The organism is Pseudomonas sp. IT-P294 (genome assembly GCF_949767865.1).
Lineage (GTDB): Bacteria > Pseudomonadota > Gammaproteobacteria > Pseudomonadales > Pseudomonadaceae > Aquipseudomonas.
The window spans coordinates 1-55,993 of sequence record NZ_CATKQW010000014.1; the positions used below are offsets into that span (position 1 = coordinate 1).

The following is a 55,993-nucleotide window of genomic DNA, read 5'->3' on the forward strand; positions in this document are numbered from 1 at the left end:
CCCGTAGAAAAATGACCTGCAGCCGCTGGGTTTACGGCAGCTGATTACTGCAACTTGCCTCTGTTCCCATCGAAAATCACCGCCCTTACCCGCATGGCGGAGATTATGGCCGACTCCCTGGCGTAGAATTGCAGACCGCGAGCCCACACCCGAGACGGAGCCTCAATGCAAACCCCTACCACCCAACACTCCCTCTGGAAAACCTACCTCCTTTTCCTCGCTCCCATGGTTCTCTCCAATTTCCTCCAATCCATGTCGGGCACCATCAACAGCATCTACATCGGCCAAATGCTCGGCACTCAGGCCCTCGCTGCGGTCTCCGGTATGTTCCCGATCGTCTTCTTCTTCATCGCCTTGGTTATCGGCCTCGGCGCGGGCGCGGGCGTGCTCATCGGTCAGGCCTGGGGCGCGCGTGAACCGCATCTGGTGAAAACCATCGCCGGTACAACGCTATTGCTAGGCGCGATGATCGGCCTGACCGCAGCAATCCTCGGCAGCATCTTCGCCAGATCCGCCCTGCAAGGCCTGGGCACGCCGGCGGATGTACTCGACGACGCCGTGTCCTACGCTCACGTGATGATGTGGATCATGCCCTCGTTGCTGGTCTACGTGTTGTTCACCCAATTGCTGCGCGGAGTGAGCGATACGGTGTCGCCGCTGGTGGCATTGGTGGTGTCGACGTGCATCGGGTTGGCCCTGACGCCGGCGTTGATTCGGGGCTGGTTCGGGTTGCCGATGATGGGGATTCAGAGTGCCGCGTATGCCGGGCTGGCGGGTAACTTGTCGGCGATGGGCTGGCTGGCGTGGCGGTTGATTCGCAAGGGGCATCCGTTGGCGCCGGATCGGGAGATGTTCGCGGCGATGCGCCTGGACCTGGTAATTCTCGGCAAAGTGCTGCGCATCGGTTTGCCAACCGGGTTGCAGATGGTGGTGTTGTCGGTCTCGGAACTGGTGATTCTGGCGTTGGTGAATCAGCACGGTTCCCAGGCGACAGCGGCCTATGGGGCGGTGACGCAGATCGTCAATTACGTACAGTTCCCGGCGTTGTCGATTGCGATCACGGCGTCGATCCTTGGCGCACAGGCAATCGGGGCAGGGCGCCTGGAGCGCATGGGGCCGATTTTGCGCACGGGTTTGTTGATCAATGTGTGCCTGACCGGTGGCCTGGTGGTGTTGGGGTATCTGTTGTCGCACTGGTTGTTGGGGCTGTTTCTCACCGATGACACCACCCGGGCGAAAGCTGAGCATCTGTTGCACATCATGCTCTGGAGTCTGTTGGTGTTCGGCTTCCAGGCGATTGTCGGCGGCATCATGCGTGCCAGTGGCTCGGTGCTGGTACCGATGGCGATTTCGATTTTTTGCGTGGTCGGCGTGCAGTTGCCGGTGGCGTATGTGCTGGATGGTCAGTTCGGTTTGCAGGGCGTATGGATGGCGTTTCCAGTGGCGTATCTGGGGATGCTGCTGTTGCAGACGGCCTATTACAAAATGGTCTGGCAGCATCAGAAAATCGAGCGGTTGGTCTAGGCGCTCGCTAAGTGTTTACCGCGCCGTTGTCGGGGGCGCCTGGCGACCGCTGCGCAGCCCGGCCATGTCTTGCCAGACCAGTACCTCTGCGACGAGAGCCTGTCGACCTTGCCCAACGTGCAGCGGTTGACCTCGACGCTGGTGATGAAGCAGGTGGTGCAGGACCGGCCTTTGCCGTTGTAGCGCACTCAGGCCTTGACCCAGCGCTGACGGCTCCAGCTGCTCAATGAATCGACGGCGAATACCAGCAACAGCATGGCCAGTATGACCGTGCTGGCTTGCGCTTCCTGGAACAGGCTGAGGCTGACATAGAGCATTTGCCCCAGGCCACCGGCGCCGACGAAGCCGAGCACGCTGGCCATGCGAATGTTGTTTTCCCAGCGGTACAGGATGTAGGCCAACAGTTGTGGCAAGAGGTTGGGCAGGGTGCCGTAGCAAAACGCCCATACAGCGTTGCCGCCCTGCAAGCGAATGGCGTCGGCCGGTTCCGGCGGAGTGTTTTCCAGTGCTTCGGCGAACAGCCGGCCGAGTACGCCGGTGGTGTGTAGGGCCAGCGCCAGGGTGCCGGCGTTGGGGCCGAGCCCGGCGGCAAGCACCATCAACGCGGCCCAGACCAGTTCCGGCACCGCGCGCAAAGCGTTGAGCACCAGGCGCGATGCGCTTTGCAACGGCCAGCCGAAGCGTCCGGCTGCGGGCAAGGCCAACAGCAGGCCGAATACCGCCGCGAGCAAGGTGCCAAGGGCTGACATGGCGATGGTTTCCAGGGCACCGTGGCCGATGGCTTGCAAGTGTCCGGCGCTCAGGTCCGGACTGAGAAAACGTTGCGCGTAGGCGCCCATTTGCTTCAGGTTTGCGCTGCTCCCCAGCTCGCCGAGGTCGATGTTCAAGTAACCGAATGAAGCCACGACCGCAATGCCGATGGCTAGGATCAGCACTAGGTTGATCAGGCGATTCATGTCAGCCTCCAGCGCAGCAGGCGACTGAGTTGATCGGCGAACAGCACCAGGACCAGGAACGTCAGCAACAGGCTGGCCACTTCACCGCCAGCGAACATGCGCAGCGACAGGTCCATTTGTTGGCCCAGCCCGCCAGCGCCGACGAAGCCCATCACCACCGAAGCGCGGATCGCGCATTCCCAGCGGTACACGGTGTACGACAGCAGCTCCGCCGAGACATTGGGCAGGATGCCGTAGCAAAACGCCGCGAGCCGTCCACTGCCGGACCGTAACAGCGCGTGGGCCGGGCGCTGGTCGACCGACTCGAAAATTTCCGCGTAGACCTTGCCCAGCATGCCGCTGTAGGTAATCGCAATCGCTAAAACTCCCGCCGTCGGGCCCAGACCGACAGCGCGTACGAACAGCAACGCCCAGACGATTTCCGGCACGCTGCGCAAAAAAATCAGTAAACCGCGCACCGGCCAGCGCAGCAATTGACCCCAGAAGCTGGGGCGACCGGCACGCGACGCCGCAGACAGCGACAACGCCCGACTGGCCAACAGGCTGGCAGGTATGGCCAACAGCAACGCCAAGGCCATGCCGGCCGTGGCGATGGCCAACGTCTGCAAGGTGGCTTGCAACAGCATCTGGATGAACGCTTCGCCATGGGCCGGTGGCCAGAAAGCCGAGACGAATCGGCCCATTTCGCTTTGGCTGTCGCTGGCGATCAGTACCCGCAGGTCCAGTTCGCTGTAGCGAATGCCTGGCCACAGCAGAACGATCGCCAGCAGGGTGAGCAACAGGCGAGGGCGGGTAGCGGGGTCGCGAGTGTCAGACGTCAGCATCGCGGAATCTGCACACTCAAGTGGGCGGCAGGCACTGGCGAGGATTGCAGCTGCTCGTTGGCGTAGAGCGTGTCGAGTTGCTCGCGGTCGACGGCGCTCGCCGGAAGGTCGAACAGTATCTGCCCGTCACGCAGGCCAATGATCCGCGAAAAATGTGCCAGGGCCAGCTCCACCGCATGCAGGCTGGCCACCAGCGTGACGTTGTGTTCCCGGGCATGGCGGCACAGTACTGACAGCGTGTGTTCGGCCAATACCGGGTCCATCGCCGATACCGGCTCATCGGCCAGCAACACCTCGGGCGCTTGGTACAACACCCGGGCAATGCCCACGCGCTGCAACTGCCCACCGGACAGCTGCTGGCACTGGCTGAACAATTTGTCGCTCAGGTCCAGCCTGGCCAACGCCGCCCGTGCACCGGGAATGTCCAGCGGATACAGCAGATTCAGCAGGCTCTTGCCCAAGCCCCACTGCCCCAGTTTGCCGGCCAGAATCGCCGTGACCACGCGTTGGCGCGGTGGCAGGGGCGGCGACTGATGGATCAGACCAATTCGCGCGCGCAGGCGCTGACGCTGACGGGCTGACAGTTGCCAGGCGTGCTCGCCCAGCACCTGCAGCTCGCCGTGGCCCGGTCGCAGGGCGGTGGCCAGCAGATTGAGCAAACTCGACTTGCCCGCGCCTGACGGTCCGATAATAGCGACCTGTTCGTTGGCGCCAATGTGCAGATCCACGCCACGCAGCGCCTCGACACCGTTGGCGTGGGTCAGGCTGACCTGGGTCAGGTGCAATGTCATTTCAGCAGTTCGGCGGCGCGTGCAGCCTCTTCGATGCCCTTGTAGTTTTCCGGGCTGGTTTCGATGAAGCGGCTGGCAGCCTGCAGGTCGAGGATTTCCTTGTCCTTCGGGTTCGCCGGATCAAGCGCCAGGAAGGCCGCTTTTATCTTCGCGGCCAGTGCTGGGTCGAGGGTCCCGCGCACTGTCCAGTTGTAGTCGAAGTAGGCCGGGGTGGTCGAAAACACTTTGACCTTGTTGGTATCGACCTTGCCGGCGGCGACCAGTTTTTCCCACACGCTGGCATTCAGCACGCCGGCGTCCACTTTGCCGGCCTGGACCCAGGCGACGGTGGCGTCATGCGCGCCCGAGTAGCCGACGCGGCTAAAGTAGGTTTCCGGCTTGATGCCTTCCTTCAACATGAAATAACGCGGCATCAGGCTGCCCGACGTGGACGACACCGAGCCAAAAGCAAAGGTCTTGCCCTTGAGATCAGCGAGGGATTTGACGTTGGGGTCGGCGGTGATGAATTTGCTGGTGAACTGAGCGTCCTGTTCACGCTGCACCAGCGGGATGGCATTGCCGGTTTTCAGGCGCGCCTGCACGAAGGTGAAACCGCCCAGCCAGGCCAGGTCGATTCGGTCAGTGGCCAGCGCTTCGACCACGGCCGGGTAATCGCTGACGGGCACGAACTCGACCTTCATGCCTAACTTTTGCTCCAGATACTCACCCAGTGGCTTGAACTTGCGCAGCAGTTCAGTAGGCGCTTCATCGGGAATCGCACTGACTTTCAAGGTGTCGGCGGCCTGAGACAGCAGGGTAAAAAAAGACAGGGTCAAGCTGACAGTCAATGCCAGGGTACGCTTGAGCATGGAAGTTCTCCGGTGCATTAACGGATTGAATTCGATGCGCCAGACACAGGCGGATGACTGCATGGCGCTTTGTGAGGTTAGACGAAACGCAGCGATGCTAACGCCTTTTGGCTCGATTGCAGAGCCTTCACTGCAACAGGATGTCTGCGCGCGGAGTGGATCAGGTTCCGGGAGATGTCCGCACCATCAGGCGATCTCGCGAATGGGCTGAAAATGTGGATGCCCCCGCTAGACCACCGCGCCAAACAAATGCCCCACCAGTGCCGTGATTGCCATGGCCAGCGCACCCCAGAATGTCACACGCCAAGCACCGATCAACACCTTGGCACCCCCCGCCCTGGCGGCAATGGCGCCCAGCGATGCCAAAAACACCAATGACATGACCGATATCCACATCGCCACGCTCTGCTGCGGCGCGAAAAATGTCACGGCCAGTGGCAACGCGGCACCCACCACGAAACTGGCGGCGGAGGCCATGGCAGCCTGCAAGGGTTTGGCGGTGAGGGTGGCGCTGATGCCCAATTCGTCTCGGGCGTGTGAGCCCAGTGCGTCATGGGCCATCAATTGATCGGCGACTTGATGCGCCAGCTCGGGTGATACGCCGCGATGCATGTAGATGTTGGCGAGTTCGATGTGTTCGGCTTTCGGGTCGCTCGCCAGTTCTGCCCGTTCGCGGGACAGATCGGCTCGCTCGGTATCGGCTTGGGAGTGCACGGAAATGTACTCGCCCGCGGCCATGGACATGGCGCCTGCGATCAGCCCTGCCATTCCAGTGACCAGCAAGGTGGCATGAGAGGCATTGGCGGCCGCAACGCCGATCAGCAGGCTGGCGGTCGAGACAATCCCGTCGTTGGCGCCCAGGACGGCGGCGCGCAGCCAGCCGATACGATCGCTTCGGTGTGCCTCGGTGTGCCGGTGCATGAATTTCATTGTTGAACGGACTCACTGTCAGTAGGCGGTCCAGCCGCCCGGTCAGGGGGGTCAGCGGGTTTCAATCTGCGCCTGCAACTGGCCGCCGACAATGGATATTTCTCTGAACTGATCTCCCTCGCGCAGCACGAACAGCGCGTCCATCCCGCGCTCCTGAGCCAGGCGTGGGCCTTGGGTTTCTCCCAGCACCATCAGCGCCGTGGCCCAGGCATCGGCGAGCATGCACGAGGCGGCTACCACCGTGACGGCGGCCAGTCGGTTGCACAGCGGGGCGCCGGTAATCGGGTTCATGGTATGAGCATAGGATTGCCCGGCCACTTCAACCCAGTGTCGATAGTCCCCGGATGTCGCAATCGCGGCGTCGCTCAGTTCCATCACACCCATGACTTCACGCACGCCCCGATTGGGTTTTTCCAGGGCCACGGCCCAGCACTGGCCGTCCGGCTTCACGCCCCGGGCGCGCATCTCGCCATCGATGCCGACCAGGTAGCGGGTGATGCCCAAATTCTCCAGGCAACGCGCCAGCTCATCAACGCCAAAGCCTTTGGCGATCCCACTCAAATCCAGGTTCAGTGGCCCGCGTTTGCGCGCCTGATTGCGTTGCGGGTCGACCATTAATGCTGCGCTGGCCAGCAGCCGGGCGCGCGGCGGCGCGGTGTCGAGCGCTTGCCCGGTGATGGTCTGTTCCCCGGGACCAAACCCCCAGGTATTCACCAGATCACCGACGGCGATGTCGAAGGCACCGTCGGATTGCTGACTCACTCGCAATGCAGCGGACAGCACCGTGCACAGTTCCTTGGGCACTGGCACCCATTCCTGCTCCGGGGCGGCGTTGAGACGGTTGAGGTCAGAATCGGCTTTCCACGTGGACATTTGCTGGTCCACCCGCGCCACTGCGTGCGCCAGGCGCTGGCCAACGTCGTCGGTATCGATCCCGAGACCGGCGTAGAACAGGGCGGTGTAGCGGGTGCCCATGGTTTCGCCATTCAGGCTGTAGCGTTGCCACTCAGTAGACGTCTTCACGGTAGCGTCCTTGTGCCTTGAGGGTGAGCACACTCAGGTTGAGAGGCGCCAACACTTCATCGAGGGCGTGCATCACGCCTTTGGCCATCTCGCGGCTGCCACACACCAGCACTTGGGCACCTTTTTCAATCAGTCGGCGCAAGGCCAGGGCATCGCTGATCAGTCGGTCTTGCACGTAGCTGCGGTCCTGAACTTGAGAAAAAGCGGCGCGCAGTGCCGTAAGGCGTCGGTCCGCCAGATACTGGTTGAGCTGCGGCTCATAGAGAAAATCCGACGCCGGGTGACGCCCGCCCCAGTATAGGTGCATCGGGTGTCGGGCCTTGTTGTTGCGGATAAAACCCGCCAGAGGACCGATGCCGGTCCCGGCGCCAATCAGGATCACCGGGTTCGCGCCCGATGCTGGACGAAATTGCGGATTGGGCTGGATAAAGGCTTCGATCTGCCCGCCGATGTTCAAGTCATGAAGAAACTGCGAGCACATGCCACCGTCGTGTTTACGCACACAGATTTCCAGCACACCGTCGTGCGAACCGCTGGCCAGCGAGTAAAAGCGCGGAACAGGGCTGCCCGGCGGCAGAATCCCGACCAGGTCGCCGGCCAGGAAGTCCGGCAGTTCGCCGGGTGCTTTGAAGCGCAGTACGTGCGTCGGCGCATTGACCTGTTCGCCATAGGCAATGCGTTCTGTCAGCGCCAACAGATGAGTGCGTGGCTGCTGCGGAGTGTGAACCAGCGTCAGGTCATGGCCCAATACTTCGCCCAAGGCGTGGCCCCAGCGGGCAAATTCCTGAGAGGACTGGCGGTTGACGGTTTCCAGCCCCAGCAACGGCGAGCCTCCGGCCTGCACCATTGCATCCTGAACCTGATGGGCGTACTGACAGAACTGCGCAAACTGACGGTCGCCCAAGCCCAGCACGGCAAAGGGCAGGCCGGGCTTGAGGCCGCTGTCGGCCAGGCGCTTCAGGAACTGCGAAGCCGAAGCCGGTGCATCGCCGTCACCGTGGGTCGCGGTCAAGATGAATACCCGCTCAGCCTCGCGGTAATCGCCGCGCCATTCATTCATCGCTGCGCTATGCACTCGATGGCCACGCTGGTGCAAGGCTTCATGCAAGGTGTTGGCAAAGCCCCAGGTGCTGTTGTTTTCACTGCCCACCAGAATCACGCTGTTGGCTGAGTGGGCGGGGCTGTTGTGGCGGATGTTCGGGCCAGCCTTGCGGCGGCGCCACCACAAAAGAATGCCGGTCACGCTCATCAACGGCACACCGAGGGCGCACAGACCAAGCGGCAGACCCAGCCACCAGAGGCCTTCGCCGGTGTGCAGCCGATAGATCCATTCGTAGAGGTTGTGCATCGAGTCGTGGGCTTGATAGGACAACAAGGCACCGCTGGCCTGATCCACATAGCCGTCGCCTTGTGCCGTACGCAGGGAGAACACGTCCTGCGGGTTGCCGGGGCTGGGGTAGACCAGTTCGCGCAGGTCATTCAGGTCGGTGGCCTGCAAGGCGTGCAGGCTCGACACCGGCAAGGCCGGGCCGGTGCTGACGTGGGCGGGGAAGGCGGGTTCGCTTTGACTGCCGTCGGCGATAAAACCAAAGTTGGTGGCGGACATATAGAGCCCGGTCAATGCTGAAAGCAGCAGTCCGAGCATGACCAGTCGCCCGACTTCGGCATGCCAGCGCTGGCTGAAGGTGCCGCGCAGTGGCCGCAGCAGGTTGCGCCAGCCACCCAGGCGCCGGGCCAGCAACAGCGCGCCGGACACCGACAGTATCAGCATGAACAGCGCGCCAACCCCCGACGCCCCATGGCCTGGCGAGCCAAGGAACAGTGAACGGTGAAGCTCTTTCATCCAACGGGAGAACGCCGATGGCGCGTAAGGTGCCAGGCCTTGACCGGTCAATGGGTCGACCTTTTCAGCCCCGGCCTGACCGTTCTGGTTGTAGTAGACGATCACTGTCCCGGACGCTGTGCGCTGGATCTGCTCCACGCCCGGGAAGTGGCTGGCAACGCGTCCGGCCAATTGGCCGACGTTGAGTTGTCCTTGGGTCGTGGGCGTACTGTGCAGGCGTTCCAGGGCCGGGTCGACGGACAGCACCGCGCCGCTGATGGCCAATAGCATGACCAACAGGGCGGCGATCAAACCGGGCAGGGAATGGAACTGGCGAAGCATGTTCAGCCTCCAGAGTGGGCAGGTGCTACAGATCGTAAGTAAAGGAATCGACGTAAGTGCTGCCGGCCGCCGGCTTGCCTGCGCCCTTGGACGTCAGGGGCACGCTGACATCGGCGTGGGCTTCACGTTTATCTTCGACGGCGCTGTCGATGCGGATCTGATACCCGGCATCAATCAGCGTATCTGCCAGTTCGACGCTGACTTTGAGCGTGCGCCCGCTGCCGACACTGGCACCGCTGACCCCATCGAACTCGCTCGGGTTCATCCCGCTGCCACGGGCCCAGTCGCCCAGGTGCTTGTAATACTTGGCCTTCTTGCCGGCCACCCAGAGGGTTTTCTGGTAGTGGCCAGCGGCGTCGGTGACGTAGATCGCCAGGTACGCATCATTGCCGCTGTAGTCCTTGAGCTGTGTGGTCAGGGTCACTTCACGGGCCTGGGCCAGCCCCGGCAGGGCAATGGCACCGGCAAGGCAAGTTGCAGCGATGATCTTTTTCATGGAGATATCCTTTTGATCGTTGGGTCGAGAGCCTGGACCTGCTTGCTGACAGCAACCTGAAGCGCAGGAAAAAAAACGACAGTGGGCCTCATTCCGTCAGCGGGCTGCCGAGGTAATCCCTGGCATCGCCGTCGTCGCGAAAGTGAATCTCGAGTGTGTGCAGGCGCAGCGAGGCCGGTGAGTAGCTGGCTTCAATGGCGTTGCCTTTGCGGTCCAGCCCCTTGAGCTCGTAACACCCGTCGTCGACCTTGATGCGCTGCACGCTCCAGCCGTATTGCCGCTCCACTTGCTGGCGCAGGGTGTCGCGCGGTTGCCAGTCGCTCACCGGGTCGCTGCAATTGTCATCGGCCAGGGCGTAACCGCTGAGCAGCAGGCTCAACAGCGCGGCATTGGCGATAAAACCTGTTTTCATGATCTGTCTCCTGCCGAGGTCGGCGTCTGTGGCATACCCTAAGGTGCATTCCTGACAACCAGCTGAATCTTCAGATTCACGTCAGGTAAGGCGATTAAGGTGCCGTACGACAACCATCACAGGAGGTGCCCGATGCGGGTTTTATTGGTCGAAGACGCACTTGGACTGGGGGAGGCGGTGCGCGAACAGATCGCCGATGACGGCCATGCGGTCGATTGGGTGCAACGCCTGGACCATGCGCGCAACAGCGTGCGTACTACGCCTTACGACCTGATCTTGCTCGACCTGATGCTGCCGGACGGTCGCGGGCTGGATTTTTTGCATCAACAACGCTCGGCAGGGAACGTCACTCCGGTGATCATCCTGACGGCTCAGGATCAGATTTCCGATCGTATCGCGGGCCTCAACGCTGGCGCCGACGACTACCTGGTCAAGCCGTTCGACCTGTTCGAGCTCTCGGCCCGTGTGGCGGCGGTGGCCCGGCGCTACAGCGGCAACCCCAATCCGCAGATCAGGCTCGGCGACTTGCAGGTCGACATGAGTGCCCGCACGGTGTCGCGGGCCGGTGCGACGGTGGACCTGACAGCGCGGGAGTGGGCGCTGTTCGAAGCGTTTGTGCAGCGCCCCAGCGCGCTGCTGTCCAAATCGCAACTGGAAGAGCGGTTGTATGCCTTCGGCGCCGAGATCGAGAGCAACACCATTGAGGTCTACATCAGCCGGCTGCGTAAAAAGCTCGGGCGCGATCTGATTGAAACCGTGCGCGGCATGGGCTATCGGTTGATGTCCGCATGAAGCCGTCGTCAAGCCTGCAAAAACGCCTTGGCCTGGGACTGACGCTGGGCATGACCTTGCTGTGGCTGGCGGCGACCGTCGGCGCCTGGCTGGTGGTGCAACATGAATTGAACGAGGCATTCGACAGTGCACTGGAAGAGACCGCGCAACGCATCCTGCCTCTGGCCGTGCTGGAAATCAGCAACCGCGAAAGTCCCCGGGATGCTCAGCACGTCGCCCCTCTGAAAATGCACAAGGAATACCTGACGTATCTGGTGCGCGACGCCAAGGGCGAGGTCTTGATGCAGTCCCATGACGCCAATCCGAAGATCTTCCGCACGCAACCTGCCGAAGGTTTTGCAACCACTGAAAAATACCGTTTGTTTGGCGCCAGTGCGCTACGTGAGACGGTGTTCATTGAGATCGCCGAACCTCTGGAGCATCGCCGTGAAGCCGCGCGGGAAGCGTTGTTTGCCTTGCTGTTGCCGTTATTGGCACTGATCCCCATCAGTCTGTTCGGCACCTGGATGCTGGTGCGCATCAGCCTGCGCAGCATATTGGCCTACCGCCGTGCCGTGGAGGCTCGCGGTGTGGGGGATCTGTCGCCGATCACCATGACGCACCTGCCGGCAGAAATCGCCCCGTTGGCCGAAGCGGTCAATCATCTGCTGGAGCGCTTGCGCAAAACCCTGGAAGCCGAGCGCAGCTTTACCGCCAACAGCGCCCATGAACTGCGCACGCCACTGGCCGCGACCCTGGCGCAGATCCAGCGCTTGCGTCACGAAGCGCCCGAAGGTCCGCTGCGCTTGCGCGCGGCCAAAATCGAAAACTCGTTGCGCGAATTGACCCGACTCTCGGAGAAACTCATGCAACTGGCCAAGGCCGAGGGCGGCGGGCTGTTGTCCGAAACGCCCCAGGACCTGATCCCGTTGCTGGCCCATGTCGTCGATGAGTGGAACCACAGCAGTGGCCAACGGATCGCGTTGCAATTGCCCACTCAAACCAGCGTGTACTCGACGATTGATCCGGACGCCTTCGCTATTCTGTTGCGCAACCTGATCGAGAATGCGCTCAAGTACGGCGCCACGGATCAACCGGTCGAAGTCAGCCTCACCGACCAGGCGCTGCTGCGTGTGGTCAATGGTGGCCCGTCAGTGCCGGAGCCGGTTTTGCAGCGTCTCACCGAGCGATTTGTGCGGGGTAACAGTGACACCAGCGGTTCGGGATTGGGGCTGGCGATTGCCAAAACCATTGCACAGGGGGTCAACGCCACAATACGTCTGGTATCGCCAGCAACAGGGCGGCAGGAGGGATTTGAAGTCTGCGTGTGGTTTCCGCTCGCGCCGACGGTCGAACGCTGAACGTCGCGGCGAGTTTGGGACGCACCTCGGGCAGTGTCCTGGGTGTTTGCCGCCCTTATGGAGGGCGGCAGCCACGCCTTACGGTTTGGCCTGAGCCCTGGCCTTTTCCTCGATCTTCGCATCCACTGCCGCGCGAATCTGGTCGATGCTGAAGCTCGCCGGTTTCTGGCTCGGTGGGTACTCGATAAAGGTCTGCAAGAACCTCGCGGCTTTGGCCACGCCGGCGGCCAGAAGGTAGGAGTTCTTCACGGTCCAGTCGTAATACTGGTCAGACACGATGTCTGCCCGCTCGTAAGGGTCCATTCGCAAGTTGAACAGTTTCGGCACGCGCAGCGGCACGAACGGGCTGCTCCACACGGTAAAACCACCGGGTTCGCGTTGCTCGGCGAAGACCACTTTCCAGTTGTCGTAACGCATGGACACCAGCACGCCGTCGTCGTTGAAGTAGTAGAACTCGCGGCGTTCGCCTTTCGGTTGTTGGCCGGTCAGGTAGGGCAATTGGTTGTAGCCGTCCAGGTGCACCTTGAAACTGCTGCCGCCGGCAGTGGGTGCCCAGCCTTTGAGCAGTTTGTCTTTCACGCTGGTGTCGCCGGCGGCGGCCATCAGCGTCGGGAACCAGTCCATGCCTGAGAACATCTCGTTGGAGACTTCACCGGCCTTGATCTTGCCCGGCCAGCGCACGATTGCCGGCACCCGGTAAGCGCCTTCCCAGTTGGAGTTTTTCTCATTGCGGAACGGCGTGGTCGCCGCGTCCGGCCAGGAGAACTGGTTCGGGCCGTTGTCGGTGGTGTAGACCACGATGGTGTTGTCGGCGATTTTCAGGTCGTCGAGGGTTTTCAGTAGCTTGCCGACGTCGCCGTCGTGTTCAAGCATGCCGTCTGCATACTCGTTGCCTGGCATGCCGCTCTGGCCCTTCATCGAGTCGCGCACGTGGGTGAACAGGTGCATGCGCGTGGTGTTCATCCAGACGAAAAACGGCTTGTCCGCCTTGGCCTGTTTCTCGATGAAGGATTGGGCGGCGGCGGTGGTTTCGTCGTCGATGGTTTCCATGCGCTTGGCGGTCAGCGCGCCGGTGTCTTCGATTTTGCCGTCGGCGTAGCTGTGGATCACGCCACGCGGGGTCCGGGATTTGACGAAGTCGGGGTCGTCCTTGGGCCAGTACGGCCGCTCGGGTTCTTCTTCGGCGTTGAGGTGGTAGAGGTTGCCGAAGAACTCGTCGAAACCGTGGTTGGTCGGGAGGAATTCATCCTTGTCACCCAGGTGGTTCTTGCCGAATTGACCGGTCGCATAGCCTTGTGACTTGAGCGCCTGGGCGATGGTGATGTCGCGCTTCTGGATGCCGATCGGTGCGCCCGGTACGCCGACTTTGCTCAGGCCTGTGCGCAGTGGCGTCTGACCGGTGATGAAGGACGAGCGTCCGGCGGTGCAGCTGTTTTCCGCATAGTAATCGGTGAAGAGCATGCCTTCATGGGCGATCCGGTCGATGTTCGGGGTCTTGTAGCCGACCACGCCCATCGAATAGGCGCTGATGTTGGTCTGGCCGATGTCATCCCCGAAGATCACCAGGATGTTGGGTTTTTCAGCGGCCCCGGCTGTTGCCGAAATCGCCAGGACCGAAGCCGCCACCAGGGCAAGTTTCGGCAGCCACTTTGTTATGCGAGTCATCTGACTGGCTCCTTGTTGACGGGCGTCGCGAAGAGCGACCGACACCCATGTTCGAGCGTCGTCAACCGGAGCACGCCACCCGTATCAGGTGGCGTGGCAACTGCGGTCCGGTCCATCGACATGCAACACGGCGCCGGTCACGCTGGCGCCCGCTCCACTGGCGAGCAACAACAAAGGGCCGTTGAGTTCTTGCAAACCCGCGCCTTGGCCTTGACCGGGGGCAATGACGTTGACGCGAATGCGGTGGGGCGTCAGCGACTGGGCCATGGCGCGGCTCATGCGGATCAGGCTGCTGTTGGGGCGCAGGCACGGGTTGGGTTCGCTGATGGGGCGAGGCGGTGGGTCGATGTTGACGATGCTGCCCCCACGCTCGGCCCGAATCATGTGCAGGCTGGTGCAATGGACAATGTGGTTGTTCAGGGCAGTATGTTCGCGCTCGGCGCTGTTGTTGATCAGCACATCGACACTGCCCATGCGCGCCTGCACGGCATCCAGCGCCGCTTCAATGCTCTGGCGCCGGGCGCTGTCGAGCGCGACGATCATGACATCGGCGCCGTCCCAGCGCAGGTCCGCTGCCAGTTGTTCCAATTGCGAAGGGTGCTGCGTGCCGAGGGCCACGCGCGCGCCCGCAGCGCTGATCAGTCGAGCGAAATGGGCGCCCAGGCGGGTAGCGGCATCGGCGACCAAAACGGTTTTTCCCGTCATGGAGAAGGGCTGCATGAGGTCTGTCATGGGCGCACCTCCATCGGCGCAGCGCGGCGGTTGATCACGGCACGCGGGACCGCCAGCCGAGGCGATGCCGTGGGGGTGGCGCCGAGCATTTTCATCACCAGTTCCGAGTAATGCCGGATCACGTCGTCGATGCCCCAACGACCATCGGCCTGATACCAGACGCAGGCGTGGGTGAGCATGTTGAACAGGGTACGCGCCATCAGCTTCGGTTCGGCGCAGCTGAGTGATCCTTCCTTGACCCCTTGTTCAAGCAACTCCTGCAAGGTTTTCAGGTACAGCCGCCGGGCCTGGCGCACCTGCTCCAGGTCCTCTTCGCCCAGGCTTCTGAACTCCAGGTTGCCCAGCATGGCTTCGTCCTGATGTTCCAGGTGATAGCGCACATGGCAAGCAATGAAGGTGCGTAGCTTGACGTCGGCGGTGGCGGTTTTCGGACGGCAGCGTGCCCATTCCCGAGACAGCCCCTGGAGGTATTCCAGAATCAGTTCCAGCAGCAGTTCGCTTTTGCCTTTGTAGTAGATGTACAACGTCGAGGCGTTGATGCCTGCTTCCGCCGCGAGCTGGCGCAGGCTCATCGACTCATAGCCGTTGCGCGAAATCAGTTTGATGGCAGCCAGGCGGATGTTGATTTCAGTTATGTTCATGGGGTTGATCCTGCGGTCATCAAGCTCAAGCGGTGGTGAGGGAGCCAGCTCCCTCACCACACTGCTTATTGCAGGTCGCCGGCGACAGCGATGGTTTGCGCGGTGATGTAGTTCGATTCCGGCGAGCAGAACAGGTACACGGCGTCGGCTGCTTCTTTCACGGTGCCCGGGCGACCCAAGGGGTTGCGCTGGGCGAACGACTTGGCCGCCTCCGGGCTGATGCCGACACGGATGTCACGGCCTTCGATGCTTACGGTGGCGCCAGCATGGGCATCGGCGCTGGTCATGCGGGTTTCGATGAACCCGAATGCCACGGCGTTGACGTTGACCTTGAAACGGCCCCATTCACGCGCCAGTGCACGGGTCATGCCGAGCACACCGGCCTTGGCCGAGGAGTAGTTCATCTGCCCGGCGTTACCCTTCAGGGCCGAAACCGATGAGATGTTGACCACTTTGCGGAACACTTCACGTTCTGCTGCGGCGTCCGCCTGGGCCTGGGCCTTGATGATCGGGTAGGCCGCCCGCAGGATGCGGAACGGTGCGGTCATGTGGCAGTCGAGAATCGCGTACCACTGCTCATCGGTCATCTTCTGGATCACGTCGTCCCAGGTGTAACCGGCGTTGTTGACGATGATGTCGATGCTGCCAAAGCTGTCCATGGCGGTCTTGATGTAACGCTCGCCAAAGTCCGGTGCGCTGACGTTGCCGTGGCAGACGGCGGCTTCGCCACCCAACTTGCGGATTATTTCAGCGGTCTCGTGAGCCGGGTCGGCGTCCAGGTCGTTGATCACGATGCGCGCGCCTTCGCTCGCCAGTTTCAGCGCGATTTGCTGACCGATGCCACGACCGGAACCGGTGACCATTGCGACTTTGCCTTCGAGTTTTGCCATGGGGTGCTGCTCCTCAATTCTTGGGTTTGTTTACAGAGCGATGACGGCGTCGCCAACAATCTTGGTTTCGCCATATTGATTGGTGGTGCGCACTTCGACCTTGATGCGTTGTTCGCCATCGACCTCGAAGCGATCGACGACAGTGCCGGTGCAGGTGATCTGGTGGCCCAGGTGGGTAATGCCGAGAAAGCGCACGCCGAACTCGCGCAACTGACGCTGATCGACCCATTGCGTCAGCAGGCGGCCGAGGTAGGCCATCGACAACATTCCGTGGGCGAACACGTCGGCCATGCCGGCCCGGCGCGCGTAATCGGTATCGATGTGAATGGCGTTGTGATCCCCCGACGCGCCGGCAAACAGGCCCAGCGTGGTGCGGTTGATCGGCGGCAGGGCCAGTGGCGGCAAGGTGTCGCCGACGTTGATTTTTTCCAGGCTTATGGCATTCATCAGTGTTCTCCTGTTCAGCCGTTGCGCTGCACAAGCACGCTGCGCAGGTCCGCGACGTGCTCACCGTGCTGATTGGTGACTCGGGTTTCACGCACCACGAATTCCAGCGCGCCACCTTTCTTGTCGTAGATGTCGGCGATGCGCACATCGAAGCGCAGCGTGTCGCCGGCATAGGCCATACGGTGGTAACGGAACGATTCCTCGCCGTGCAGGATGCGGGCGGTGACGATGCCCAGTTCGTCACGCCAGGCGTTGGACGGGATCTGGAACTCCAGCGAGAACAGGAAGGTCGGCGGCAGTGGCAGACCGGGATAGCCGGCGTCGCGCGCCGCCTGTTCGTCGAAGTAGATCGGGTTGGTTTCACCGATGGCCTTGGCGAAGAAACGCAGTTGCCCGGCTTCGGCGGTGGCGAGGAAGGTCGGCAGTTGTCGGCCGATGTGTTTCTTGTCGATCATCGCAATGGCTCCTTTGAATACCGGGCGCGTCAGTTTTTCTGGTACACGGTCACCACGCAGGCGCCGCCCAGGCCGAGGTTGTGCTGCACGGCGATGCGCGCGTCCTGCACCTGGCGTTGCTCGGCGGTGCCGCGCAATTGGTGAGTCAGCTCGTAGCATTGAGCCAGGCCGGTAGCGCCCAACGGGTGGCCCTTGGAGAGCAGGCCGCCGGACGGGTTGGTGACCCATTTGCCGCCGTAGGTGTTGTCGCCGTCGTTGACCAGTTGCTCGGCGCCCCCTTCGTTGCACAGGCCCAGGCCTTCGTAGGTCAGCAGTTCGTTCTGCGCGAAGCAGTCGTGCAATTCGATCACGTCGATGTCTTTGGGGCCGATGCCAGCCTGGTTGTAGGCGATGTCGGCGGCCATGCGCGTCATGTCGAAACCGACCACACGGATCATGTCCATGGCGTCATAGGTGCTGGGCAGGTCGGTGGACAGGGATTGGCCGGCGATCAGCACGTCGGTGCGCAGGCCATGTTTTTTCGCGAAGGCTTCGGAGACCACAATTGCAGCAGCGGCTCCGCAGGTCGGCGGGCACGCCATCAGGCGGGTCATCACGCCTTCCCAGAGCATCGGCGCCGCCATGACTTCTTCGCTGCTGACCACGTTGCGGAACACCGCCAGCGGGTTGTTCGCCGCGTGACGACTGGCCTTGGCGCGGATCTTGGCGAAGGTTTCGAGCTGGGTGCCGTATTTCTGCATGTGCGCGTAGCCGGCTCCGCCGAACTGGCGGATCGCGTTAGGCAATTCAGGCATGCCGATCAATTCATCGGCCAGTCGCAGGGCGCGCTCGGTGGCCGGAGCACGGTCGCTCCAGGCGGACTTCAATGCCCCTGGGTTCATTTGTTCAAAGCCAAACGCCAGGGCGCACTCCACGGCGCCGCTTTGCACCGCCTGACGCGCGAGAAACAGGGCGCTGGAGCCGGTGGCGCAGTTGTTGTTGACGTTGATCAGCGGGATGCCGGTCATGCCCACGCGGTACAGGGCTTTCTGACCGCAAGTCGAGTCGCCGTAGACGTAGCCGGCGTAGGCCTGCTGGATGTCATTGAAGTCCAGGCCCGAGTCGGCCAGGGCCTGGCGAATCGCCTGTTCGCCCATGACGTCGTAGGACTCATTGGTCCCCGGTTTCTTGAACTGGATCATGCCGACGCCAGCAACGAATACCTTATGGCTCATTGTGTTTTACCTTTTTGTTTTTGAGGGTCAGAGCTTGCGCGCGATCAATTCGCGCATGACTTCACTGGTGCCGCCGTAGATGCGGTTGACGCGCATATCGACGAAGGCGCGGGCAATCGGGTACTCCATCATGTAGCCGTAGCCGCCGTGCAGCTGGACCATGTCGTCGATGCATTTCCACAGGGTTTCGGTGGTGTAGAGCTTGGCGATCGCCGCTTCTTCCAGGGTCAGGCGCCGGCGCATGTGTTCGCCCAGGTAGTAATCGACCATCACGCGCAGGGCGGTGGCCTGGGCCTTGATGTCGGCGAGCTTGAACTTGGTGTTCTGGAAGTCCCAGACGGTCTGATTGAAGGCTCTGCGGTCCTTCACGTAGTCGACGGTTTGCTCCAGCAGACGCTCGAGTTTGGCGGCGGCGGACACGGCGATGGAAAAGCGCTCCTGCGGCAGCTCGCCCATCAGGTAGGTGAAGCCCAGGCCTTCTTCGCCCAGGCGATTGCCGACCGGCACGCGTACGTTGTCGAAGAACAGTTCGGCGGTGTCCTGGGCATGCTGGCCGACCTTATGCAGTTTGCGACCGCGTTTGAAACCCGCGCGACTGGCTTCCACGGCAATCAGACTGATGCCCTTGGCGCCAGCGACCGGATCGGTCTTGCACACGACGATCACCAGGTCAGCGGTCAGGCCGTTACTGATGAAGGTCTTACTGCCATTGATCACGTACTCGTCACCGTCGCGCACGGCGCTGGTGCGCACAGCCTTGAGGTCGCTGCCGGTGCCGGGTTCGGTCATGGCAATGGCCAGGATGATCTCGCCGGTGCAGATGCCCGGCAGCCATTTCTGTTTCTGTTCGTCGTTGCCGCAGCGGTTGATGTAAGGGGCAATAACGTCGGAGTGCATGCCGAAGTAGGGGCCGCTCACGCCGGACCGGGCGAACTCTTCGTTGAACACCGCGCAGTGACCGAAATCGCCGCCACCACCGCCGTACTCAGTGGGCAGGGTGATGCCAAGCAGCCCTTCGCGGCCGGCCTTGAGCCAGGTTTCACGGTCGACCTGACCGGCTTCATCCCAGGCCGCCTGACGCGGCAGGCATTCACGCTCGAAAAAACGGCGCACGGTGGTGCGGAATATCTCATGGTCGTCGCGGAAAACGGTTCGGGCGATAGGCACGCAAGACTCCTCAATGATCATAGGCCGGCGGCTTTTCGCCGCTTGCGCAAGGCGCGAGTTGCGCCTTTGAACTGAGGGTTACGATAGGCCGCAAGGCCCGGCCCGAACGCCACCCGAGGTGGGTGGCGGGGAGAAAATCACGGATCAGAAAGCAACACATTCCCCTGTGGGAGCGAGCTTGCTCGCGATGGCGGGGTGACAGGCCAACCGTGATGTCGACTAATGCACCGATATCGCGAGCAAGCTCGCTCCCACAGGGGTTGTGTCTGGCTGAGAGATCAGGGGTGAGTGCTGGAGTCCTGCGATTCCAGATCCCGCACCCGCGCGACTGCTTCGTCGCGGCTGTTGACCCCGAGTTTGCTGTAGATGTGGCTCAGGTGCCATTTAACGGTTTCGGGGGAGAGTCCCAGGGCGCGGGCGATTTTCTTGTTGGGCAGGGCTTGCGCGAGCAAGCGCACAACTTCGATTTCCCGTTCGCTCAACGGCTCCATGCCGGCAGCGAGCGGTTTGCCCGCCGTGGCCGGGACGGGCTTGCCGGTCGGCACGGCGGCCGTGATCTGGGCTTCCTGCAGGCGCTCGACATAGAACGCCAGCACCGGGTCGAGGGTTTCTTTGCTGGCGATGTCCGAGATCAGTTGCAGCGCATCCGGGTGGGCATCAAGCAGGCTGCGCAACAGCCCGAAGCGTTGGCCGCGTCGCAACGCCTCGATGATTTTGTCCCGCACGGCGGACTGATTGCCGCGTTGGGATTCGATCACCGCACTCAGCACCAGCAGGCGCACCGTGCCCAGTTGGCGGCGATGCAGTTCACAGGTTTCGATCAGTTGTTCAATGCGCTTTAACGCGCCGTCCAGGTCGCCCAGGTGAATCTGCCAGCGCGCCCGGGCATTCTCGGTCAGGATGTGAATTTCCTTGAGCGCCGTTTGCCCCGCATCGGGATGGCGCGCATCGATGGCTTCCAGGCGCGCCAGTTTGGCCTGGGCTTGCGTCGGCTCACCGAGAATCAGCAGCCATCGCACCTGCCACGTCAGGCAGTACGCTTGCAGGCGGTCCAGGCCGAGCTTGATCGCGTATTCGTCGAGCCGCTCGATGAACGCCATGGCTTCCTGATGGTTGCCTGCCAGCCATTGCACATTCCACAGCACCTGAAGCACGCGCAGCACTGAATCGGGAATCGAAATCCGCTCCAGAATGTCGATCCAGCCCGACAGCAGTTTGAACGCCGCGTCGACATCATTGGTCTCGTAAAGCACCTCGCCCAGCAACGCCGCAGAGAGGTAAGTCGCGTCGGCACCGGCTTTGCCGCATTGCGCAGCTTCATGCATCACGTCGCGGTAAACCCGTTCCGCCTGCTTCATCTGGCCTTCCAGGGCATGACTCAAGCCAATCATGCAACGACCCTGCAAGCTGCCGGCCGATGTCCCCAGAAAGGGCTCGCCATTGATCAGCAACGCCGGTCGGTCGAGCTGCACCTGTCGCGCCTTTTCGTATTCGCCCCGGTGCATGTAGAGCCAGGACAGGATATTGGCGCAGGAACCGATGGCCACGCTGTTGCTGCCCGGCGGCGGGTTGAGCAACTGCGGCAGGACTGTCATCGCCTCCTCCGTGTCATCGCGTTGCAGCGCCAGGGACGCGCGTAGCAGCGCGATCATGAAGCGGTCATGGACTTCACTGTCCGGCACGTCGTGGAACAACTGATCGAGGCTGTTGGCGCAAGCCGTGAAGTCCCGGGCATAGAGTTGCATCCGCGCCTTGAGAATGCGCAGCTTCACCCGCGCCTGCACCTGCTCGACGGGCAGCAGCCGAACCAGCTCGATCAGCATGCGCAGGTCGCCGTGGGCATACAGCGATTCGGCGTGTTGCTCCACCAGGTCGGCGGCGGCATCCGGATCGCCGGCCATGACCGCGTGGTGCACCGCTTCATCCAGGTGCTGATGGTCACGGAACCAGGCCCATGCCCGAGCATGGACCGAGTGCTGTTCAGCCTGGCTGCGCGAATCGAAATATTTGAGCAACGTTTCGCGCAGCAACGGGTGCAGGCGATACCAGGTTTCACGCCCGGCGCTGTCCACCGGGATCAGGAACAGGTTGTCCCGCTCCAGGCGCGCGAGCAGGGCGTTGGCCTCGCGGACGGCTTCCGGATTGCCGCTGAGGGTCGCGCACAACGACGCGCAAAAACGGTTGCAGACGGCCATGAGCAGCATCAGGTCCAGGTCAGTCGGCGACAGATGCGACAGCACCTCGACCTCGAAAAACCGGGCAAACGCCTGATCGTCCCGTACCTGTATCGGGTCGGAGGCGGCCGCCGGGCGATTCTTTTTGCGGCTGACGGCGAGCAATTGCAGTCCCGCCACCCAGCCATCGGTCAGCTCATGCAGGTGCTTGGCGTCACGGGCGTTGATCTCGCCCAGTTGCGCCTTGAGAAACTGTTCGGATTCAACCGGGGTAAAGCGCAAATCCCGCAGGTTCAATTCCAGTACCAGTTCCTGACTGCGCAATCGCGCCAGCGACAAGGGCACCGTGCTGCGTGACACCAGCGCCAGGTGCAGATTGGCCGGTGCGTAATCGATGAGCCATTGCAGGGCCTGATGAATGCCCACATCGGTCAAATGGTGCAGGTCGTCGAGCACCAGCACCAGTTCCCGGGTGCGACTGGCAATGCTGCGCACCAGCGTAATGATCGTCCGTTCCACCGCCTCGCTGTCGATGCCACGGCCTTCCAGTTGGGTGGCTTCGCGAACCAGGTCCGGGTCGATCTGGCCAAGACTGGCCAGCAGGTAGTCGATAAAGCGCGTCAGTTCATTGTCGTCGGCCGACAACGTCAACCAGGCCACATCGAAGCCCAGCGGCAACAGCGCCTGGCGCCAGGCGATCAACGTCGAGGTCTTGCCGCAGCCGGCCGGCCCCTTGAGCACGATGCAGCGCTGGCGGCGCGCCTTGAGCATCTGATCCTGCAAGCGCTCGCGGGAAATCAGGCGTCCGGCACTGCGCGGCGGTATCAGCTTGGTGCTGACAATCGGCGACTGTGACGGATTCAAGACCCGGCTGGCGGGCGTGTCCGAGGCGTTGGACTTGCGGGGTTTGTCCATGGGGCTGTCCGAATCTTTTTGTTATGGGCGTGCATTGAATCCAATCGAGTGTAACGCACAGCTTAAACGTCATGGCCCTGTGTTTGGCAAACGCCACCCGATGCGGGTGGTGGTCGCTGCCATCGGCCTTGTTTTACTGGAAGGACAAGACAGGAGGGCTGGCTGGCGCTCCGACAGACCAGTGGAGAGGCATCGATGGGCGTACTGAGCGGCATTCGCGTGGTGGAGTTTGAGGCAATCGGCCCGGCGCCTTTTGGAACGATGCTGCTGGCCGACATGGGCGCCGACGTGGTGCGCATCGACCGTCCGGTCGCCGCGAGTGACCTGGGCCCCAAGTTCGAAGGCAAGCGCAAGGACATTACCGGGCGCAACCGAAGCTCGGTGACCCTTGACCTGAAACAGCCTGAAAGTGTCGCAGCGGCACTGGAGCTGATTGAACGCGCTGACGTGTTGATCGAGGGCTTTCGCCCCGGAACCATGGAACGCCTCGGCCTTGGGCCCGACGTGGCCCTGGCACGCAACCCGCGCCTGGTCTACGCGCGCATGACCGGTTGGGGCCAGACCGGGCCGATGGCTGATCGCGCCGGCCATGACTTGAACTACATCGCCTTGTCGGGCGTGCTGTCCGCCATCGGCCCGGCCGGTGGTCGTCCGGTGCCGCCGCTGAATCTGGTGGGCGACTACGGCGGTGGCGGCATGTTGCTGGCGATGGGTGTACTGGCGGCGCTGGTCAACGTGCAGCGCGGCGGGGCCGGGCAAGTGGTCGATGCGGCGATGACCGAAGGTGCGGCGCAATTGGGTTCGGTGATCTGGGGCTTGCTGGCGGGCGGTCACTGGAATGAACAGCGCGGCAGCAACCTGCTCGACGGCGGCGCGCCCTGGTACGACACCTATGAAACCCGCGACGGGCAGCACATGTCTATCGGCCCCATCGAGTCGCGTTTCTACGCGCAAATGCTGGAGATCCTCGGTCTGGCCAATGCTGGCTTGCCCGGCCAACACGACCGGGCAGGCTGGCCAGCACTGCGCGAAGCATTCAGCGCGGCCTTCCGCACTCGAACCCGCGATCAGTGGGCCGAAGCCTTTGAAGGCAGCGACGCCTGCGTTGCGCCGGTGCTGGGTTTTGCCGAAGCCAGCGAGCACCCCCACAGTCGCGCGCGGGGCAGCTTCATCGAGGTCGACGGCGTCGTACAACCGGTTCCGGCCCCGCGATTTCTGGGCACGCCTTCAGCGCAACCGCGACCGGCGCCGCAGCGCGGTGAGCACGGCCACAATGCGCTGCGCGACTGGGGGTTCGACGCGGTAGCCATCGAGCGTCTGCGGGAGTTGGGCCTGGGCCTCAAGGCCTGACAACGGTCCCTCTGAAAACCATTAAAAAAACAGCGCAGCGCAGGAATTAGCCATGGCCATTCAGTTCAAGATCATCGATCACGTGGCACTCATCACGCTCGATGCGCCCAACTCGAACAACGCTCTGACCCTCAACGACCTGATGCACCTGCGCAAGACGCTGGTGGCATGCCAGGACGACGAACAGGTGCGTGTCATCGTGCTCACCGGTGCCGGTGAGCGAGTGTTCTGCTGCGGTGCAAGCCACAAGGAATCGTTGCTGCCGGCCTCGGGTTACGTCGGTCGGTCGTGGAAGAGTCGCGAAACCGAAGCCGAGGAGGGGGGCTATACGCGCCTGTTTGACCTCGGCGACCTGGAAATCTGGAAACCGGTCATCGCGGCCATCAATGGTGATTGCCTGGGGGGCGGTCTTGAACTGGCGCTGCAATGTGACCTGCGAATCGCCTCTGCCAGTGCCACCTTCGGCCTGCCCGAAGTTCGGGACGCGACCATTCCGGCGGCGGGCGGCGTGCAATACCTGTTGCGCGCAGTGCCGGCGGCCTATGCCATGAAAATGGCCCTGACGGGTGACCCGATCAGCGCGCAGGAAGCCCTGCGCATCGGTCTGATCATCGACCTGTTGCCACAAGACCGGCTTTTGTCAGCGGCCTTGAACCTGGCCGAACGCATTGCCGCCAATGGCCCGCTCGCGGTGCAGTCCATCAAGCAATTGGCGGTGCAGACCGCACACCTGATGCCTCGGGATTTCGTGATCCAGGCCAATCTCCATTGGGGTTTGCTGCGCGACAGCAAGGATCACGCCGAAGGCCGCGTGGCCATTGCCGAGAAACGCCCGCCCAAATACACCGGTGCCTGACGCACCGCCCAGCCCCGAATCCGTCCCTACCTGACAACAATAATTCGCAGGAGACACACATGTATCTGACCCAAGGGCTGCATCGCATGCTGCAGCAACGACCCCATGCCCTGGCGACGGTGTTTCGCGACCGACGCCGCACCTATGCCGAGCTCACCGACCGAGTGGCGCGCCTGGCGGGTGCCTTGCAGAAACTGGGGATGCAGACCGGCGACCGGGTCGGCCTGCTGGGTTTGAACTCCGACCGTTTCCTTGAATATTACCTCGCCACCTGGTGGGGCGGCGGCGTGGTCAATCCGGTCAATATCCGTTGGAGCGTGCCGGAAATCGTCTATTCGCTGGACGACTGCGACACGCGCATCCTGATGATCGACGACACCTTCCTGCCGATGGCAGAGGGCATTGCCGGCACGGCCAAAGTACGACCGCTGTTGATCCATGTCGGCGATGGCCCGACACCTGACGGCATGCTGTCCTACGAGCAACTGATCCGTGACACCGAGCCGGTCGACGACGCCTTTCGTGGTGGTGACGACCTCGCCACCATCTTGTACACCGGCGGCACCACGGGCTGGCCCAAAGGCGTGATGCAATCGCACATGAACCTGTGGTCGGCGGCCGTGGCCCGCGCAGCCGATGTGCCGGTGCAGGCGGACGCGCTGACCCTGCACATCGCGCCGATGTTCCACCTGGCAGCGCTGTCGCGGGTGATCCTGATCTCGCTGCTCGGTTTGCCAAGCATCTTCGTGCCAGCCTTCGATTCGCTTGATGTGATGCGCACCATCGAGCGTGAGCGGATCACTGACATCCTGATCGTGCCGACCATGTTGCAGGCGCTGATCATGCACCCGGACTTCGCCAGACATGACCTCAGCTGCCTGCGCAGCTTGACCTACGGCGCCTCGCCGATTGCCGTGCCGTTGCTGGAACTGGCCCTTAAAGCCTTGCCGAAAGTTGAGTTCACCCAAGGCTACGGCATGACCGAAGCCGCGCCGCCGATTTCCGCCAACGGCCCGGAAAACCACAGCGCCGAGGGCATCACCAATGGACGCTTGCGTTCGGCTGGTCGGCCGGGGCTCGGCGTCACCGTGCGCATCGTCGACGAACACGACAACGAAGTGCCATGCGGAACCGTGGGTGAAGTGATTGTGCGCGGGCCAAACATCATGCTCGGCTATTGGAACAAACCCGAGGAAACCGCCCAGGCCTTGCGCGGCGGCTGGATGCACACCGGTGACGGCGCGTACATGGACGAGGACGGCTACCTCTACATCGTCGACCGCTTCAAAGACATGATTGTCAGCGGTGGCGAGAACGTTTACTCCGGCGAAGTCGAAAGCGCGATTGCCAGCCACCCGGCGGTCGCTGCCTGCGCGGTGATTGGGATTCCCTGCCAGCGGTGGGGCGAATCGGTGCACGCGGTGATCGTGCTCAAACCCGATACCCAGGTCGCTGGTTCGGACATCATCGAGCACTGCCGCCGACAGATCGCTGGCTACAAAACCCCCAAGAGCGTCGAATTCCGCGTGGCGTTGCCGCTGTCGGGCGCTGGCAAAGTGCTCAAGCGTGACTTGCGCGAACCGTTCTGGGCGGGCAAGGATCGGGGGGTGAGTTGATGGAAGGAGCGATGATTCCGGAGGGGTTCTCAGCACTGCAAAGGCGCTCGGGTTTCCTGCGCAACTGCGGGGCTTTCTATGTCCACGATGAGCAGCCGATCCTGGCGGTGCGCCTGCAATCGCAGCATCTCAACTACGTCGGGATCGCCCATGGCGGGTTTCTCGCCACCGTGGCGGACAGCGCGTTCGGGGTGATATTGCGGCGCCAGTCGGTGTCGCAGTCGGTGGCGATCACGGTCAATCTGAATGTCGATTACATCGGCCCGGTCCACGAAGGCGATTGGCTTGAAGCCCATGTTGAAGTGCTCAAGACCGGCGGCACCTTCATCAACGCCAGCTGCCTGTTGAAGGTCGGCGAGCGTTTGGTGTTGCGGGCCAACGGTGTCTTCACCGTGTGGAAGGGGACGTTGCCATGTACATGACCCAATGCCTGCAACGCACCCTGCAGCAAAACCCCGATCACCTCGCAACCGTCTTCGGTGAGCGCCGCCAGACGTATCGCCAGTTCGGCGAACGCGTCGCGCGCCTGGCGGGTGCCCTGCAGTGCCTCGGTATGGCGGCGGGTGATCGGGTCGGCATGCTTGCGCTCAATTCCGATCGCTACCTGGAATACGTCATGGGCGTGTGGTGGGGCGGCGGGGTGCTCAATCCGGTGAATATTCGCTGGAGCGTGCCGGAGATCGTCTACTCGCTGGATGATTGCAGCACCGGCATCCTGATCGTCGACGAGCATTTTGCCGCGCTGGCCGAGGGTATCCGGGCCACGGCACGTCAGGCGCCGTTGTTTATCTACGCGGGCGAGGGTGACGTGCCGGCGGGCATGCTCGGCTATGAGCATCTGCTCGTCGAATGTGCGCCGGTCGACGACGCCGGGCGCGGCGGTGATGAGCTCGCCTGCATCATGTACACCGGCGGCACGACCGGTTTTCCCAAGGGGGTGATGCAATCGCATTTGAACCTGTGGTCGGCGTGCATGCCGCGCATGGTCGACATGCCGCCGGTGCGTGGCGGGCGCTTGCTGCACGTGGCGCCGTTGTTCCATGTAGCAGGCATGGCACGGGCGTTGATTCAGTTTCTGGCCGGCGAAACCCATGTATTGATGCCAAGCTTCGATGCCGAGGGGGTGCTGAAAATCATCGAGCGCGAGCAGATCACCGAGACGCTGCTGGTGCCGACGATGATCCTCGCACTGCTGGCCCACCCCGACTTTGATCGTTATGACCTGCGCAGCCTCAAGCGCCTGACCTACGGCGCATCGCCCAGTGCCGGCGAGATGGTCGAGCAAGTGCTGGCGCGCCTTCCCGACATCGAACTGTCCCATTCTTATGGCCTGACCGAGGCATGCCCGGTGGTGTCGAGCAATTTGCCGTTGAACCACACGCCCGAGGCGCGCAAAAGCGGTTTGTCACGCTCCGTGGGACGCGGTGGCTTGGGCGTGAACGTGAAAATCGTCGACCCCCAAGGCCATGAAGTGCCGCGTGGCGCAGTCGGCGAGATCATCGTGCGCGGGCCGAACATCATGCTCGGCTATTGGAACAAACCCGAAGAAACCGCCAACGCCCTGCGCGATGGCTGGCTCTACACCGGTGACGCGGCCTGGATGGACGAGCAGGGTTACCTGTTTGTCGTCGACCGGTTGAAGGACATGATCGTCAGCGGCGGCGAGAATATTTATTCGGCCGAGGTCGAGAACGTCCTCGCCCGGCACCCGGCAGTGGCGCTGTCGGCAGTGATCGGCATCCCGCATGAAACCTGGGGCGAAGCGGTGCACGCGGTGGTGGTGCTCAAGCCTGGCGCCGAGGTCGATGAAGAACAATTGCGCCGGTATTGCCGCCAATTCATCGCGGGCTACAAGTGCCCCAAAAGCATTGAGTTTCGCGACGCATTGCCGCTCTCGGCCGCGGGCAAAGTCCTCAAGCGCGAACTGCGCCAATAGTCACACCACAAAACCCCTGTAGGAGTGAGCCTGCTCGCGATAGCGGTGTGTCAGTCAACGAATATGTTGAATGTGAAACCGCTATCGCGAGCAGGCTCACTCCCACAGGGGTATTGCATTCCTTCCTTCGATTTCCTTCTGCCAGCCACCCTCGACCGCTACCCGATCCGGGTGGCTTCAATCCCCACCCCCATCAATACATTGGTCCCACGAACCAGGCGCACGCCTGCCTGGCAACCCACTGGAGATCCCGATGCATATCAACCGTACCGTCTACCGTGAAGACCACGAAATGCTGCGCGAAACCGCACGCCGTTTCTTCGAGCGTGAATGCCTGCCCAAGCAGGCGCAGTGGGATGAAGCCGGGCAGGTGGACCGGGAAACCTGGCTCAAGGCCGGTCGCCACAACTTGCTGTGCCTCACCGTGCCCACCGAATACGGCGGCGGTGGCGGGGACTTCGGGCACTCGGCGGTATTGATCGAAGAACTCTATCGCTCGGGCGTTTCAGGCTGGAGCCTGGGTGTGCATTCCGACATTACCGCGCCTTACATCGTGCGTCTGGGCACCGAAGAGCAAAAGCAAAAATGGCTGCCGAAAATCTGCAGGGGCGAAACCGTGCTCGCCGTGGCGATGACCGAGCCGGGCACCGGTTCCGACCTCAAGGCAATCCGCACCACCGCCGTACGCGACGGTGACGAGTGGGTCATCAACGGCAGCAAGACCTTCATCAGCAACGGCCTGACCTGCGACATGGTCGTGGTGGTCTGCAAGACCGACCCGAGCGCTGGCGCCAAGGGTTGCAGCCTGATCATGGTCGAGTGCGACCGTGAAGGGTTCCGTCGCGGGCGCAAGCTGGAAAAGGTCGGCCAGGCCGCCGCCGACACCGCCGAATTGTTCTTCGACAACGTGCGCGTGCCGGTGGGCAATCTGCTCGGTGAAGAAAACAAAGGCTTCATGCACTTGATGGAAGAGCTGCCGCAAGAACGCCTGGTCATCGCCCTGTACAGCGCCGCCAAACTCGAACGTCTGCTGGAGCAGACCGTCGAGTACGTCAAGGACCGCAAGGCCTTTAACCAGACGGTGTGGGACTTCCAGAACACCAAATTCAAGCTCGCTGACATCAAGGCCCAGGCCACTGCCGTGCGCCTGACCATCGACCATTACATCGGCGAACACATGCGTCGGCGCCTCACCGTGCAGGAGTCAGCGATTGCCAAGCTCTTCGCCACCGAGACCTTGTGCAAATGCATCGACGACATGGTCCAGCTGCACGGCGGCTACGGCTACATGCTCGAGTACCCGATTGCCCGCGCCTTCGTCGACATGCGTGTGACGCGCATTTTCGGCGGTACCAGCGAAGTGCTGCGCGAGCTGATCGCGCGCCAGTTGTGAACCTTTCCCACTCTTTTTTCCAGGTGACACCATGAGCGAAAAAGTACTGGTTGCCGGCGTTGGCATGATCCCGTTCAGCAAACCGAGTGCCAGCCCGACCTACGTGCAGATGGGCGCCGAAGCGGTACGTCGCGCGCTCGCCGATGCCGCGATTGATTACAACCTGATTCAGGAGGCCTACGCCGGTTATGTCTATGGCGATTCCACCTGCGGCCAGACCGTGCTCTATGAAGTCGGCATGAGCGGAATCCCGGTGGTCAACGTCAACAACAACTGCTCGACTGGCTCCACCGCGCTGTACCTGGCGCGCAAGGCCATCGAGTCCGGTTCGGCGGATTGCGTTTTGGCGGTCGGCTTCGAGCAGATGCAGGCCGGCGCGCTGAAATCCCACTGGGACGACCGCCCGCCGACCCGCGAACGTTTCCTGCCGATCCTGCGCGGCCTGACCGCCGACCTGGAGGGCATGCCCCAGGCTATCCGCACCTTCGGCGGCGCCGGACGCGAGTACATGCACAAATACGGCACCAAAATGGAAACCTTCGCTGCGGTACGCGCCAAGGCCAGTCGGCATGCGGCCAACAACCCGCTGGCCCTGTTTCGCAAGGTGCTCAGCGTCGAAGACGTGATGAACGACCCGGTGATTCTGCCAGGGGTTTTGACCCGTCTGATGGCCTGCCCACCGACCTGCGGCGGCGCGGCGGCGATCCTGGTCTCCGAGCGTTTTGCCAAAAAGCACGGCCTGCGCCGTGACGTCGAAATCGTTGCCCAGGCCATGACCACCGACACCCCCGAGTCCTTTAACTTCGAAAAACCGTCGTTGCTCGATTGGGTCGGCACCCACATGACCCACGCCGCCGTCAGCCAGGTCTATGAGAAGGCCGGTGTCGGGCCCAAGGACATCGACGTGTGCGAGCTGCACGACTGCTTCGCGCAGAACGAAGTGATCTGCTACGAATCGCTGGGCTTCTGTCCGGAGGGTGGCGCCGAGAAATTCGTGATGGACGGCGACAACACTTACGGCGGGCAGATTGTGATCAACCCGTCCGGTGGCCTGCTTTCCAAGGGCCATCCGCTGGGCGCTACCGGCCTGGCGCAGTGCTACGAGCTGACCCAGCAACTGCGCGGCAATGCCGATCAACGCCAAGTCGACGGTGCACGTCTGGCGATGGCGCACAACCTCGGCCTGGGCGGTGCGTGCGTGGTCACGCTGTATGGAAAAGTCAGCGGAGGTGGCCAGTGAGCAGCTTGCTGGACGCCTTCCGCTTGACCGCGTTGCCCGCACACGCGCAAGCCTTTCGCGGCGAAGTAAAACGCTTTCTCTCCGAGCATTTGCCAGCCGTGTCGGCCGATGTCCGGGCGCGCAGCTGGACCGGTTTCAGTGCCGATTTCAGTCGCAAACTGGCCGCACGCGGCTGGGTCGGCCTGACCTTGCCACAAGCCTACGGCGGTGCGGGGCTGGATGCGTTCAGTCGTTTTGTGCTGGTGGAAGAATTGCTCTGCGCCGGTGCGCCGGTCGCGGCGCACTGGATCGCCGATCGCCAGAGCGGGCCGTTGATCCTGAAGTTTGGCAGTGACGCTCAGAAGGATTTCTACCTGCCGCGCATTTGCGCCGGTCAGGCGTTTTTCTGCATCGGCATGAGCGAGCCCAATTCCGGCTCCGACCTGGCCAGCGTGCGCAGTCGTGCTACTCGTTGCGAAGGCGGCTGGCGCCTGAGCGGGCGTAAGATCTGGACCACCAACGCCCATCACGCCGATTACATGATCGCGTTGGTGCGCACCAGCGGTACGCCCGAGGACCGTCACAACGGCTTGTCGCAATTCATCATCGACCTCAAGCAGCCTGGCATCAGCGTGCGGCCGATTGTCGACCTGGCCGGCGATGCGCATTTCTCTGAAGTGGCGTTCGACGATGTGTTGCTCGGTGACGATGCATTGGTCGGCGAGGAGGGCAGTGGCTGGAAGCAGGTCAATGCCGAACTGGCTTTCGAACGCAGCGGGCCGGAGCGTTTCTACTCCAGCGTCGTGTTGCTCGATCTGTGGGCCGACACCCTGCGCCGCAACGGCGCCAGCGCCGCCGAGACCTCATTGCTTGGCAGCTTCCTCACCCAACTGAGCAGCCTGCGCAACCTTTCATTGGCGTTGACGGCGTTGCTGGCCCGGGGTGAAAGCCCAGTGGTGGAGGCGGCGCTGGTCAAGGACATCGGCACTGAATTCGAACAGGCGATCCCGGCCGCAATTGCCGCTGCAATCAGCGCCGATCCGCACGCGCCGGTCGATGCCGAGTTGCACCGCACAGTCGCGTACCTGAACCAGGTTGCGCCGACCTTCTCGTTGCGCGGCGGCACTCGGGAAATCCTGCGCGGCATGATCGCTCGCGGGCTCGGGCTGCGTTGATGCACATCGAACAGGAAAACGACGACATGTTCACTGAAGCAATTGAGAAAATCCTCGCAGATTTGTGCACGCCTGCGCTGGTCCGCACGGTTGAAAACGGTCACGGCGCAACGACGCTGTGGCGTGCGCTGGAAGACGGCGGGTTTCTCGAGTTATTGACCCCGGAAGACGCCGATGGAGCAGGGCTGACACTGGCGGCGCTGTTCCCGATTTTCCTCGCCTTCGGTCGTTATGCGCTGCCGGTTCCGGCGGCGCAGAGCATTGCCGCGCGAGCCTTGATGCGCGACTGCCCGCAAGCCCTTCCGGCTGGCATGTTGACGTTGGCCGGCTCGGCCCATCTCGACGCCGCTGACGGGCTGTGCGCGCCGCGAGTCGCCTACGGACTGTTGGCCGATTTTGCAGTGGTGAACCTGAGTGGCGAACTGTTGCTGCTTGATTGCCGCCAGGCACGGCGCGAGCCGAATGGCGTTCACGGCAGCCAGTGCGCCACGTTGTATTGGTCGGCGGAACACGTCGGCACTTCGCTGGGTAACAACGGCGAACAGGTCCGCGTGTTCAACGCCGCGATCCACGCCGCTGCGATGGCGGGTGCCATGGAGCGGGCGCTCGACATGACGCTGGAGTACTGCAACGACCGGGTTCAGTTCGGCAAGGCCATCGGCAAATTCCAGGCCGTCCAGCACCAACTCAGCGTGATGGCGGAGCAGGTTGCCGCCTCGCGAATCGCCGCTGAACGGGCCTTTGCCGCAGAGCACTCGGTACCGGAGTTGATCCCGGCAGCCATCGCCAAGGCCCGGACCAGCATGGCGGTGCCACAGGTGACCGCCACCGCTCATGCACTGTTCGGCGCCATCGGCGTGACCGAAGAGCTGGACTTGCAGCTGTTCACCCGACGCCTGCACGAGTGGCGCGTCAGCGAAGGTTCGGAAGCGTACTGGAACGGGATCGTCGGTCGGGCGCTGTTGGCGCAGCCCGGCGAAACCGCCAGCGAATTCACCCGTCACCTCACCCCATCCGCTTGAGGACTTCACCCATGAGTCAGTTTCTGAAGTACGAACAGGAAGGACACATCGTCACCCTGACGATGAATGACCCCGAGCGGCGCAACCCGTTGACCGGCAACAGCGCCGTGCCTGAATTCCTTGAAGCCATCGATCGGATCGAGCGCGACAGCAGTGTTCGCGCCGTGATCATCACCGGCGCTGGTACGGCGTTTTGCTCCGGCGGCAACGTTCGCGACATGGACCGCTACGCGCAAATGTCCGGTATGGCGTTGCGTCAGGAATACCGCACCGGCATTCAGCGTTTGCCATTGGCGCTGTTCAATCTGGAAGTGCCAGTGATTGCTGCCGTCAATGGCGCGGCCATCGGCGCCGGTCTCGACCTGGCGTGCATGTGCGACATCCGCGTGGCCTCTGAACAGGCGAAGTTTGCCGAGAGTTTCGTCAAGTTGGGGATCATTCCGGGCGACGGTGGGGCGTGGTTGTTGCCACGGATCATCGGTTTGTCCCGCGCCACCGAACTGACCCTGACCGGGCAAATGATCGATGCGCGGCAGGCCGCGGAGTGGAACCTGGTGTCCCGCGTGGTGCCGGCCGAAGAGTTGCTGGACAGCGCACGGGAAATCGCCGGGGCGATTGCCGCCAACCCGCCGCATGCGGTCCGTCTGGCCAAGCGTCTTCTGCGCGAAGCCTTGCATACGCGACTCGATACGCTGCTGGAAATGTCGGCGAGTTTTCAAGTGATGTCGCACCAGACCGCCGATCACCGCGAAGCCGTGGCGGCGTTTATCGAGAAGCGGCCGGCGACGTTTACCGGCTGAGTGTCACCGTGCGTAACGCCGGCTGAGCAGCCCTCAAACCGGATCGTTACGCCACCCGAAATACCGACGAAAACACTTCATCCAAATCACCCATTCGGGTGTCAGGACCTCACCGGCGCCTCGTTAGCATGGGGCTCCAACACGTCATCCTTAACCGGGGAAACCGCATGACAAAAACAACAATGCGCGGAGCCTTCCAGCCAAGTCTGCTGGCCGTCGCTGTAACGGTTGCCATCTGCGTCAGCACTCAAGCTCACGCCGTTGATTTCAACATCGGGGAGATACAGGCGAAGTTCGATTCGTCGCTGTCGATTGGCGCCAGTTGGGCGACTGCCAATCCGGACAAGCAGTTCATTTCCAACTTCAACTCCCAGGGCGTCACCGGTGGCAAATCCGCGTCCCGGACCACCGACGACAACCGCCTGAATTTCAAGAAGGGTGAAACCTTCTCGAAAATCTTCAAGGGCGTGCATGATCTGGAGCTGAAATACGGCGACAGCGGTGCCTTCGTACGTGGCAAGTACTGGTATGACTTCGAGCTGATGGACGAGAGCCGTCCGTTCTACGACATCAATGATTCGGGACGCGATCGCGCGGCCAAGTCGTCCGGTGCAATGTTTCTCGACAGCTTCGTCTACCACAACTACACGATCGGCGATCAAGTCGGCAACGTGCGCTTGGGCAAGCAGGTAGTGAGCTGGGGCGAGAGCACCTTCATCGGCAACTCGATCAACAGCATCAACCCGATTGACGTGGCCGCACTGCGTCGCCCGGGCGCGGAAGTGAAGGAGGGCCTGATCCCGGTCAACATGTTCTACATGTCCCAAGGGCTGGCCGACAACATCACCGCCGAAGCGTTTTACCAGCTGCAATGGGATAAATCGGTGGTCGACAACTGCGGCACGTTCTTCGGCAGCGACGGCGTCCCCCAAGGCTGTGACGACCGCCTGGTGATCGCCGGCCTCGACCTGCCGCCCGGTGTGGCGAAGAACACCGGCAGTCTGGCGGCCATCGCCGCGGGCACTGACGACGCTTACATTCCGCGTCTGAAAGACAACGATGCGCGCAACAGCGGCCAGTATGGCCTGGCGTTGCGCTGGTTCGTCCCGGAGGCGAACGACACCGAGTTCGGCGCCTACGCGATGAACTACCACAGCCGCAGCCCGTTCTTGAGCATCAACCAGATGAGCAGTGCGGCAGGCGGCGTTGTCTCGGCGCGCAGCACCCGCTATTTCATCGACTACCCGGAAGACATCCGTCTCTATGGCCTGAGCTTCCAGACCAACGTCGAGGGCGTTTCACTGGGTGGCGAAGTCAGCTATCGGCCGAACATGCCGCTGCAATTGAACACGGCTGACTTGTTGTCGGCAGCCACGTTCGGCGCAACCTCGCCGCTGATCACCACCGGTTTTGCCGGTCGCACGCTGGGCGCCGAGGTCAATGGCTACAAGCGCATGCCAGTGACCCAGGCACAAGTCACCGCGACGCAGTTCTTCGACCAGGTGCTGGGCGCCAGTCGTCTGACCGTGGTCGGCGAGGTGGGTTACAACCATATCAGCGGCCTGGGCAAGGCCGACGGTTCCGACCTGCGCTTCGGACGCAGTCCGGCCTTCGGTTCCGGCGAGCTGCCGGGTGCGGCTGGCGCAGCGACCTGCCGCGGTACCGCAGTGGGCCTGCCGAATGCCAGCAACCCGGCGCAGGAATGCAACGACGATGGCTTCTACACCAGCAACAGCTGGGGCTATCGAGTGCGCGGCAAGCTTGATTACCCGAACGTGATCGCCGGCATTAACCTGTCGCCCAACATCGCCTGGTCCCACGACGTTCAGGGTTATGGCCCGAACTTCGATGAAGGTTCCAAAGCGGTCAGCGTCGGCGTGGATGCCGACTACCTGAACACCTACAACGCCAGCCTGAGTTACACCAACTACTTCGGCGGCGATTTCAACACCAACGTCGACCGCGACTACGTTGCGCTCAGCTTCGGCGTGAATTTCTGATGCTCCCCTGGCAGAGGTATTTGAACATGAATGCACGTTTTATCCTGCGCGCTGGCGCACTGAGTCTGTCACTGCTGGCCAGCAGCGTGATTGCTGCCGTTTCACCCCAGGAAGCTGCTCAGCTGGGCACCACGCTGACTCCGTTGGGCGCGCAAAAAGAGGGCAACGCCAACGGCAGCATTCCGGCCTGGACCGGTGGTTTGAAACCCGGTGCCGCGCCGCTCGATAATGGTTTTCTCGGCGATCCGTTTGCGAGTGACAAACCGGAATTCGTCATCACCGCGGCGAACGCCGAGCAGTACAAGGACAAGCTGACACCGGGCCAACTGGCGATGTTCAAGCGCTACCCGGACAGCTACAAAATCCCTGTGTTCAAGACCCAACGAACGGCGTCGTCCCCGCAGAACATCTACGACATTGCCAAGAAAAGTGCGGTGACCACCGAGCTGACGCCCGACGGCAACGGCTTGCTGAACTTCTCGCAAACCCGTTACTACCCGTTCCCGATTCCGAAAAACGGCGTGGAAATCTACTGGAACCACACCAACCGCTATCGCGGCGGCAACATGGAGCGCCAGGCCGCTCAAGCGGCACCGCAAACCAACGGTTCGTATTCCATCGTCGAGTACGACGACAAACTGGCGTTCCCGCAGTTGATGGAAGGCGTCGAAGCCGGGCAGGGCGATAACGTCCTGTATTACTACAAGCAGGAAATCACCGCGCCGTCGCGCATGGCCGGCAGTGTGATCCTGATTCACGAGACCATCGACCAGGTCAAGGAACCACGCCTGGCGTGGGTCTACAACGCTGGCCAACGCCGCGTGCGTCGTGCTCCGCAAGTGGCGTACGACGGTCCGGGCAATGGTTCCGACGGCATGCGCACCGCCGACAACACCGACATGATGAACGGCGCGCCGGATCGTTATGACTGGAAACTGGTTGGCAAAAAGGAGTTGTACATCCCGTACAACAACTACCGTTTGCAGTCGCCGAAAGTGAAGTACGACGACATCATCAAACCAGGGCATATCAACCAGGATCTGACTCGCTATGAGCTGCACCGGGTCTGGCACGTCGAGGCCACCCTCAAGCCGGGTCAGCGTCATGTCTACGCCAAGCGTGACATGTACTTCGACGAAGACACCTGGCAACTGGCCGAAGTCGATCACTATGACGGCCGTGGTCAGCTGTGGCGCGTGGCCGAAGGGTATGCGATCAACGATTACGAGCGTGGGTCGCCCAACTTCGCCATGCTCGGGATCTACGACCTGATCGCCGGTCGCTACAACGTGTTGGCGATGACCAACCAGTCCAAGCATGCAACGACTTACGGCATGACCGCGAAGATGACCGATTTCACCCCCTCGGCACTGCGTAACGCCGGCATCCGCTGACCGTTCGTCCCCGCTGAAACCAACGCCCTGTCCGCAGGGCGTTGTGCGTTGCGGTGATCACCACCTGATGCGGGTGGCGCATTCACGATGGACTCGCTCAATGATGGCTTCCTCACACGACTCACGAGGTCCGCCATGTTTGTGCCACGGCCGCATCTGTGCAATTTACTCCAGCGCGAACGGCGTCGCTTGCAACTGCTGTGCGCGCCTGCCGGGTATGGGAAAACGGCGTTGTTGCGTGAGTATGTGCGGGGGGCGCGCGGGCGGGTGGTCTGGATGAGTCTTGGCGGGCAGTCGCAATCGCTGGCGTCTTTGTGCGCATTGCTGGCGGGTGAGCTTGGCGTAGCTCCCGACACCAGGCCTGATGCATTGATCGAGTTGACCGGGCTGACGTCATCGCGAGCAGGCTCGCTCCCACAGTTGACCGCATTCCGTTGTGGGAGCGAGCCTGCTCGCGATGGGAGCCTTCCAGGAGACGAATCTTCAAAGGTTCGGCTTGTCTTCGATGACTTGCCAGCCGAAATGCCCGACGACCTGAACCACTGGTTCGATCAACTCCTGTCTCTGTACAACCCCCACCTGCAAGTGCTGGTCACTTGCCGCCAACGCCCCGACTGGAACCTGCCGCGCCTGATGCTCGCAGGCGAGTTACTGGAGCTGGGTGCCCGGCAACTGGCACTGCGCCCGGATGAATTCGAATCGTTGGTCAGCTTGATTGCGCCGCACACCGACACCGCTTCACGGGAAAGCCTGTGGCACGCGACAGGTGGCTGGTGTGCGGGTGTTCGATTGCTGCCCTCGGCCTTGCTCGGCCAGTACCTTGAACGTGAACTGCTGTCACGCTTGAGCGATGAACAGCAAGAAGTCCTTTTTTCCCTGGCCCATTTGTCCAAGGCCAGTGTGGAGTTGTGCGAGCAGCTTTGGGAAGGACAGCAAGGTGCTCAACGGTTCCAGAGTCTGCTGGATAGCCAGGCCTTCATGTTCCCGATCGACCATCAACCCGGCTGGTTTCGGTTACTGCCTGCCGTGGCGAATGCACTGCAAGGCCGGCTTGGCGGTGTTGCGTTAAACCGGTTGCGCTTGCGTGCCTGCCGGTTGCTCAGCGTCCTGGGGCATGTCGATGATGCCGTGGAGCAAGCGCTCAGTGCAGATCAGCCTGAGGTCGCCGCCAATTACATGGAGCGCTTGTGGTTGAGCTGGATTTTGAATGAGCGGCATCTTGGGCAGTTCATGGACTGGCGCGAACGCATCGATCCGCAGTTGCTGCAAAGCAGTCCGCGCTTGATTTATTTGTGCGCCAAGGCCTTGTTGTTCAGTGGGCGGCTGGATGAAACCGAAGCGTGCCTGCAACGCCTGGGACGCTTTTTGCCGATGCCCGATCCGCAGCGTAATCAGCGCTTGTTGGCGAACTGGCAGGCGTTATACGGGAACTTGCACGCATTACGCGGCAACGCCGAACCAGCGCGACGGCATTGCCATGCCGCCCTGCGTGACCTGACGGCGCAGGATTGGCTGTCGGTGTTGTTGTGCCACTGCACGCTGGCGCGCATCGCCATGAAAACCGGTGAACTGAATGAGGCTCAGGTGCTGTTGGAGCATTCGCTGGAACTGGCCCGGCGTCATGGCAACCGTGAGGCGGAAGTGTTGGTGAATACCGACCGGGTTCAGTTGATGATGCTTCAGGGGCAATCGGGGCTGGCGCAATCGTTGTTGCGCACCGAGCTTGCACAACTGAATGTCAGGCGAACCCAGCCTTATCCATTGATCGGTCGACTGCTGTTTCTGCAAGGCGAGTGGCTGTTGCAACAAGGCCGCCTCGTTGAGGCCGAGCAAGTGGCGCAGTCGGGCTTGTTGCAGGTACGCGATTGCTGCGCGCCGTTCGTGTTGAATGGCTACCTGCTGTTGTCCGAGATCGCCTCGCGCAATGACATCCCTGAAAAGGCTCATCTGTTGTTGTACGAAGCCGAACGGCGCATGCATTGGGCCAAGATCGACCGTGCGTTCTTCCAGGCTCCGCTCGCTGAGCAAAAAGCCCGGATGCTGGCCCGCGAACAGGGCGAAGACGGCGACAAACCTGTGCGCGCCACTGCCGTGACCGATTACCAGGATGGCCTGACGCCCCGTGAGGTGTCGGTGCTCAGGTTGCTGGCCGAAGGCATGTCGGTGCGCGAAGTCGGCAGCCGCCTGTTCATTTCAGTGAACACCGTCAAGACCCACGCCAAGAACATTAACGTCAAGCTCGGCGCCTGCCGCCGCACCCAAGCCATCAACAGCGCCAAAGCGATGGGGATTCTTGCCTGAAACCGTGACCCACCTGATCCGGGTGGCGGCGTGATGCGAGTGATGGTCAACCATGCAGCTTGACCCGACGCCATGCTGCGCACTCGCGCTGGTGTCCAGACAACAACAAGAGAGGTAGTGATGAGCGCCATCGAAAGTTGGACCAGCACCGACATCCGCATGATCCTGGAAAAACAAAGGGCGGCCTTCCTGGCGAGCGCACCCTACACCGCCGAGCAGCGCGGTGAATTGATCGACCGGGCAATCAACCTGTTGCTCAATCACGAGCAGGAAATCATTGACGCCCTGACGGCCGATTTCGGGCATCGCAGCCCGGCCTTTTCCAAGGGTAGCGAAGTGCTGGCGCCCCTGGCATCGCTCAAGCAAGCCAAGGCACGGCTGGCCGAATGGATGCAACCCGAAGCGCGTCACACCGAGCAAGGCCAGGCCTGGGTTCAATACCAGCCGTTGGGCGTGATCGGCATCGTCACCGCGTGGAACGTGCCCGGCTACATGGTGTTTAGCGGTCTTGCCGGGGCGTTGGCCGCTGGCAACCGGGTGATGATCAAACCGTCGGAGTTCACCCCGCACACATCGGCACTGATCGCACGGTTGATCCGTTCGGTCTATCGCGAAGAGGACGTAGCGGTGGTGCTCGGCGGTGCGGACGTCGGGCAGGCATTCTGCGGCCAGCCGTTCGACCATTTGCTGTTTACCGGCGCCACCAGCATCGGCAAGCACGTGCTGCGTGCAGCCGCGGAAAACCTGGTGCCGGTGACCCTGGAACTGGGCGGCAAATCACCGACGATCATTTCCCGCACCGCCGACTTCAAGAGCGCCGTGACCAAGGTCGTTGTCGGCAAGTTGCTCAACGCCGGCCAGCTCTGCGTGGCGCCGGACTACGTGTTCGTGCCGCAAGAGTCGGTGGATGCCTTCATCGGTGTGGCCAAAGCAGTGGCCGCCGGTTTCCTCCCGACCCTCAAGGACAACCCCGACTACACCTCGATCATCAATTCGCGTCATCTCGAACGTTTGCAGGGCTATCTGAATCAAGCACGCGAGGCGGGAGTCGAGTTGATCGAGCTGAACCCGGCGGGTGAGGATTTAAGTGACGCGGCGCACAACAAAATCGTGCCGACGCTGCTGCGCAACCCTGGCGATGATTTGCAGGTGATGCAGGACGAAATCTTCGGCCCGCTCCTGCCAATCAAACCGTATGAAACCCTTGATGAGGTGATCGCGTTCATCAATGCACGGCCACGTCCATTGGCGCTGTATTACTTCGGCAACGACGACGCTGAAGAGGCGTTGGTGCTCAACCGCACGTGTTCCGGTGGCGTGACCCTCAACGGCGTCATGAGCCATGCCAGCGCTGAAAACCTGCCGTTCGGCGGCGTTGGCCACAGCGGCATGGGCGCCTATCACGGTATCGATGGCTTCCGCACCTTCAGCCACGCCAAGGCTGTATTCCGCGCGCCGGGCCAACCGGCCTGAATTCCCTAACGTCACTGTCGAGAAAAATCATATGAAAGCTGCCGTTTTCCATCAGGTGGGCGCCCCGCTGGTCATTGAAGAAGTGGGCATCAGCAAGCCGGGTCCGCGTGAAGTGCTGATCCGCACAAAAGCAGTCGGTGTTTGCCATTCGGATTTACATGTCATCGATGGCTCGTTCCCGTACCCAGGCCCGCTGGTGCTGGGCCACGAAGCCGCCGGCGTGGTCGAGCAGGTCGGCTCCGAAGTGCGTTCGGTCAAGCCGGGCGATCACGTGGTCACTTGCCTGACCGTGTTCTGCGGTCATTGCGAGCATTGCGTGACCGGGCACCTGGCGCGCTGCGTATCGCCGGAAACCAAACGTGGCAAGGACGAGGAATCGCGCCTGACGTACGTGCAAAAGCCGATCCCGCAATTCGTCAACCTGTCGGGTTTTGCCGAACAGATGCTGGTGCACGAAAACGCCTGTGTGGCGATCCGCCGGGACATGCCGCTGGACCGCGCCGCGCTGCTGGGGTGCGCCGTGACTACCGGCACCGGCGCGGTGTTCAACACCGCCAAAGTGCGTCCGGGCGAAACCGTGGCTGTGATCGGTTGTGGCGGGATCGGCCTGGCCGCCATCAACGGCGCGGCGCTGGCCGGGGCAGGGCGGATCATCGCCATCGACATGCTTGATTCCAAACTGGAACTGGCCCGTCAGTTCGGCGCCACCGACGTGATCAACGGCAAGGACGGCGATGCGGCCAAACAGGTGCTGGAACTGACTCGCGGCGGCGTGCACCACGCCTTCGAATGCATCGGCCTCAAGCAAACCGCCGAACAAGCCTTCGCCATGCTCGCGCGCGGCGGCACCGCAACGGTCATCGGCATGCTCAAGCCGGGTTTGAAAATCGAGCTGGACCCGTTGCAGTTGCTGCACGAACGGCGCATCCAGGGCTCGCTGATGGGCTCCAACCGCTTCCCGGTGGACATGCCGCGCCTGGTGGACTTCTACATGGCCGGCAAGCTCAAGCTCGACGAAATGATTTCCCAGCGCATCAAGCTGGAGCAGATCAACGAGGCGTTTGACGAGTTGCGTCGGGGTGAGTTGGCTCGCTCGGTGATCATTTTCGACGAGTAATCCCCGGGGAGATATCTCTGTGACCCCTGTGGGAGCGATCCTGTTCGCGATGAGGCCGGCTCACCCAACATAGAGGGCGACTGACAAACCGCTGTCGCGAGCAGGCTCGCTCCCACAGGTTTTGAGCAGTGCACACCCAAGCGTTTTTGGAGTTGATTGATGGACTTAGATTTCACGCCGGACGAAAGCGCCTTTCGCGATGATATTCGCGCCTGGCTGCGCGACAACTTGCCCAGCGAATTCGCCCAGCGCATTTCACTGGGCAAGCGCTTGAGCAAAGCGCATCAGGTGCAATGGATGCAGACACTCAACCGCCAAGGCTGGTTGGCCCCGGCCTGGCCGGTCGAGTTCGGTGGCACGGGTTGGAGCGACGTGCAAAAGCACATTTTCGACGAAGAGTGCTTCGCCGCCGGCGCGCCGAAAGTGTCGTCCTTCGGGTTGAAAATGGTTGCGCCCGTGATCATCAAATTTGGCACCCCCGAGCAGAAGGCCTACTTTCTGCCGCGCATTCTCACGTGCGAAGACTGGTGGTGTCAGGGTTACTCCGAACCAGGTGCAGGCTCCGACCTGTCTTCGCTGAAAACCCGTGCGGTTCGCGAGGGCGAGCACTATGTGGTCAACGGCCAGAAAACCTGGACCACCCTGGCGCATTTCGCCGATTGGATGTTCTGCCTGGTGCGCACCGATGCGCAGGCGCAACAGCAGCGTGGCATTTCCTTTTTGCTGATTGACATGAAAACCCCGGGCATTACGGTTCGGCCGATCATCACCCTCGACGGCGAGCATGAAGTCAACGAAGTGTTCTTCGACAACGTGCGCGTGCCCGTGCAGAACCTGGTGGGCGAGGAAAACCAGGGCTGGACCTGCGCCAAGTATTTGCTGACCCACGAACGCACCAGCATCGGCGGCATTGCGCAGAACAAGGCGTTGCTCAATCGCCTCAAGCACATCGCCAGTCAGGAAGTGCGTGACGGTCGCCCATTGATCGAGGATCCCTTGTTTCGCACCCAGGTTGCCGAGGTCGAGATGCAGTTGATGGCCGCCGAAATGAGCAGCCTTCGTACCTTGGCGGCCGTTCGTGACGGTGGAGTGCCCGGTGCGGAAAGCTCGTTCCTTAAGATCAGGGGAACCGAGATTCGCCAGGCCATCACTTACCTGATCAGCAAGGCCGTGGGCCCTTACGCGCTGCCGTTCATTGAGGACGAATTGGGCTATGGGGATGAAGCGTTGCTTTACACCGACTACAGCAGCGCGGCCACTTATCAGTACCTGGATGCGCGCAAGGCGTCGATCTACGGCGGGGCCAACGAAATCCAGAAGAACATCATCGCCAAAATGATTCTTGAACTGTAAGGGGCCGAGCATGGACTTCAAATTGAATGAAGAGCAGCTGATGCTGCAAGACACGGCGGCGCGCCTGGTGCGTGACACCTATGGTTTCGAGCAGCGCGAACAGTACCGCAACACTGAACATGGCTTCAGCGGCCCGTTCATGCAGCAACTGGGTGAGCTTGGGTTATGCGCCGTGCCATTCGCCGAGGCGTACGGTGGATTCGGCGGCGGCGGTGTGGAGAACATGCTGATCATGACCGAGCTGGGGCGCGGGCTGTGCCTGGAACCGTACTTGCACTCGGTGATTTTCGCCGGTGGCCTGGTCGCGCAGTTGGGCACCGAGGCGCAAAAACAAGCGCTGTTGCTACCACTGGGCAACGCCAGCCTGCAAATGGCGGTGGCGCTCGACGAACCGCAAAGTCACTACCAGTTGCATGACGTTCTCACTACCGCCGAACCGGTCAATGGCGGTTGGAAACTCAATGGCCGTAAGTCGGTGGTGGTGGGCGGTCAAAGCGCCGGGCTGATTCTGGTCTCGGCGCGTACCAGCCACGGCGAGCGGGACGAGAAGGGCATCAGCCTGTTTTTGCTCGATCCACAAACCCCCGGCGTGCGCCGTCGCGCGTTCGCCACCATGGACGGGCGCATGGCCTGCGAGCTTTACCTTGAGGACGTGTTCGTCAGCAGCAACGAGGTATTGGGTGACATGGGCCAGGCGTTGCCCGCGCTGCGATACCAGCAAGGCCGCTGCATCGCGGCGCAATGCGCCGAGGCAGTGGGCAGCATGGAGGCGGCTTGTGCATTGACCCTCGATTATTTGAAGACCCGTAAGCAGTTTGGGCAGCCGATCGGCAAGTTCCAGGCGTTGCAGCATCGCATGGTCGACATGCGCATCGAACTGGACCAGGCCACCTCAATGACCCTGCTGGCGGCCTGCGTGGCCGATCAAGCCGACACTGACGAGCGCAGCCGCACGCTCGCGGCGGCCAAGTTCATCGTCAGCCGCGCCAGCCGGTTTGTCGCTGATCAGGGCATTCAGCTGCATGGCGGTATCGGCCTGACCTGGGAATACGTGCTGTCACACCACGCCAAGCATCTGCTGATGGTGGCTCGTCAATGGGGTGACGATGACCATCACCTGCAGGCTTACGCGAAGCTGATGCAGGTCAGTCCCGCCGGCCAGCAGGTCGCCTAGTTGCTCTTCAGCCAGTCCTCAAACCGGGTCGCGCCGACGATGGGGTTGGCGCCCGGTGTCAGCGACTGGTCATTGATCGGCGCACCGAAGTAAGGAACCGTGTCGTCCGCGACGGTCTGGCGCGGGTCCTTGGTGTGTTTGAGGTAGTCGCTGGCGAATTCCACGAGCGGGCGTTTATCGGGGCCTGCCACTTCGACGGTCTGATTGCTCGGTGCCTTCAACGCAATATCGGTCAGTGCCGCCGCGACGTCGGCCGACGCTATCGGTTGTAAAGCGGCGGAGGGCAGGTGGAGGGTGTTGCCTTCCTCGCGCCCGGAATGCGCAATGGCATGGACAAATTCGAAGAACTGCGTGGCCCGCAGGATGGTGTAGGGAATGCCTGACTTTTTGACGAGCTTTTCCTGGGCCATTTTTGCCCGGAAGTAACCGCTGTCGAGCAGGCGCTCGGTGCCGACAACGGACAGGGCGACATGGTGTTTGACGCCGTCGATCTTCTCCGCCTCGAACAGGTTGTGCCCGGCGGTCTCGAAAAAGTGCAACGCGGCGTGGTCCTCGAAGGAGGGCGAGTTCGCTACGTCAACGACCACATCCGCGCCTTTCAATGCCTCTGTCAGCCCTGCGCCGCTGATGACATTGACGCCGGTACTGGGAGACGCCGCCAGGGCTTCATGTCCCAGATCCTGCAGGTTCTTGCACAATTTGCTACCGATCAAGCCTGTGCCACCGATGACGACGATTTTCATGTCCGGTCTCCTGATGCGGTGTGTGCCTGGACAATTAAACACCCGCCTGGGCGCAAGGATCGGTCGCGGGCTCACGTTGCCGACCGGTGGTCAGCATCTGGAGGCCGGGTGGCATAAACCGCCGTTCTTTGCTTTAGTCCACCTATCGTTGGCCGGTGGGTGCCACGACCGGAGCGTCCCCATGAAGCATCGATTCGCGCAGTTCGCCCTATTGGCTGCAGCGCTCACCTTCGGCGTCTTGCCTTGTGCCGAAGCGGTGCAGTACTCGCAAGTCAATGAGACAGCCAGCAAGATCTCGTTTACCTACAACCAGTTCAGCTCGCAGGTGTATGGCACCTTTGGCTCTTTCAAGGCCGCGCTCGATTTCGACACGGCGAACCCAGCCGCGGCCCATGCCGCACTGACCATCGAGCTCGACAGCATCGATGCCGGTAGCGATGACGCCAATACCGAACTGAAAAAGCCTGCCTGGTTTGATACGCAGAAGTATCCGGTGGCGGAGTTTCAATCGATCAGCGTGAAAACCCTGGGGACTCGTCACTACTCAATCACCGGAAAATTGACGCTGCGGGGTATCACGCGTGTGGTGCAGGTGCCCGTTGAGTTGAGGACCCAAAAAGGTATCGGCATCTTTGATGGTCGGTTGGTGCTCAAGCGCAGCGACTTCAAGATCGGGGAGGGGGAGTGGGCCGATACCGTCGTTTCCGACGACATCAATATCCGCTTCCGGATGGTCGCGCCGCAGCAGTGAATCAGCGGATCCAGGGGGGACAGGAAAAAACTGATCGAGCCGGTTAGAGACAGGCCTCGGCTACGGCTTTCTCGGCGCGTTCAACTTCCTGTTTGATGTCCGCGGGGATGCGTTGTTTCTTGGGCGTCTGCTCGAGAAATTGCTGACTTCGCTGGTTTTTCAGCTCCGCGTCGGTTGCAGCGTCCTGCGCTTGCAACTCGGCTGAGTGTGCGTCTATGACGGCTTCGATCTCTGCGTCATTTGTCGCCGTGTCCAGGGCGCTGACCAATTTGCCGACTTGCGCCTTCTCGGCATCAGCATAAGCGTCGACAGACAGCCCGGCCGCCATCGCCCGCGTTCGAATACCCAGGGTTTCCATGTGCTGCTGCGCCGCCTTGCACACGGCATCACGGCGTACGCTCTCGGCTGCTCTCCATTGCATGAAACCATGGGTTGTCGCACTCATCACGGCCAGGGTGATGACGATACCAATCAATTGGCCTCTCACATCCAGCAACCTCGACAGTCAAGGGGGTCATTGTCGTGAGCGAAAGTCCCCGTCGTTGATACACAACACCTTAAGTGAGGCATCGGGCGTCGTGGGGGAAACAGCCGCAAATATTTTTCAAGACTAGACAGTCTTGAAGTGACGTCAAAAAACAACGATGTCCTCGCAACCCGAAATGGGTTGCGAGGCAAAAGTCTCACCTCTACAAGGTATTGCACCTTTGTTCGCAATACCATCGAGAAATCCGCATCGTTGCGGACCTATAGCCCCTCTGTCGCATTGTCGGTTTCTGGCGTTCACCGACAGCACTTTTCTCGGCGCGGACGTGGGGGACGCACTTGTGTGCTATTACTTTTTTGGCGAATCGCTTTATGCCTTCAAGTGAGGTGTGGCGCATCACCATAAGTGGACAAGCCTGCGCCGAGTGTTATTCGTTTGTTTACCTGTATGGCAGGATGCCACAATCGCTTTTTTTGTCGCAGTATCATGATCAGGCGGATCAAATGGGTGGCCCAGGACTTCGGCACGAACAGGATACTTCCATCGCAGCGCAGGTGCGCAGCGACCGGTTGCACCAGTTGTTCCACCAATCAGTGACGGCGGTTCTCGGCAGTTACCTCGCCGCGATCATGCTGTGCGGGCTGTGCTGGCAACGCTTTGACCACGACGTCATTTTCTGGTGGATGGGCTTTTTGACGGGCTCGTCGTTGCTGCGCATCTCGATGTTCATCTCCTGGTTTCGCTGCCCTGACAGTGAACGCACCCCGCAACGCTGGGAGCGTACGTACTGGATCACGCTGATGTTGTCCGCCGGCATATGGGGCGCGGGCGCTCTGGCGGTCATGCCGGCGAATGACTTGTTGGCCCAGGCGCTGGTCATGCTTTTTGCCGTCGGCATGTCGGTCAGTGCAGTGTCGTGCTACTCGGCCCATCGCTACATGACACTCTCGGCCATTGGCCTGGTCTTGTTGCCTTGCACCTTCTGGTTGTTGTTTCAACCTTCAGCGATGCAAATCGGGATGGCGTTGGCCGTTTTGGTGTTTGCCTCATTTGTGGCCAGCGCGACCCGCAAATTGTCCGAAGCCCTGGAAACAGCCTTTCAGTTAACCCGTGAGATGGAACACGCTCATCACATCTCCACGCATGCGGCCCAGACCGACGAACTGACCGGCCTGAAAAACCGCCGGGCTTTTTTCGAGCACGCACAACAATTGTTCTATGACTGCAAAGACAAGCGCCTGCCTTTGTGCGCCGTGATGCTGGACATGGATCACTTCAAACATATCAATGACACCTACGGGCATCAGGTCGGGGATCAGGTGCTGCGGCAAATGGGCGTGGTTATCCATCGCTCTTTTCGCGAAACGGATGTCTATGGCCGGTTGGGTGGCGAGGAGTTTGCGATCCTGCTGCCGGACACTTCGATTGAGGTAGCGCTCACGATCGCCGAGCAACTGATCCACTCCATCAGCGGCTTGATGACCGGCCCGGTTCACCGCATCTCCGCCAGCCTTGGCGTTGCAGCGATGGAAGTCAGCGACAATGACCTGCAAAGTTTGCTGAACAATGCCGATAAAGCGCTGTACCGGGCCAAGGCCCGGGGGCGCAATCAGGTGGCGGTGTCGGAGTAGGGGCGACTGACGCCCGGTCCACATTGCATGGACCGGGAGTCAACCGAAGTGTCTTTAATGCGCCGCGATCGGTGCCGTCAGCGTTTTGCCGAACGCCGAATTGACGGTGATGGTCGGGCTCGGTGTCGGGCCATTGCCGGTGGTGGTGACGGACACTCTCCAGCGAGCGCCCGCACCGGTTGGCGTGAGGGTCGCGGCGCCGAGGTTAAGCGGCCCGCCCGTGGTGGCCGCGCTGACAGTGATGGTATTGCCCGCCGCTCGCGAAGTCGTCCCGGCAATGTCCCAGGTGTAACGGTTGTTGCTGCGGGTGGTGACCGAGGCGCTGGTAACCGCCAGATCCTCGTTGACCGCTGCGGCAGAGACGGCCACGGACACCGTGGCCGGGCTCTGCGAGACGGCGTCCTTGGCGTCGCTGGCGTTATAGGTGAAGGTCGCCGTGAACGGCGCCGTGAACGGCGCCGGGACGATGGCCGGTGGTGTGTAAACGACGCGCACGCCATCTGTGCTGACCGAGCCCTGGCCGGAGTCTGGCTGGGTCAGGCCCACCACTTTTAGCGGCAGGTTGCCGTCGGGGTCGGTGTCGTTGGCCAACACGTTGATGGTCAGCGGCAAGCCGTTGTTGCTGGCGGCGCTGTCAGGGTTTGCCACCGGTTTTTTGTTGTCACCCTGGTTGTTGTCATCTTTGTTGCCGGTGCGGAAGGTGGGCAGTGCGGCGGAGTTGACATAGGTGACGCCATCCCAACCCGGCAAGGGCGTTGGCATCAACTGGAACTGGCCCGGATGCTCGACATCCCAACGCAACAGCATCGAGGAGTCCTCATGTTGGGTGTTGTGGCAATGTTCCATGTAAGTCCCGGCGAACTCGCGAAAGCGCAGCGCCACTTCGACATCCACCGAGCTGTCGATGCCTTCGCCGATGCGATAGACATCCTTGCGCGCGCCTTTTTCCCATTCCGGCGGTGCCTTGCCGTCGCGGCTGAGGATTACCCCTTCCTCGAAATGCACGTGCACCGGGTGGCTCCAGCCATTGCCGCCATTCTTGATCTTCCAGACTTCGAGCGTGCCGTCCCCGGAGAATCCGGCATCGGTCGGGCCGGTGGCCAATTGAGGTGCAGCAGAAATCCGGCGCGGGTCCATGTTGTAGCCCGCGCCGCCGTCAGTCTTGATGGTCCAGGGGGCTTCGTCGGTGCCGTCGGAACGGCCGAAAATGAATTCACGGTGGCGCGCGACCTTGAGTTTCGCCTGGTCGGCTGGGTTGTCGCGATCGATGGGCAGAGGAATCATGATTTTACCCGCCGGCTTGCCCGGTCTGGCTGGCTCGTAGTCGGCGGGATTCATGCTGACGTCTTGCCCGGTATATGGCTGCACCAGCAGTTGCAGGAATTTGCCCACGGTCGGGTCGCCCTTGTCCCATTGCGGGCCTTTGCTGGTTTGTTTGATCACCGCTTTGTACTTCTCGGACAACACGTCGGCCAGGGACAGTTCGTTTTTCTCCGGACCCTTACCGGTCTTGTGCTCCAGCAAGTTGACGAAGTACAGCTTGTCGCCGGACTTGATGCCGTTTTTCGCAAAATTGATGATGATGTCGAAGCGTTCGGCGATGCCTTGGGTCGGCAGGATTGCGTTGTGGTCTTGCCGGTCACCATCACCGTCCAGGTCCATGCTGCCGTCGAACGGCACGGCGTGTTCCATGAGATTGCCGTCGTTGGCGATCAGGTGGAACGGCACGCGGTTGTAGGACACACCTGAACCCGCCGGCCCCGGGAACTCGCCGCCATTGCCGCTGATTTCACGTACCACGGCAAGCTTGAAGAAGCGTGATACCGAGCCATTGAGAATGCGGAACCGATAACTGCGCGCCCGGACTTTCAAGCGTGGCTGATACTGCCAGTTGACCAGAATCTGGTCGCCGAGAAAGCCATCGGTGTTGAACGGGTTGAACCACAGCTGACCGTTTTCGTCCCAGGCCTTGTCGGCGACAACCAGGTTTACATCGTAGTCTCGATTGCCCCACGGTAGCGCCGAGCCGCTGGGCAGGCGCAGGTTGACGCCATCCTCGAAGGCCTCGTTGCCGCGATCTAGAGCGCTGTAGTAATTCATCATCACCGCGTTGCCCTTGTAGACATTCTGCGCGGTGAAATCGAGCATGTGGTCGTGGAACCAGTGGGTGCTCATGGTTTCACGCCAGTCGCCACGGATCTTGATGCTGCCGTTATCACAGGTCTTCAGGCCCGGGTTGGCATCGTTGACGAACAGCGTTTCGCCCGGCGAGCAAGGGAATGCGGCGCGTGGATCCTGCGCCGTGGTGTTGATGGTGTCGTAACCGGCCAGTTGCAGCGGCCAGCGATAATCGTAGTACTGCCCCGGAAAGAAAAACGCGTTGGCATAGCCGTCGCTTTCGGCGGGGGAGTGGCCGTTGTGTTCGTGGGTGCTGATGGTGTGCAGGCCAAAACCGGCGTTGGCCGCAGGGTCGATCGGCAGCGCGTTGTAATGGCGCATCAGGACGGGTTGACCGTAACGCACCATCAACAGCTTCGGCGGAAAGGTGCCGTCGAAGGTCCACAGTGACTTGTGATTCTGCAGCGGAAAATTGGGGTGAAAGCGCGTGTCGATGCCTTTTGTCGTGCCGGTCGTGGTCGGGATGTCCGAGGTCTGGTAGTAGAGCCCGCCTGGTCCGAATTCACCGACGGCGTAATTGTGCAATTGCCTGCGGTCGCGCATGCCAAGGTTGACCCGTGCACCCACTTGAACGGTTTTGTAAGCGACTTGCGGGAAGAACTCGTTCCAGCGCTGATGCGACCAGCCTTTTCCCGGTGGCCGTCCTTCGGCTGGCGAGCCCACGGGCTGACGGTTCAGGAACAATTCGATTTGCGCCTTCCACGGGTTGCGATCCAGCACGTTGGAAAATTGCGACGGAAACGGAAACAGCCCGGGCTGGCGCATGAAGGCGTCCAGCGCGGCACTGGAAGGAGCACTGCGGGCGACGCTGTTCGGGTCCTGCGTCGGCGCCGGGCCAACGGTGGGAACGGGAAAGGTCAACGGCGGTGCTGGCAATGTCGGGTCAAGTTTTTCTGTGCCGAATTCCTCATACAACAGCAATTGCTGGCTGAACGGCTGCGCCCCGAACAAGGGGCTGGGTTTGCCATTGGTGGGGAAGTTGAACGAGGTCTGCAAATCCGGCGGCAGCACGTTGTCGGCCCGTGGCGTGTCGCGGTTGCCGAACGCTCCGTTGGGCAGGGCGATGGCCCCTTGATTGGCCGGCGGCAGGCGTTTCAGCGCTTCGAGCGCAGCGGCGGGGTCGGCCGCAGGATTGGTGAAGGCTGAGGGATCTGTCGGCGGCGGTGGCCCGAAATCATCGAGCGGTGTGGCATTGACGGCGGTCAGGCTGAACGTCATCAGCATCATCGAGGTGATGCCCGACGCTAGCAAAAAGCCGGACGAGGTGTTCGCGGGAGCTGAGCTTTTCATGATGGGTCTCGTGGGGCATGCCGACATGACAGCGCTTGCCTTTGGTCCTGAGCAAAAGTTGTGCCCATCATGGATCCATAAAAATAGGTATTAAAATCATTGCCTTGGAGGTGGTGTGTCCAAAGTCGTGACTGAGAGGGTTTCCCAATTAGGGTGATATCCCTCACTGTCGGGGGACGGCGATTTCCTCACAGCGAAGCCTCGAGCTACGACGGGTGACGCCATTTTGTAACCGCTGGCGCAGCCTGCATCCGGCTGCGCCAGCGCCCGCAGATACGCGGGGCTTTACGAGAGTTTCACGTTCATGGTGATCCGCGCCGTGAACACCTTCTTGCCCTCGGCGTCATGAATGTCCACCGGCACGATCTTGTCGCCTTCGGTCTGCCAATCCACCGCTTCACCGTCGGCCACGGCCGTCACGTCGCTTTTGGCCTTGGCCAGGTATTCAACCGTCATGCCTTTTGGAATCCACCGCGCGCCAGCGGGAATGGACACGTCGGTCATCGTGCCGGCGGCCAATTCGGCGGCGTTGCACATCGCAATCGCGTGAACCGTGCCCAAATGGTTGGTGATTTCGCGGCTGAAGGGCACTTGCACGGTGGCATGGCCGGGGCGCAGCGCCGAGATCAGTGGGTTGATGGTGGTGAAATAGGGCGCCATCTGGCAGGCCATCTTGCTGAATGCTTGCGGGCCTACGCTGTTAAACATGCTGAGAACCTGACTCATTTTGAAGCCTCACTAAAGGGTGATTTTACAGAATGATGTTCTGTAACAGAATAATATTCTGTGACGGAACAGTATTCTGTCGAAGCGAAATCTGTCAACCTAGCGCGGCTTATTCATTTGGCAGACGACTGCCTTGTCATCGATTTTTCTTGGCCTGTGTTCAGCATGAAAACCGCAGATTTACTCGAGCGCTGCTACCCCGGCAGAAGAGCCGAACTTAAGCGCGACATCTTCAGAAAGGCCTTGGCCCTGTTCAACGAACAAGGGCTCGAAGCCACGACCATCGAAATGATTCGCGCCGAATGCGATACCAGCGTGGGCGCGATTTACCATCACTTCGGTAACAAGGAAGGCCTGGTGGCCGCTTTGTTTTTCACCGCGCTGGACGATCAGGCGCTGCTTCGCGACCGCTACCTTGCACAGGCCTCGACGACCGAAGAGGGTGTGCACGCGTTGGTGCACAGCTACGTCGATTGGGTGGACAGCCAGCCCGAGTGGGCGCGCTTCCAGTACCACGCCCGATTTGCCGTCACCAAAGGACCGTTCAAGGAAGAGCTGGCGAGTCGCAACAAGACGCGCAACCAAAAGCTTGGGCAGTGGCTGGCAGAGCCCGGTCGACGCGATGAGTTGAAGGCTTTTCCGGCCGAATTGTTGCCGTCGCTGATCATCGGCCAGGCCGACAGTTACTGCCGGGCATGGTTGTCGGGCCGGGTGACCGCCAGTCCGAAGGCCTATAGGGAGTTGCTGGCGGAAGCAGCGTGGCGATCAATCTGTGACAATAGCCACGCCGATGCCCAGTAAGTCTTTTCCCGGAGTCAGAATTTCAATGCCGCACCTCACCCACTTCAAGGTCCCGTGCCCGGAGCACATCAACAGCCAGATCCTGCAGATGGTCGTCGACAACCTGACCGACATCAGCATGGTCGGCATCGCGCCGAGCAACCCGCTGTACAACGTGTACCAGTACGCGGTGGGCTACGAAGTGCACCTGTACCTGGAAGCCCTCGGCGGCGGCAAAGGCATTGCGGTCGAGTTGATCGTCGCCACCGACGAAGACGACCCCGAGAAGGTCATCGGCTTTTTGCTGTACCTGCCGGTCAAGGACGATCCCGACGCGTGCGGTGTGGCCTACATGGCCGTCGACGCCGGCCATCGCCGTCGTGGTGTGGCGCGCGCCATGCTGCGCCAAATGATCGACCGCTACCCGCACGCCGAACTGACCTGCACCGTGGCCAAGGTGCCGTGGTTTGAGTCGATGGGCTTTCAGGTGCTTGGCGTGCGTGGCACGCAGGTGCTGATGAACACCCGCGACCACAGCAGTGAAGGCTTGATGGGACTGCTGGATGTCACATTTATCTACAGTTCTCTGGAAGTCCGGCAGATACATCACTACTTGCTGCAAAAGCATGGAAAGCGCGCGATGGTCGATGCTGAAAAGCAGCGTGACCGGCATTTGGACCAAATGACTCACAACGCCAAGGTGTTTGTGCTGAATCGTTTAGGCCCGAACGCGGCAAACGAACCGCGTCTGGACTAGACCCTCAAGTCCTTTCGAGAGCGCGCGGTCATCGAGCCGTGATATTCTGCGCGCCAACTTGTTTTGACCTATTCAGTTGGCCCGTCCTTGAGACGTGCCGACAGGATCAATGTCGCTCAAGTAGCTGAAGCCAATAATGATAAAAAGTCAGTTCAGTAGGGACATATAACTGAGGTCGATGGAGTCACGTCGGCCTTGTGTGCCCACCCTCCAATCCTTATACGCGAGCACCCCACGACATCCTGCCTGTATGCCGTGAAACAAGGGTTTCGTCGTGAGGATGGAAGGGCGGATGGCGTTTTATCATAGGTGCTACAGATGTTTAAGAAAATGAACACAGCCCTGCTGGGGCTGGCTTTGTCGATGGGGATCACGTCCGTTCACGCGGAAGAGGCAAAGAAAGTCGATGTGTTGCTGATCGGCGGCGGCATCATGAGTGCCACCTTGGGTGTCTGGCTCAATGAGCTGGAACCTGACCTGTCCATGGAAATGGTCGAGCGCCTCGACGGCGTCGCCCAGGAAAGCTCCAACGGCTGGAACAACGCCGGTACCGGTCACTCCGCCCTGGCCGAGTTGAACTACACCCCGGAAGACGAGAACGGCAAAGTCCAGATCCCGAAAGCCGTTGAAATCAACGAAGCGTTCCAGATCTCCCGTCAATTCTGGGCCTGGCAGGTTCAGCAAGGCGTGCTGAAAAACCCGCGTTCGTTCATCAATTCCACGCCACACATGAGCTTTGTGTGGGGCGATGACAACATCAAGTTCCTGAAGAAGCGCTACGAAGCCCTGCAAGCGAGCCCGCTGTTCGCCGGCATGCAATATTCCGAAGACCCGGCGGTGATCAAGAAGTGGGTTCCGCTGATGATGGAAGGGCGCGACCCGAACCAGAAAATCGCGGCCACCTGGACCCCGATCGGCACCGACGTGAACTTTGGTGAAATCACCCGCCAGTTCGTCGCGCACCTGCAAACCACCCCCAAGTTCGACTTGAAACTGTCTAGCGAAGTGCAAGACATCACCAAGAACGACGACGGCACCTGGCGCGTCAGCTACAAAAACCTGAAAGACGGCAGCAAAACCGAAACCGACGCCAAGTTCGTCTTCATCGGCGCGGGCGGTGGTGCACTGCACCTGCTGCAGAAGTCCGGCATTCCTGAAGCCAAGGAATACGCAGGCTTCCCGGTAGGCGGCTCGTTCCTGGTCACCGAAAACCCGACCATCGCCGAGCAACACCTGGCCAAGGCCTACGGTAAAGCCTCCGTTGGCGCACCGCCAATGTCGGTTCCGCACCTGGACACCCGTGTCCTGGACGGCAAGCGCGTTATCCTGTTTGGCCCATTCGCGACCTTCAGCACCAAGTTCCTGAAGGAAGGCTCGTACCTGGACCTGCTGACCACCACGACCACGCACAACGTGTGGCCAATGACCAAAGTCGGCATCAAGGAATACCCGCTGGTGGAGTACCTCGCCGGCCAACTGATGCTGTCTGACGAAGACCGCATGAACGCCCTGAAAGAATACTTCCCGAACGCCAAAGCCGAAGACTGGCGCCTGTGGCAAGCCGGCCAACGCGTGCAGATCATCAAGCGTGATGAAGCTGCCGGTGGCGTGCTGAAGCTGGGCACCGAGATCGTTGCTTCGCAAGACGGCACCATCGCCGGCCTGCTGGGCGCATCGCCAGGCGCATCGACTGCCGCGCCGATCATGCTGACCGTGCTGCAGAAAGTGTTCAAGGACAAGGTCGCAACGCCTGCCTGGCAGGAAAAACTGCACCAGATCGTGCCGAGCTATGGCACTCAACTGAACGGCAGCCCTGAGAAGGTCGCAGAGGAGTGGGCTTACACCGCCAAGGTGCTGCAACTGACTCCGCCGCCGGCGATTGGCCAGGTGGCGGCTCCGGTTGCTGCTCCGGCTGAAGCGCCAAAGGCCCCAAAGGCTAATGCTGCAAGCGATATGGCTTTGTAAGTAGAAGTCAGTCAAAAGCCCACTGAACCGGTGACGGTCAGTGGGCTTTTTTTGTGGGTGTGTCTCGTCCTGAATAAGGTTTACACCTTCTGGCTTCTGATCAGGG

47 protein-coding genes and 1 pseudogene are annotated in these 55,993 nt (G+C 61.4%); 26 read left to right on the forward strand and 22 right to left on the reverse strand.

All coding sequences use genetic code 11. The features are described from left to right. Window positions 1–165 precede the first annotated feature (165 nt). Window positions 166–1,524 (forward strand): MATE family efflux transporter, encoded by a 1,359-nt coding sequence (locus ACM6I0_RS14250; protein WP_414922609.1) that lies wholly within the window; start codon window positions 166–168, stop codon window positions 1,522–1,524. Window positions 1,525–1,602: 78 nt separating this feature from the next. Beyond that, window positions 1,603–1,707: pseudogene (locus tag ACM6I0_RS14255) on the forward strand (AsnC family transcriptional regulator); the annotation flags it as partial. A 5-nt stretch (window positions 1,708–1,712) separates the two neighbouring features. Here ACM6I0_RS14255 and phnE read toward each other — a convergent pair. The 9 genes from phnE to ACM6I0_RS14300 all read right to left on the reverse strand — a co-directional run bounded on the left by phnE (window position 1,713) and on the right by ACM6I0_RS14300 (window position 9,968). Then, window positions 1,713–2,480, reverse strand: coding sequence for a phosphonate ABC transporter, permease protein PhnE (gene phnE / locus ACM6I0_RS14260; protein ID WP_414922610.1), 768 nt, complete (start codon window positions 2,478–2,480; stop codon window positions 1,713–1,715). Beyond that, the gene (locus ACM6I0_RS14265) at window positions 2,477–3,304 is read right to left on the reverse strand and encodes a PhnE/PtxC family ABC transporter permease (RefSeq protein ID WP_414922611.1); all 828 of its coding nucleotides are present in this window, start codon (window positions 3,302–3,304) and stop codon (window positions 2,477–2,479) included. The genes phnE and ACM6I0_RS14265 overlap by 4 nt, the downstream gene beginning before the upstream one ends. Beyond that, window positions 3,298–4,095 carry a phosphonate ABC transporter ATP-binding protein gene (locus ACM6I0_RS14270; protein ID WP_414922612.1) on the reverse strand — a complete coding sequence of 266 codons (798 nt, stop codon included), beginning with the start codon at window positions 4,093–4,095 and terminating at the stop codon, window positions 3,298–3,300. Before ACM6I0_RS14270 ends, ACM6I0_RS14265 begins: the two co-directional genes overlap by 7 nt. Further along, window positions 4,092–4,943 carry a putative selenate ABC transporter substrate-binding protein gene (locus tag ACM6I0_RS14275; RefSeq protein ID WP_285431991.1) on the reverse strand — a complete coding sequence of 284 codons (852 nt, stop codon included), beginning with the start codon at window positions 4,941–4,943 and terminating at the stop codon, window positions 4,092–4,094. The genes ACM6I0_RS14270 and ACM6I0_RS14275 overlap by 4 nt, the downstream gene beginning before the upstream one ends. A gap of 228 nt (window positions 4,944–5,171) precedes the next feature. Continuing rightward, complete coding sequence (locus ACM6I0_RS14280) at window positions 5,172–5,873, reverse strand: VIT family protein (protein ID WP_285431993.1); 702 nt, start codon at window positions 5,871–5,873, stop codon at window positions 5,172–5,174. A gap of 51 nt (window positions 5,874–5,924) precedes the next feature. Next, complete coding sequence (locus ACM6I0_RS14285) at window positions 5,925–6,896, reverse strand: FAD:protein FMN transferase (protein ID WP_414922613.1); 972 nt, start codon at window positions 6,894–6,896, stop codon at window positions 5,925–5,927. Further along, window positions 6,880–9,060 carry a PepSY domain-containing protein gene (locus ACM6I0_RS14290; RefSeq protein ID WP_414922614.1) on the reverse strand — a complete coding sequence of 727 codons (2,181 nt, stop codon included), beginning with the start codon at window positions 9,058–9,060 and terminating at the stop codon, window positions 6,880–6,882. The genes ACM6I0_RS14285 and ACM6I0_RS14290 overlap by 17 nt, the downstream gene beginning before the upstream one ends. 25 nt (window positions 9,061–9,085) lie before the next feature. Then, the gene (locus tag ACM6I0_RS14295) at window positions 9,086–9,556 is read right to left on the reverse strand and encodes a DUF2271 domain-containing protein (protein WP_259158245.1); all 471 of its coding nucleotides are present in this window, start codon (window positions 9,554–9,556) and stop codon (window positions 9,086–9,088) included. 88 nt (window positions 9,557–9,644) lie between these two features. Further along, entirely contained in the window at window positions 9,645–9,968 is a 324-nt protein-coding gene (locus ACM6I0_RS14300) for a PepSY domain-containing protein (protein WP_285431999.1), read from the reverse strand. A gap of 132 nt (window positions 9,969–10,100) precedes the next feature. Between ACM6I0_RS14300 and ACM6I0_RS14305 the strand changes: the two genes are divergently transcribed. Together ACM6I0_RS14305 and ACM6I0_RS14310 are read left to right on the forward strand one after the other, a co-directional pair. Then, entirely contained in the window at window positions 10,101–10,760 is a 660-nt protein-coding gene (locus ACM6I0_RS14305) for a response regulator transcription factor (RefSeq protein WP_414922615.1), read from the forward strand. Beyond that, window positions 10,757–12,100 carry an ATP-binding protein gene (locus tag ACM6I0_RS14310; RefSeq protein ID WP_414922616.1) on the forward strand — a complete coding sequence of 448 codons (1,344 nt, stop codon included), beginning with the start codon at window positions 10,757–10,759 and terminating at the stop codon, window positions 12,098–12,100. The genes ACM6I0_RS14305 and ACM6I0_RS14310 overlap by 4 nt, the downstream gene beginning before the upstream one ends. A 78-nt stretch (window positions 12,101–12,178) precedes the next feature. On the opposite strand, the gene ACM6I0_RS14315 is transcribed toward ACM6I0_RS14310, so the two are convergent. The 9 genes from ACM6I0_RS14315 to ACM6I0_RS14355 form a co-directional block, all read right to left on the reverse strand. Continuing rightward, complete coding sequence (locus tag ACM6I0_RS14315; RefSeq protein ID WP_259158238.1) at window positions 12,179–13,765, reverse strand: arylsulfatase; 1,587 nt, start codon at window positions 13,763–13,765, stop codon at window positions 12,179–12,181. Between the two features lie 84 nt (window positions 13,766–13,849). Beyond that, window positions 13,850–14,497, reverse strand: a complete 648-nt coding sequence (locus tag ACM6I0_RS14320) for an SDR family NAD(P)-dependent oxidoreductase (RefSeq protein ID WP_259158236.1) — start codon at window positions 14,495–14,497, stop codon at window positions 13,850–13,852. Next, window positions 14,494–15,138 carry a TetR/AcrR family transcriptional regulator gene (locus ACM6I0_RS14325; protein ID WP_414922617.1) on the reverse strand — a complete coding sequence of 215 codons (645 nt, stop codon included), beginning with the start codon at window positions 15,136–15,138 and terminating at the stop codon, window positions 14,494–14,496. The genes ACM6I0_RS14320 and ACM6I0_RS14325 overlap by 4 nt, the downstream gene beginning before the upstream one ends. Window positions 15,139–15,203: 65 nt before the next feature. Further along, window positions 15,204–16,028: an SDR family NAD(P)-dependent oxidoreductase gene (locus ACM6I0_RS14330; RefSeq protein WP_414922618.1), complete on the reverse strand. Its 825-nt coding sequence runs from the start codon at window positions 16,026–16,028 to the stop codon at window positions 15,204–15,206. A gap of 30 nt (window positions 16,029–16,058) precedes the next feature. Beyond that, window positions 16,059–16,475: a MaoC family dehydratase gene (locus ACM6I0_RS14335; RefSeq protein WP_285432006.1), complete on the reverse strand. Its 417-nt coding sequence runs from the start codon at window positions 16,473–16,475 to the stop codon at window positions 16,059–16,061. A 14-nt stretch (window positions 16,476–16,489) separates the two neighbouring features. Continuing rightward, the gene (locus ACM6I0_RS14340; protein ID WP_259158226.1) at window positions 16,490–16,930 is read right to left on the reverse strand and encodes a MaoC family dehydratase N-terminal domain-containing protein; all 441 of its coding nucleotides are present in this window, start codon (window positions 16,928–16,930) and stop codon (window positions 16,490–16,492) included. 29 nt (window positions 16,931–16,959) lie between these two features. After that, a complete protein-coding gene (locus tag ACM6I0_RS14345) occupies window positions 16,960–18,144 on the reverse strand; it encodes a lipid-transfer protein (protein WP_414922619.1) in 1,185 nt (394 codons plus the stop codon). Between the two features lie 27 nt (window positions 18,145–18,171). Then, entirely contained in the window at window positions 18,172–19,332 is a 1,161-nt protein-coding gene (locus tag ACM6I0_RS14350) for an acyl-CoA dehydrogenase family protein (RefSeq protein ID WP_414922620.1), read from the reverse strand. 257 nt (window positions 19,333–19,589) lie between these two features. After that, a complete protein-coding gene (locus ACM6I0_RS14355) occupies window positions 19,590–22,400 on the reverse strand; it encodes a LuxR C-terminal-related transcriptional regulator (RefSeq protein ID WP_414922621.1) in 2,811 nt (936 codons plus the stop codon). A 195-nt stretch (window positions 22,401–22,595) separates the two neighbouring features. On the opposite strand from ACM6I0_RS14355, the gene ACM6I0_RS14360 reads away from it, so the two are divergent. The 17 genes from ACM6I0_RS14360 to ACM6I0_RS14440 all read left to right on the forward strand — a co-directional run bounded on the left by ACM6I0_RS14360 (window position 22,596) and on the right by ACM6I0_RS14440 (window position 44,579). Then, complete coding sequence (locus ACM6I0_RS14360; RefSeq protein ID WP_414922622.1) at window positions 22,596–23,750, forward strand: CaiB/BaiF CoA transferase family protein; 1,155 nt, start codon at window positions 22,596–22,598, stop codon at window positions 23,748–23,750. A gap of 52 nt (window positions 23,751–23,802) precedes the next feature. Next, window positions 23,803–24,606: an enoyl-CoA hydratase/isomerase family protein gene (locus ACM6I0_RS14365; RefSeq protein ID WP_414922623.1), complete on the forward strand. Its 804-nt coding sequence runs from the start codon at window positions 23,803–23,805 to the stop codon at window positions 24,604–24,606. Next, window positions 24,519–26,222: an acyl-CoA synthetase gene (locus ACM6I0_RS14370; RefSeq protein ID WP_414922624.1), complete on the forward strand. Its 1,704-nt coding sequence runs from the start codon at window positions 24,519–24,521 to the stop codon at window positions 26,220–26,222. Before ACM6I0_RS14365 ends, ACM6I0_RS14370 begins: the two co-directional genes overlap by 88 nt. Next, window positions 26,222–26,644 (forward strand): PaaI family thioesterase, encoded by a 423-nt coding sequence (locus ACM6I0_RS14375; RefSeq protein ID WP_259158211.1) that lies wholly within the window; start codon window positions 26,222–26,224, stop codon window positions 26,642–26,644. Before ACM6I0_RS14370 ends, ACM6I0_RS14375 begins: the two co-directional genes overlap by 1 nt. After that, entirely contained in the window at window positions 26,635–28,158 is a 1,524-nt protein-coding gene (locus ACM6I0_RS14380) for an acyl-CoA synthetase (protein WP_414922625.1), read from the forward strand. Before ACM6I0_RS14375 ends, ACM6I0_RS14380 begins: the two co-directional genes overlap by 10 nt. 253 nt (window positions 28,159–28,411) lie before the next feature. Continuing rightward, window positions 28,412–29,551, forward strand: a complete 1,140-nt coding sequence (locus ACM6I0_RS14385; RefSeq protein ID WP_285432018.1) for an acyl-CoA dehydrogenase family protein — start codon at window positions 28,412–28,414, stop codon at window positions 29,549–29,551. Window positions 29,552–29,582: 31 nt separating this feature from the next. Beyond that, window positions 29,583–30,791, forward strand: coding sequence for a lipid-transfer protein (locus ACM6I0_RS14390; protein WP_259158204.1), 1,209 nt, complete (start codon window positions 29,583–29,585; stop codon window positions 30,789–30,791). Continuing rightward, window positions 30,788–31,945, forward strand: coding sequence for an acyl-CoA dehydrogenase family protein (locus tag ACM6I0_RS14395; protein ID WP_414922626.1), 1,158 nt, complete (start codon window positions 30,788–30,790; stop codon window positions 31,943–31,945). The genes ACM6I0_RS14390 and ACM6I0_RS14395 overlap by 4 nt, the downstream gene beginning before the upstream one ends. A 26-nt stretch (window positions 31,946–31,971) precedes the next feature. Then, a complete protein-coding gene (locus ACM6I0_RS14400; protein WP_285432020.1) occupies window positions 31,972–32,967 on the forward strand; it encodes an acyl-CoA dehydrogenase family protein in 996 nt (331 codons plus the stop codon). An 11-nt stretch (window positions 32,968–32,978) separates the two neighbouring features. After that, window positions 32,979–33,767 carry a crotonase/enoyl-CoA hydratase family protein gene (locus ACM6I0_RS14405; RefSeq protein WP_414922627.1) on the forward strand — a complete coding sequence of 263 codons (789 nt, stop codon included), beginning with the start codon at window positions 32,979–32,981 and terminating at the stop codon, window positions 33,765–33,767. Window positions 33,768–33,934: 167 nt separating this feature from the next. Continuing rightward, complete coding sequence (locus tag ACM6I0_RS14410) at window positions 33,935–35,767, forward strand: DUF1302 domain-containing protein (RefSeq protein WP_285432022.1); 1,833 nt, start codon at window positions 33,935–33,937, stop codon at window positions 35,765–35,767. 26 nt (window positions 35,768–35,793) lie between these two features. Then, window positions 35,794–37,161: a DUF1329 domain-containing protein gene (locus ACM6I0_RS14415; RefSeq protein WP_285432023.1), complete on the forward strand. Its 1,368-nt coding sequence runs from the start codon at window positions 35,794–35,796 to the stop codon at window positions 37,159–37,161. Window positions 37,162–37,296: 135 nt separating this feature from the next. Further along, a complete protein-coding gene (locus ACM6I0_RS14420) occupies window positions 37,297–39,462 on the forward strand; it encodes a LuxR C-terminal-related transcriptional regulator (RefSeq protein ID WP_414922628.1) in 2,166 nt (721 codons plus the stop codon). Between the two features lie 120 nt (window positions 39,463–39,582). Continuing rightward, the gene (locus tag ACM6I0_RS14425; protein WP_414922629.1) at window positions 39,583–40,935 is read left to right on the forward strand and encodes a coniferyl aldehyde dehydrogenase; all 1,353 of its coding nucleotides are present in this window, start codon (window positions 39,583–39,585) and stop codon (window positions 40,933–40,935) included. 31 nt (window positions 40,936–40,966) lie between these two features. Then, window positions 40,967–42,052, forward strand: coding sequence for a Zn-dependent alcohol dehydrogenase (locus ACM6I0_RS14430; protein WP_259158191.1), 1,086 nt, complete (start codon window positions 40,967–40,969; stop codon window positions 42,050–42,052). A gap of 159 nt (window positions 42,053–42,211) precedes the next feature. Then, a complete protein-coding gene (locus tag ACM6I0_RS14435; protein WP_414922630.1) occupies window positions 42,212–43,405 on the forward strand; it encodes an acyl-CoA dehydrogenase family protein in 1,194 nt (397 codons plus the stop codon). A gap of 10 nt (window positions 43,406–43,415) precedes the next feature. Next, window positions 43,416–44,579 carry an acyl-CoA dehydrogenase family protein gene (locus ACM6I0_RS14440; RefSeq protein WP_414922631.1) on the forward strand — a complete coding sequence of 388 codons (1,164 nt, stop codon included), beginning with the start codon at window positions 43,416–43,418 and terminating at the stop codon, window positions 44,577–44,579. On the opposite strand, the gene ACM6I0_RS14445 is transcribed toward ACM6I0_RS14440, so the two are convergent. Next, window positions 44,576–45,322 (reverse strand): SDR family oxidoreductase, encoded by a 747-nt coding sequence (locus ACM6I0_RS14445; protein WP_414922632.1) that lies wholly within the window; start codon window positions 45,320–45,322, stop codon window positions 44,576–44,578. The two genes, ACM6I0_RS14440 and ACM6I0_RS14445, sit on opposite strands and share 4 nt — an antisense overlap. Window positions 45,323–45,503: 181 nt before the next feature. Between ACM6I0_RS14445 and ACM6I0_RS14450 the strand changes: the two genes are divergently transcribed. After that, on the forward strand, window positions 45,504–46,073 hold the full coding sequence (locus ACM6I0_RS14450) for a YceI family protein (protein WP_414922633.1): 570 nt from the start codon (window positions 45,504–45,506) through the stop codon (window positions 46,071–46,073). Between the two features lie 43 nt (window positions 46,074–46,116). On the opposite strand, the gene ACM6I0_RS14455 is transcribed toward ACM6I0_RS14450, so the two are convergent. Next, complete coding sequence (locus tag ACM6I0_RS14455) at window positions 46,117–46,548, reverse strand: hypothetical protein (protein WP_414922634.1); 432 nt, start codon at window positions 46,546–46,548, stop codon at window positions 46,117–46,119. A 515-nt stretch (window positions 46,549–47,063) separates the two neighbouring features. Here ACM6I0_RS14455 and ACM6I0_RS14460 point away from each other — a divergent pair. Beyond that, window positions 47,064–48,191, forward strand: a complete 1,128-nt coding sequence (locus ACM6I0_RS14460) for a diguanylate cyclase (RefSeq protein ID WP_414922635.1) — start codon at window positions 47,064–47,066, stop codon at window positions 48,189–48,191. A 54-nt stretch (window positions 48,192–48,245) separates the two neighbouring features. On the opposite strand, the gene ACM6I0_RS14465 is transcribed toward ACM6I0_RS14460, so the two are convergent. Then, window positions 48,246–51,659 carry an Ig-like domain-containing protein gene (locus ACM6I0_RS14465; protein ID WP_414922636.1) on the reverse strand — a complete coding sequence of 1,138 codons (3,414 nt, stop codon included), beginning with the start codon at window positions 51,657–51,659 and terminating at the stop codon, window positions 48,246–48,248. 285 nt (window positions 51,660–51,944) lie between these two features. Continuing rightward, window positions 51,945–52,385, reverse strand: a complete 441-nt coding sequence (locus ACM6I0_RS14470) for a hotdog fold domain-containing protein (RefSeq protein ID WP_222587391.1) — start codon at window positions 52,383–52,385, stop codon at window positions 51,945–51,947. Between the two features lie 165 nt (window positions 52,386–52,550). Here ACM6I0_RS14470 and ACM6I0_RS14475 point away from each other — a divergent pair, with 165 nt between their 5' ends. The 3 genes from ACM6I0_RS14475 (at window position 52,551) to mqo (ending at window position 55,887) form a co-directional block, all read left to right on the forward strand. Then, the gene (locus ACM6I0_RS14475; protein ID WP_414922637.1) at window positions 52,551–53,186 is read left to right on the forward strand and encodes a TetR/AcrR family transcriptional regulator; all 636 of its coding nucleotides are present in this window, start codon (window positions 52,551–52,553) and stop codon (window positions 53,184–53,186) included. Between the two features lie 25 nt (window positions 53,187–53,211). Continuing rightward, window positions 53,212–53,922: a GNAT family N-acetyltransferase gene (locus tag ACM6I0_RS14480; protein ID WP_414922638.1), complete on the forward strand. Its 711-nt coding sequence runs from the start codon at window positions 53,212–53,214 to the stop codon at window positions 53,920–53,922. A gap of 318 nt (window positions 53,923–54,240) precedes the next feature. Continuing rightward, the gene (mqo, locus tag ACM6I0_RS14485) at window positions 54,241–55,887 is read left to right on the forward strand and encodes a malate dehydrogenase (quinone) (RefSeq protein WP_285432033.1); all 1,647 of its coding nucleotides are present in this window, start codon (window positions 54,241–54,243) and stop codon (window positions 55,885–55,887) included. Window positions 55,888–55,993 lie beyond the last annotated feature (106 nt).

What these genes read in the sequence shown, in the direction of transcription:
- ACM6I0_RS14310 (WP_414922616.1), top strand. Translation starts at nt 10,757, where the DNA reads ATGAAGCCGTCGTCAAGCCTGCAAAAACGCCTTGGCCTGGGACTGACG.
- ACM6I0_RS14410 (WP_285432022.1), top strand. Translation starts at nt 33,935, where the DNA reads ATGACAAAAACAACAATGCGCGGAGCCTTCCAGCCAAGTCTGCTGGCC.
- ACM6I0_RS14280 (WP_285431993.1), bottom strand. Translation starts at nt 5,873, where the DNA reads ATGAAATTCATGCACCGGCACACCGAGGCACACCGAAGCGATCGTATC.
- ACM6I0_RS14450 (WP_414922633.1), top strand. Translation starts at nt 45,504, where the DNA reads ATGAAGCATCGATTCGCGCAGTTCGCCCTATTGGCTGCAGCGCTCACC.
- ACM6I0_RS14345 (WP_414922619.1), bottom strand. Translation starts at nt 18,144, where the DNA reads ATGAGCCATAAGGTATTCGTTGCTGGCGTCGGCATGATCCAGTTCAAG.
- ACM6I0_RS14435 (WP_414922630.1), top strand. Translation starts at nt 42,212, where the DNA reads ATGGACTTAGATTTCACGCCGGACGAAAGCGCCTTTCGCGATGATATT.
- ACM6I0_RS14405 (WP_414922627.1), top strand. Translation starts at nt 32,979, where the DNA reads ATGAGTCAGTTTCTGAAGTACGAACAGGAAGGACACATCGTCACCCTG.
- ACM6I0_RS14335 (WP_285432006.1), bottom strand. Translation starts at nt 16,475, where the DNA reads ATGAATGCCATAAGCCTGGAAAAAATCAACGTCGGCGACACCTTGCCG.
- ACM6I0_RS14330 (WP_414922618.1), bottom strand. Translation starts at nt 16,028, where the DNA reads ATGGCAAAACTCGAAGGCAAAGTCGCAATGGTCACCGGTTCCGGTCGT.
- ACM6I0_RS14365 (WP_414922623.1), top strand. Translation starts at nt 23,803, where the DNA reads ATGGCCATTCAGTTCAAGATCATCGATCACGTGGCACTCATCACGCTC.
- ACM6I0_RS14355 (WP_414922621.1), bottom strand. Translation starts at nt 22,400, where the DNA reads ATGGACAAACCCCGCAAGTCCAACGCCTCGGACACGCCCGCCAGCCGG.
- ACM6I0_RS14420 (WP_414922628.1), top strand. Translation starts at nt 37,297, where the DNA reads ATGTTTGTGCCACGGCCGCATCTGTGCAATTTACTCCAGCGCGAACGG.
- ACM6I0_RS14265 (WP_414922611.1), bottom strand. Translation starts at nt 3,304, where the DNA reads ATGCTGACGTCTGACACTCGCGACCCCGCTACCCGCCCTCGCCTGTTG.
- ACM6I0_RS14470 (WP_222587391.1), bottom strand. Translation starts at nt 52,385, where the DNA reads ATGAGTCAGGTTCTCAGCATGTTTAACAGCGTAGGCCCGCAAGCATTC.
- ACM6I0_RS14430 (WP_259158191.1), top strand. Translation starts at nt 40,967, where the DNA reads ATGAAAGCTGCCGTTTTCCATCAGGTGGGCGCCCCGCTGGTCATTGAA.
- ACM6I0_RS14445 (WP_414922632.1), bottom strand. Translation starts at nt 45,322, where the DNA reads ATGAAAATCGTCGTCATCGGTGGCACAGGCTTGATCGGTAGCAAATTG.
- ACM6I0_RS14360 (WP_414922622.1), top strand. Translation starts at nt 22,596, where the DNA reads ATGGGCGTACTGAGCGGCATTCGCGTGGTGGAGTTTGAGGCAATCGGC.
- ACM6I0_RS14415 (WP_285432023.1), top strand. Translation starts at nt 35,794, where the DNA reads ATGAATGCACGTTTTATCCTGCGCGCTGGCGCACTGAGTCTGTCACTG.
- ACM6I0_RS14315 (WP_259158238.1), bottom strand. Translation starts at nt 13,765, where the DNA reads ATGACTCGCATAACAAAGTGGCTGCCGAAACTTGCCCTGGTGGCGGCT.
- ACM6I0_RS14425 (WP_414922629.1), top strand. Translation starts at nt 39,583, where the DNA reads ATGAGCGCCATCGAAAGTTGGACCAGCACCGACATCCGCATGATCCTG.
- ACM6I0_RS14385 (WP_285432018.1), top strand. Translation starts at nt 28,412, where the DNA reads ATGCATATCAACCGTACCGTCTACCGTGAAGACCACGAAATGCTGCGC.
- ACM6I0_RS14350 (WP_414922620.1), bottom strand. Translation starts at nt 19,332, where the DNA reads ATGATCATTGAGGAGTCTTGCGTGCCTATCGCCCGAACCGTTTTCCGC.
- ACM6I0_RS14290 (WP_414922614.1), bottom strand. Translation starts at nt 9,060, where the DNA reads ATGCTTCGCCAGTTCCATTCCCTGCCCGGTTTGATCGCCGCCCTGTTG.
- phnE (WP_414922610.1), bottom strand. Translation starts at nt 2,480, where the DNA reads ATGAATCGCCTGATCAACCTAGTGCTGATCCTAGCCATCGGCATTGCG.
- ACM6I0_RS14460 (WP_414922635.1), top strand. Translation starts at nt 47,064, where the DNA reads ATGGGTGGCCCAGGACTTCGGCACGAACAGGATACTTCCATCGCAGCG.
- ACM6I0_RS14375 (WP_259158211.1), top strand. Translation starts at nt 26,222, where the DNA reads ATGGAAGGAGCGATGATTCCGGAGGGGTTCTCAGCACTGCAAAGGCGC.
- ACM6I0_RS14390 (WP_259158204.1), top strand. Translation starts at nt 29,583, where the DNA reads ATGAGCGAAAAAGTACTGGTTGCCGGCGTTGGCATGATCCCGTTCAGC.
- ACM6I0_RS14340 (WP_259158226.1), bottom strand. Translation starts at nt 16,930, where the DNA reads ATGATCGACAAGAAACACATCGGCCGACAACTGCCGACCTTCCTCGCC.
- ACM6I0_RS14380 (WP_414922625.1), top strand. Translation starts at nt 26,635, where the DNA reads ATGTACATGACCCAATGCCTGCAACGCACCCTGCAGCAAAACCCCGAT.
- ACM6I0_RS14325 (WP_414922617.1), bottom strand. Translation starts at nt 15,138, where the DNA reads ATGAACATAACTGAAATCAACATCCGCCTGGCTGCCATCAAACTGATT.
- ACM6I0_RS14270 (WP_414922612.1), bottom strand. Translation starts at nt 4,095, where the DNA reads ATGACATTGCACCTGACCCAGGTCAGCCTGACCCACGCCAACGGTGTC.
- ACM6I0_RS14465 (WP_414922636.1), bottom strand. Translation starts at nt 51,659, where the DNA reads ATGAAAAGCTCAGCTCCCGCGAACACCTCGTCCGGCTTTTTGCTAGCG.
- ACM6I0_RS14275 (WP_285431991.1), bottom strand. Translation starts at nt 4,943, where the DNA reads ATGCTCAAGCGTACCCTGGCATTGACTGTCAGCTTGACCCTGTCTTTT.
- ACM6I0_RS14440 (WP_414922631.1), top strand. Translation starts at nt 43,416, where the DNA reads ATGGACTTCAAATTGAATGAAGAGCAGCTGATGCTGCAAGACACGGCG.
- ACM6I0_RS14480 (WP_414922638.1), top strand. Translation starts at nt 53,212, where the DNA reads ATGCCGCACCTCACCCACTTCAAGGTCCCGTGCCCGGAGCACATCAAC.
- ACM6I0_RS14295 (WP_259158245.1), bottom strand. Translation starts at nt 9,556, where the DNA reads ATGAAAAAGATCATCGCTGCAACTTGCCTTGCCGGTGCCATTGCCCTG.
- ACM6I0_RS14400 (WP_285432020.1), top strand. Translation starts at nt 31,972, where the DNA reads ATGTTCACTGAAGCAATTGAGAAAATCCTCGCAGATTTGTGCACGCCT.
- ACM6I0_RS14475 (WP_414922637.1), top strand. Translation starts at nt 52,551, where the DNA reads ATGAAAACCGCAGATTTACTCGAGCGCTGCTACCCCGGCAGAAGAGCC.
- ACM6I0_RS14320 (WP_259158236.1), bottom strand. Translation starts at nt 14,497, where the DNA reads ATGACAGACCTCATGCAGCCCTTCTCCATGACGGGAAAAACCGTTTTG.
- ACM6I0_RS14300 (WP_285431999.1), bottom strand. Translation starts at nt 9,968, where the DNA reads ATGAAAACAGGTTTTATCGCCAATGCCGCGCTGTTGAGCCTGCTGCTC.
- ACM6I0_RS14250 (WP_414922609.1), top strand. Translation starts at nt 166, where the DNA reads ATGCAAACCCCTACCACCCAACACTCCCTCTGGAAAACCTACCTCCTT.
- ACM6I0_RS14305 (WP_414922615.1), top strand. Translation starts at nt 10,101, where the DNA reads ATGCGGGTTTTATTGGTCGAAGACGCACTTGGACTGGGGGAGGCGGTG.
- mqo (WP_285432033.1), top strand. Translation starts at nt 54,241, where the DNA reads ATGTTTAAGAAAATGAACACAGCCCTGCTGGGGCTGGCTTTGTCGATG.